Below are 54,921 nucleotides of genomic sequence, written 5' to 3'. Positions count from 1 at the left end.
AGGTTCAACGCGATGGATGCCCCGCGGTCGCCACGCTCCGCACGCAGTTTCAGACGGCCGGCGCGTGATGACACTATCGCCAGTTCGGACATCGCGAGGACCCCGTTCAAGCCGACCATCAGGAATACCAGGACGATTTCAAGCAACATGATCAAGTTCCAGGCGGAGAGCGTTTCCGGCACGGCGTCATGGGTGCCCGCGGCGTGGCCCGGCGAGCATGGTAAGAATGTGGCCTCCGGCCCCGTGTCTATACATCTTGGCAATCCTTGGCGAACTTTCTTTCCTGATGGCCCTTGTCGGCGCGTGTTGCGGCACGGGGATACCGCCGGCGCGGACGATCCATTTTCGCGGCGCAGGCGCAGGGAAGGATTTTACAGGCACTCATTGTCACTTTCGTATCGCCTCGCTAAGCTCTTTGCTATTGCTTCGTGAAAGCACCACTCACCACAGGGAGAACCAAATGAGAGACATGATGAAATTTGTGCGAACGCTTGCCACGGGCGCCGCGCTGACGGTGGGGCTGGCAGGCGCCACGATTGCGCAGGATGTCAAATTCTTCACCATCGGCACCGGAGGGACGGCATACACCTACTACCCGGTGGGTGGTGTGATCGCCAATGCCATCTCCAAGCCGCCGGGGTCGCGCCCCTGCGACGAGGGCGGAAGCTGCGGTGTGGACGGTCTGATCGCGTCGGCGGTGTCGTCACGGGGCTCGGTCGACAACGTCAACGCCATCGTTTCGGGCCTGCGCAATTCGGGTTTTGCACAGTCGGATGTCGCCTACTGGGCCTATACAGGGACCGGCACGATGGATGGCCAGCCCCCGGCCGAGAACCTGCGCACGATCGCGGCTCTGTTCGAGGAACACATTCACCTTGTCGCCAAGGCCGACAGCGGAATCGACAGCGTTGCCGACCTTGAGGGCAAGCGCGTGTCGCTGGATGAACCGGGTTCGGGCACGTATGTCGATGCCGGGCTGATCCTTGAAGCCAACGGCCTGTCGATTGATGACGTGACGGCCGAGGCGCTCAAGGGCAATGCCGCCTCCGACGCGCTGCGTAACGGCCGGATCGACGCGTTTTTCGTGGTTGCCGGCTACCCCACCGGCTCTTTGGTCGAACTGGCGTCGGCGGAAGACATCAAGCTGGTCCCGATTTCCGGGGACGGCGCGGACGCCCTGACCGACAAGTACGGCTTCTTCGCCCAGAGCGACATTCCCGCAGGAACCTATGAAGGCATTGACACGACCCCGACGGTCGCTGTCGGTGCGCAATGGTTCACCTCTGCCGAGGAGGACGAGGAACTGATCTATCAGATCACCAAGGCGCTGTGGAATGACAATTCGCGCAAGCTGCTGGATGTCGGCCATGCCAAGGGCCGGACGATCACGCCGGACACGGCGCTGAAAGGTGTCGGCGTTCCACTTCACGCGGGCGCCGAGCGTTTCTACCGCGAGGCCGGTTTGCTGGACTAGGCCTGCACGGCACAATGCCGTGCCCCTCACCCGGCTGTCCCAGGACGGCCGGGTTCCTTTTTTGACGTTCCTCAGCATATGCAGCCCCAGCCATGTCGCAGCATGATCCCGACCACGAACTGACCCCGGACGAACTGCACGAGATCGAACGGAAATTCGATCCCGAACTGGCATTTCGCCCCACGGGCCGCGCGATCGGCATGATCGTCAGCATCGCGCTGGTGGCGATGTCGGTTTATCATTTCTATGCATCGGGTTTCGGGCTCGTGCGGGAACTGCTGCACCGTGGCATACACCTGTCCTTCGTGCTGGGCCTGGTGTTTCTCCTGTTTGCCTGGCGCCGGTCGCTGGACACGACCCTGCCGAAACCGGCATGGTACAGGATCAGCGGCGTCCCGGTCGCCGATATCCTGCTGGCATGTCTGGCGGTCGGTGCGTCGCTCTACCTTCCGCTTCTCCCGCCCGAGGTGGTCTCGGTGCGCGTTGGCAATCCGTCCTCTTTCGATGTCATCATGGGCACCGCGCTCCTGCTTCTGACACTTGAGGCCACGCGGCGTTCGGTGGGCATCACGCTACCGATCATCGCGCTCGTCTTCGTGGGCTTTGCCCTGTTCGGCCCCTGGGCGCCCGGGGCACTGAAACATGGCGGCGTCGCCTGGGAAGGGCTGATCAACCACCTCTACATGACCAACCAGGGAATCTACGGCATCGCCATCGGCGTGATGGCGCAATATGTGTTTCTCTTTATCCTCTTCGGTGTGCTGGCCACGCGCATCGGCCTCGGCCAGCTGTTTATCGACCTCGCGATGGTCATTGCCGGCCGTTACGCAGGCGGACCGGCGAAGGTTGCCATCTTCTCCTCGGCCTTCATGGGCACGATTTCGGGCTCCAGCATCGCCAACACGGTCACAACCGGCGCGCTGACCATTCCGGCGATGAAGAAGGTTGGCTATCCGCCGCATTTCTCGGGTGCCGTCGAGGCCACCTCGTCCACCGGAGGGCAGATCACGCCGCCGATCCTGGGTGCGGCGGCCTTCATCATGGTCGAGTATCTGGAAATCCCGCTGCGCGATGTGCTCGCCGCCGCGCTGTTTCCGGCGCTCCTGCATTATTTCGGCATCTTCATCATGGTTCATCTCGAAGCCCGCAAGCTCGGCCTTCGCGGGTTGCGCGCGGAGGAGTTGCCCAAGGCCGGACTGGTTCTGCGCGAACACTGGCTGTCGGTCATCCCGCTGATCATCCTCGTGTACCTGATCCTGGCCGGAAGAACACCGGATTTCGCCGCGGTTTACGGGATCATCGCCTGCGTGGTCGTCGGCTTCCTGAACCCCGTCAATCGCCTTACACTGCACGATCTTTGGCTCGCGCTTGCGGATGGTGCGAGAAATACACTGGCGGTCGGGGCGGCTGCGGCCACGGTTGGCGTGGTCGTGGGCGTGGTGACACTCACCGGGGTGGGATTTCGGCTTGGTTACGTGGTTGTCCAGACAGCCACAGACATCGGCAACGTCATCGGAGGTATCTGGCCGCTCAGCGTTTTCACCGTCGGCCAATGGACGCTGTTCTTCTCGCTGGTGCTGATTGCGTTTTCCTGCATCATCATGGGAGCGGGCATTCCGACCACGGCCACCTACATCATTCTCGTTGCGGTTGCGGCGCCGGCCCTGGGCCTTCTCGAGGTCGAACCGATCGTGGCGCATTTCTTCGTATTCTATTACGGTGTCCTGGCGGATATCACCCCGCCGGTGGCCCTTGCCGCCTATGCGGCCGCCGGAATCGCTGGCGCCAATCCATTCAGGACTGGCAACACCGCTTTCCGTCTGGGAATTGCCAAGGCGCTCGTGCCCTTTGTCTTCGTCTATTCTCCTGCCCTGCTGATCATTACCGACGGGTTCACATGGGCCGCATTCACCATCACGCTTGGTGGTGCAATGATCGGGATTGCCGGACTGGGTGTCGCTTTTTCCGGCTTTTTCCTCACGCATATGTCCCGGCTGGAACGCTGGTGGGTCGGGCTTGTTTCCCTGTTTTTCATCGCGCCGGGCCTGACGACGATGGCCCTGGGCATCCTGCTCTGGCTACCCGTTGCGATTGTGCAGTTCAGAAAACGCCTCAAGGAAACGTAGCCGCCTGAAGGGTCCGCCCGTGCTGCACGTCGCCTGCCTGGTCGCGGTGCGGATAGGGGCCATCCTTCTTCGAGCGCCCTGGTGAACCCCCGGCGCTGGCGGTGCTTGCCCAATTGCGGCAATCCCGATTGGCCGCACGGGTACGGCACTGGGTCCGCAACCTTTCCGTGACGAAATGCGGTTCGGTGTTTAGGCTCGGGGCATTACACGGGGTCAATCGGAGGATAGGATCATGAAAAAACTTGCGACGACAATCTTCCTGGCGCTGGTCACCGGAACCGCGTGTGCCGAAGGCCGGGTCGGCATTGCGGGGGATATGCCTTCGGTCACGGTGCCGACCGGAAACGGACCGGTGCAGATCGAAAGGATCCAGGACACCGACCACGAAATCAGCGGCGAATGGGCGCGGACCTCACGGCCCTGTCCCGAATTCTGCATTCAGCCCTACAGCCCTTCAGAAGGCGTAACCACAATCGGCGAGCTGGAACTGCTGGAGATGCTGAAGGACCCAGAGGCCGTGGTTGTCGACAGCCGAACACCCGACTGGTTCGAGGGCGGCACGATCCCGGGCGCGATCAACATACCCTACACATATGTCGTGGACGAGCTGGCCAGGCTTGGATGCGAGCCGGATTTCGACGGCTGGAACTGCGACGGCGCCAGATCGGTGGCGTTGTTCTGCAACGGGCTCTGGTGTGGACAGTCGCCGAGCGCGATCCGCAGCATGATCAAGGCCGGCTATCCGGCGGACCGCATTTTCTACTACCGGGGCGGCATGCAGGTCTGGCGCCTGCTTGGCCTGACGGTAACCGGCGAGGAATAGAGATGGTGACCGCTCCTGGGGCACCGGGCATCAATCGCTCGTGGGGGGGCGTCGGGCGGTTCTGATCATCGCCGTTCCGCGGGAACCGGCGGCCCGCCATCCTGGGGCATTCACCGTCAGGGTCGGCGCCTTTTTCTGGGCCTTCGTCGAAGCGCGGCAATGCCACAGGTCACGCTGACGGCGGCGCCGACGCCACCGACCGGCCTCGATCCCGAACGCAAAAGCACATTTCCCCGGACTCATACTGATGGACCCTGTCATGAATGAAACGGATATCTTCGCGCGCCTTGGTCTGGCCCTGGCCGTCGGTCTTCTCATGGGGCTGGAGCGGGGGTGGCAAGGACGCACGGAAACGGAGGGCGGCCGTATCGCCGGCATCCGCACATTCGCATTGACCGGGCTTCTGGGCGGGATATCCGGTTGGCTTACGGATATGACATCGGTGGTGTTGCCCGCATTGGCGATGCTGGCTCTCGGGGCTCTCTTGGCGGTGAGTTACTGGATCAGATTGCGCAGTGACAAGGATATTGGCCTGACCACGGAAATCGCACTGCTCCTGACCTTCGCCCTGGGTGTTGCTGCCATGCTCGGGACAATGGCCCCCGTGGCGGCAGTGGCCGTCGTTGCCGCGGTGCTTTTGTCCTTGAAACCCGTACTGCATCGGTGGATCGCCCATATCGAGAGGTTCGAGTTGCAGGCGCTCTTCAAGCTGGCGCTGATTTCGGCTGTCATCCTGCCGCTTCTGCCGGATCAGGGCTATGGACCGGGACAGGTGCTCAACCCGTACGAACTGTGGTGGGCGGTGGTCATCGTCGCCGGGCTGTCTTTCCTCGGGTATATCTCGATCCGGCTTGCCGGGACGCGGATCGGTATCCTTGCAACCGGCCTGTTCGGCGGTCTTGCCTCATCGACGTCGACAACGCTTGCCCTGTCGCGCCAAGTCGTAGCACAGGGATCACTCGCCTCCTCGGCCGCGGCGGGAATCGTTGTGGCCGGATCGGTCACATTTCTGCGCATTCTTGTCCTTGTCGCGGTTTTCGAACCCAGGCTCGTCGCACCCTTGGCGGGTGCCATGGGAGTAATGGCCGTTGTCGGCTTGGCGGGTGCGGCCTTGATACAGGTGCTTGCGGATTCCGATCCGAAAACGCCAAAAGAGTTCAAGGACATCACGAATCCGCTCGAACTGACAGCGGCCCTCACTTTCGGGGGCGTTCTGGCGGTTGTTCAACTGGCGATTTACTATCTCGAGGGGTGGTTCGGAACCGGCGGTGTCCATGTCGCGGCGGCATTGTCCGGGGTCACCGATGTCGATGCGTTGACCATCTCGGTGTCAGGACTGGTTTCGGCCGATATCCCGGCGGCGCGCGGGGCCACCGCCATTTTCATCGCGGCTGCCGTCAACACCGCCGTCAAGGCCGGCATCTCGTTTGTCGCAGGAGGGGGTCGGTTGGGGCTTCGGGTGCTCGCCGTCTATGCGGCCGTGATTCCGGCGGGTGTGGCCGCCCTGATGCTGATGCCATGATCACGGCCGCGCCAGTCGTCATGGTCGGACGGCCGTCGCAGGCTTGCGCCACCTCGTCCCGGTCTCAGCCCCATTTGCCGGTGAAATCTTCGGGAACCATCAGTATGTCGCGGTCCAGCGTGTTGACGTCGGTGCGCCCGCAGAAAGCCATCGAGACATCGAGTTCCTTGTGGATGATCTCGAGCGCGCGGGTCACGCCCGCCTCTCCCATGGCGCCGAGGCCATAGACGAAGGCGCGGCCGATGTAAGTGCCCGTCGCCCCCATCGCCAACGCCTTCAGCACGTCCTGGCCCGAGCGGATGCCACTATCGAGATGGACTTCGATCTTGTCGCCAACCGCGTCCATGATCGCTGGCAGTGCCCGGATCGCCGAAAGCGCGCCGTCAAGCTGCCGGCCGCCGTGGTTGGACACGATGATGGCATCCGCGCCGACATCGAGGGCGGCGCGCGCATCGCGGGGGTCAACAATGCCCTTGATGATAAGCGGGCCGTCCCACATCCGGCGGAATTCGCGGATCCGGTCCCAGTCGAGCGCCTCGTCGAAGGCTTCGGCCGTCCAGGATGCAAGCGAAGAAGGGTCGGTGACGCCCTTTGCATGACCCACGACATTGCCGAAGGAACGTCGCCTGGTGCCCATCATGCCAAGGCCCCATTGCACCTTTGTCATCATGTTGGCCATCGATCTGAAGGTCAGTTTCGGAGGGGCGGAAAGGCCGTTCTTGATATCCTTGTGCCGCTGGCCCAGCACCTGGAGATCGACGGTGATGACGGCGGCCGAGCATTTCGCGGCCTTCGCCCTGTCGAACAGGCGCTGCATGAAATCGCCGTCCTTGAGGGTATAGACCTGAAACCAGAAGGGCCCGGACGTGTTCTCGGCCACGTCCTCGATCGAGCAGATCGAGAGTGTCGAGAGGGTGAAGGGCACGCCGAATTTCTCGGCTGCGCGGGCGGCCTTGATCTCGCCATCGGCGCATTGCATGCCTGTCAGGCCCACCGGTGCCAGGGCGACCGGCATGGAAATGTCCTGTCCGATCATCCGGCTTGCCGTGCTGCGGCCCGACATGTCGACGGCCACGCGCTGACGAAGGTATATATCGCGGAAATCGCTGCTGTTCTCGCGGAATGTCTGTTCCGTCCAGCTGCCGGATTCTGCATAGTCGTAGAACATTTTCGGCACCCGCCGACGGTAGAGATCCTTGAGGTCCTCGATACTGGTGGTCGCCGGCATTGCAGGGTACTCCGAATGATTGGTTTGATTTGCTTACCAATCCGCCCGGGCCGCCGCAACGCCCTCTGCATGCGGCCATTGTGGCAAATGCCCGCGCGCCGCGTTTCAATAGAGCAGATTCAGCATCAGAAGCGAAACAACGAGGAATATGATCGTCATGATTCCCCCGGATCGGATGAAATCCGTAACCTTGTAGCCGGCCGGCCCCATGATCAGAGCGTTGACCTGATGGGTGGGAATGATGAAGGAATTCGAGGTCGATATTGCAACGGTCAGCGCGAAAACCGCCGGATCCCCGCCCGCGGCCACGGCGATGGAAACGGCAAGCGGCACCAGCAGGACAGTGGCCCCCACATTGGACATGATCAGGGAAAAGACCGTTGCGAGGATGGCGATACCGGCCTGCAGCCCCCAGATCGGCCAGCCGTCGAGCAGGTAGAGGATCTGCTGGGCGATCCATTCCGCGGTACCGGTGTTCTGCACCGCCTGCCCCAGGGGTATGAGGCTGGCCAGCAGGAAAACCGTGTTCCAGCCAACCGAGCGATAGGCCTCGTCAATGCTGAGCACCTTTGTCAAAAGCATTCCCACAGCCCCGGTCAGCAGGCAAAGCGAGAGCCGGATGTCGGTAAAAAGGATCATCGAAAGCGAGACGACAAAGAACAGCAGCGCCCAGCCTACCTTGTGCGGGCGCAGCTCCTCTTGCGGAAAATCGGATGTGACAACCACGAAGTCGCGGTTCTGCGTGAGCCGCGTGAGCATGTCCCACCGTGTGTGCGCGACCAACGTGTCGCCAACCTGGAAATTCATCAGCCCGATCGCCGTCGGAGCGTGATCATCGGTTCCGACATGGCTCATGGTCTGCTCGCCTCGCTGGATGGCCAGGAGGCTGAGTCCGGTTGTCTTGCGCAGCAGCATGTCGCGCGGGGATTGGCCGACGGCCCGTGAATCCGGGGGAATGACAACCTCGGCGATCCCGGCATTGGTGGGGGCGAATTCCTCGGCAAAGACGTCAAGCTGCGGATGCAGGACAAGACCGTGCCTTTCGCAGAAAGCCGAAACCGCCTCGTGCTCTCCGATGATCGCGAGGCGGCAGGGCGTCGCGATCTCGGCGGTGAGGATCTGCACCATCGACACCTTGCCGCGGTAATAGGTCGAAATGATGTAGAGGTTGTTTTCGAGATTGATGTCGGCAAGCTGCCGCCCCTCGAGCGCAGTGCCCTCGGGCACGCTGACTTCGTAGACGTCCGCCGTGAGCCCGTAGACGCGGTGAAGATAATCCGAGGTGGCTTGACCGGCGGTCGCGTCCACCTTGGCGGTGCTTCGGGGCAGGACGAAACGACCGAGGAGCATGAAATAGGCGATACCGCTGAGAACCAGCGCGGCACCGATGGGCGTGACCGCAAACAATCCGAAGTTGTCCATCCGGTCCGGTGCCGCCAGCCCCTCGTTCGCGGTGTTGATCAGGTCGTTGAGGAGAATGAGCGGTGAAGACCCGACCATTGTCATCGTGCCTCCGAGGATCGCGCAGAACCCCATCGGCATCAGCAGGCGCGACAAGGGCAGTCCGGTACGGGCGGAAATGCGGCTGACCACCGGCAGGAAAAGCGCGGTGGCACCGACATTCTGAAGAAAGCTCGAGATGACGCCGACCGTGCCCGAGATGATCGGGACGACCCGTCCCTCGGTGTTGCCACCGAATTTCAGTATCTGTGCGGCAACCTTGTTCATGATCCCGGTCTTGTCGAGCCCCGCCCCGACGATCATCACCGCGATGATAGAAATCACCGCGTTGGACGCGAAGCCGTCGAAGAGGTGGGTGACGTCGGCGAGGTTCTCGAGCCCCGGAAAGTAGCTCAGGATCCCGATCAGCACCAGTACGAGAATGGCCGCCAGGTCCACCCGGATGATCTCGGACACGAAAAGTACCACCGTGAACGCCAGGGCGCCAACGACGACGGCCATTTCCGTGGTGAAGGCAAGGGCTTCCATGCCGTTTCTCCGTCCCTGGGGACAGAGGTTGAAACGAAACGCGCCTGAGGTCAAATGCCGTGTCCGCCGGTTTGGCGAAAAGCCGGAACGGGCCGCTACCGATCAGCCCTCGGGCGAGGGCCGTTCCAACAAGGCCGAGACGATCGCGAGCGCACTGTCCGAGTTCCAGTGCGCATCGCCCTGAAGCCGGGCGATTTCACGGCCCTCGGGGTCAATGATCACCGTGATCGGCAAGCCCAGTACCGCCATGTCGCGGGCGATCTCCTGCTTGGGATCCCGGTGGAGCGGGAGGTTCGACACGCCGATCTCCTCGAAGAAGCGTTTCATCGCCGGGGGCGGATTGCGGCCGGTGGCGATGGTGACGACCTCGAAGGCCTCGCCGCCCATCCGGTCCTGGAGGTCCGATAGCGTGGGCATTTCCTTGCGGCAGGGGGCGCACCATGTGGCCCAGAAGTTCACCACCAGGTATTTGCCGCGCATGTCCGCCAGCGTCCCGGTTCCACCGTCAACGCGGGTAAAGGGGCTTTCGGAAACGGGTTTCGGCGTGCTGTGGAAGACCAGCTTTTTCATGCCGCCTTCGCGCAGTTCCTCCAACGCGGCGGTGTCCGCGGCCGGTCCATTCGCGGGGGGGGCGGCACCGCGCAGGGTGAACGCGGCTGCAACCGCGATTGCACAGAGGCCGAGGCCGATATAAAGCAGGGCGGAACGTTTCAGGCGCATTTTTCCTCGCAGGGGGCAGGCAATGACAGATCAGACCTCCAACCGGATGTGGGGCGGGCGCTTCGCCGCCGGGCCGGATGCGATCATGGAGGCAATCAATGCCTCGATCGGTTTCGACAGGCGGTTGGCGGCACAGGACATAGCCGGCTCGAGGGCCCATGCCGCGATGCTGGCGGCCACGGGCATCGTAAGTGATAGGGATGCCGAGGCGATTAGGGAAGGCCTGCTCACGGTGTTGTCAGAGATGGAAGCGGGGCAATTCGTCTTTTCGGCCGCGCTCGAGGACATTCACATGAACGTGGAGGCCCGGCTGAAAGATGTCATCGGAGAGGCCGCGGGCCGCCTGCACACGGGCCGCAGCCGCAACGATCAGGTGGCCACCGACTTCCGGCTCTGGGTGCGCGATCAGCTGGACGCGGCGGAGGAGGCGCTTGTCACGCTCTTGCGTGCGTGCCTCGCTCAGGCGGAGGTCGGTGCTGACTGGGTGATGCCCGGCTTCACCCATCTCCAGGTGGCGCAGCCGGTGACCTGGGGTCATCACATGATGGCCTATGTCGAGATGCTGGGGCGCGATCTGGGCCGGGTACGGGATGCCCGGAACCGGATGAACGAATGTCCCCTGGGGGCCGCCGCCCTGGCCGGGACATCCTTTCCGATCGACCGGGACATGACCGCATCCGAACTGGGGTTCGACCGCCCGTGCGCCAACTCCCTGGATGCGGTGAGCGACCGTGACTTCGCGCTGGAATTCCTCAATGTGGCCAGCATCTGCGCCATGCACCTGAGCCGCCTGGCCGAGGAGCTGGTGATCTGGTCTTCGGCGCAGTTCAGGTTCGTCGCGCTCAGCGACCGGTTTTCGACCGGCTCCTCGATCATGCCGCAGAAGCGCAACCCGGATGCGGCGGAACTGATCCGTGCGAAGATCGGCCGGATCTTCGGGGCCAACGTGGCGCTGATGACTGTCATGAAGGGGCTTCCGCTGGCCTATTCCAAAGACATGCAGGAAGACAAGGAACAGGTCTTCGATGCCGCCGACAACCTTCTGCTGGCCCTTGCGGCGATGGATGGGATGGTCCGCGACATGGCGCCGGACCGCGAGGTTCTGGAGGCGGCGGCGTCCACCGGGTTTTCGACAGCGACGGATCTGGCGGACTGGTTGGTGCGGGTTCTGGACCTTCCGTTCCGTGAGGCGCACCACGTCACCGGAAGCCTCGTGGCGATGGCCGAGCGGACGGGGCGTGACCTTCCCGACCTGACGCTTGACGAGATGCAATCGGTTCATGGCGAAATCACCGCATCGGTCTATGATGTTCTCGGGGTGCATAACTCGGTCGCGTCTCGGGTCAGTTACGGAGGGACCGCCCCTGCGCAGGTCCGGGCGCAGATTGCCCGGTGGAAGGAGATGTTGGAATGACACGGTTTGTGTTGCTCGCCGCTGCTGCATCGGTGCTTGCGGGGTGCGGTGTTGACGGTGAACCCATTCGTCCGTCGATGACGGCGAACCTGGGGGTTGGCGAAAGCGGACTCCATACCAGCACACACCTGAGCGCGCGGGCCGGCAACTGGACCCTGAGCACCGGGCTGGGCCTGTGACGGCATTGCGGCTGGCTTATCTCGCCCTGGCGGTGTGGGGCGCTGTGCATCCGATGTACTGGTTCCTGACGTACATGCGCGAGTCCGGCGGGGGACTGTCAGGGCTTATCGACGCCTGGTACGTGAACGCGTCCACAACCGGGCTGACCTGGGATCTGACGATTGCCGCCGTAGCCCTGACGGCCTGGGTGCTGACCGAGACTGTCACGCGGCGGCGCTGGCGAGGGCTTCTGGCCATTCCGGCGACCTTCTGCATCGGCCTGAGTTGCGGCTTGCCGCTCTATCTTTTCCTGCGCGACTGAAGGGAAATTCGGACATGGATCATTTCCTTTACCGGCATGGGCAGCTTCACGCCGAGGAAGTACCGCTGACCGAGATCGCACAGGCCGTCGGCACGCCGTTCTACTGCTATTCGACGGCCACTCTGACACGACATTTCCGATTGTTCGACGAGGCGCTGGAAGGGCTGGAACATCTGGTCTGCTACGCCATGAAAGCAGCGAGCAACCAGGCGATCATCAGGACGCTTGCCGCGCTCGGTGCCGGGATGGACGTGGTGTCCGGCGGCGAGTATGCGCGGGCAAGGGCCGCGGGAGTGCCCGGCGAAAGGATTGTCTTTTCGGGGGTGGGCAAGACCCGCGACGAGATGCGTGCGGCCTTGGCCGGCGGTGTGCGGCAATTCAACGTCGAAAGCGAGCCGGAACTCGACCTGCTCAATGCCGTGGCCCTGGAAATGGGACTGCGCGCCCCGATAACGATTCGCGTGAACCCCGACGTCGATGCCCGGACACACGCCAAGATCGCGACCGGAAAATCGGAAAACAAGTTCGGAATCCCGATTGGGCGCGCCCGAGAGGTCTATGCGCGGGCCGCGGCGCTGCCCGGTCTGGACGTGGTCGGCGTGGATGTGCATATCGGCAGTCAGCTGACCGATCTGGAACCGTTCCGCCAAGCCTACGAAAAGGTCGCGGACCTGACGGGCCTTCTGCGCGCCGATGGGCACGATATACGCCGGCTGGACCTGGGCGGTGGGCTCGGCATCCCCTATGCGCGCTCCAACGAGGCCCCGCCGCTTCCTACCGAATACGGTGCTCTGATTCGCGAAACGCTGGGGCACCTGGGCTGCGAGATCGAGATCGAGCCGGGGCGCCTGGTGGCCGGCAATGCCGGACTCCTGGTCAGCCGCGTGCTTTATGTGAAGTCGGGTGAGGGACGGGATTTCCTCATCATTGATGGTGCAATGAACGATCTGATCAGACCGGCGATGTATGACGCGCACCATGATATCGTGCCCGTGAACGAACCGCCGCCCGGCGCCGAGCAGGTGCCCTATGACGTGGTCGGTCCGGTCTGCGAGACGGGTGACACGTTTGCACGGGCACGGATGATGCCCGAACTTTCGCCCGGTGATCTGGTCGCTTTCCGCAGCGCCGGAGCCTATGGTGCAGTGATGGCGAGCGAATACAATACCCGCCCGCTGGTGCCCGAGGTTCTGGTCAATGAGCATCAATTCGCCGTCATTCGGGCCCGCCCCACCTTTGACGAGATGATAAATCGCGATACCATCCCTAGGTGGCTCTGACGCGGTCGTTGCGATCAGGGCCCATCGGAGTGGCGCATGGCACGAAGAAATTCCCTTCCCGAACCTATCGAGGCCGGCTTGCGCGGGCCATTGATGCTGACCTGGGCAGGGCTGTGGGCGGAACGCATCGCACGCGCTTTCTGGCCGTTGTGGAGCCTGGTCGCGGTCGTGGCCGGTCTGCTTATGGTTGGGATGCATGATCTGGTCGCACTGTCCGCGGTGCGGACGGTGGCGGCAATCGCCGGCCTCTGCGCGCTCTGGGCGCTGTATCACGGAGCCGCCCGTTTCCGTCGGCCGCGGCGGGACGAGGCATTGTCGCGAATCGATCGCACGCTGCCGGGCCGGCCTCTGGCGGCGCTTGCGGATGTGCAGGCGGTTGGCGCCGGTGATGACGCCTCCGAGGATCTTTGGAAGGCTCACCAGGCGCGTATGGCCACGCGGGCCGCGACCGCCCGTGCAGTGGAGCCGGACCTCAGGCTTGCGCGGCGCGATCCGTTCGGTTTGCGCTATGTGGCGCTCATGCTCCTGGTGGTCGGGCTTTTGTTCGGGTCGGTCTGGCGCGTCGGTACGGTTGCGCAGGTAGCACCCCGCAACGGCGCCGATCTCACGACCGGGCCGGCATGGGAAGGCTGGGTTGAACCACCCGCCTATACCGGGCTGCCAAGCCTTTACCTCAACGATCTGGAAGACACGGTGAAGGCCCCGGAAGGCAGTCGGGTCACCTTGCGCCTTTACGGCGAGGCCGGCGCCCTGGGGGTTCGCGAAACCGTGTCGGGGCGGGCGGATGACCCCGCGGATGGTGCCGCGCAGACGGGGGCGGACCAGAGCTTTGACATCCGCCGCGACGGAACGCTTGAAATTTCCGGGGCAGGCGGGCGTGAATGGGATGTCGTTGTCACGCCGGATCGCGCGCCGGATGTCGAAATCGTGCAGGACGGAGCCAGCACGACCTTCGACGGACAGATGACGCAACCTTTCGCGGCCCGGGACGATCATGGTGTCACCGGTGGCACGGCGATTTTCCGGCTCGATCTGGACAATGTGGACAGGCGCCACGGGTTGGCCGCCGAACCTGACCCGAGGGAGCCGATCGAACTGGATCTGCCGATGCCGATCACCGGTGATCGGGCCGAGTTCACGGAATCGCTTGTCGAAAACCTGTCTCAACACCCGTGGGCGCATTTGCCGGTGACACTGGAGTTGCGGGTACGCGACGCCCGTGATCAGGCCGGCCGGAGCGAACCGCGGCGGATGGACTTGCCGGCCAGGCGGTTCTTCGATCCCCTGGCCGCCGCGGTGATCGAACAACGCCGCGATCTCCTGTGGTCGAAATCCAACGGCAAACGGGTGACGCGGGTGTTGCGGGCCGTATCCCATCGTCCGGAGGAGGGGCTTTTTCGTTCCGAAACGGCTTATCTCAGGCTTCGTGTGATCCTGCGTCGTCTGGATACCTTGGTTCGTCACGACAGCCTTACCGATGAAGCGCAGGAAGAGACGGCGCAAGCCCTGTGGGATCTGGCGGTCCTGCTGGAGGACGGCGACATCGGCGATGCGCTTGAAAGGATGCGCCAGGCACAGGAGCGCCTGAGCGAGGCGATGCGCAACGGCGCCAGTGACGAGGAAATCGCGCAACTCATGCAGGAGTTGCGCCGTGCCACCGAAGATTACCTGCGCCAGAAGCAGCAGCAGACCGCGCGTGAAAACGGACCCGAAGGCGGCCAACAACCGCCACAGGACGGAATGCGCATGACGCAGGATGATCTCCAGAAGATGATGGATCGTATCCAGGAACTCATGGAGCAGGGCCGCATGGCCGAGGCCGAGCAGGCGCTGCGCGAGTTCCAGCAGATGATGGAGAACATGCGCGTCACCGAAGGCCAGGGCCAGCAGGGCAAGTCGCCGGGCCAGGACGCGATGGAGGGTCTGGCGGACACCCTGCGTCAGCAGCAAGGCCTGTCGGATCAGGCGTTTCGCGACTTGCAGGAAGAATTCAACCCGAATGCTCAGGCGGGCGAATCCGAAAGCAACGAAGGCCGCGACGGCGGCCTGGGCCGTGGCGAGAGCCATCAGCGTCAACCCGGAACGGGCAGTGGCGACGGGCGTCAGCCGGGTGACGGTGCGCAAGGATCCCTCGCCGACCGGCAAGAGGCGCTGCGCCGGGAACTAGAGCGCCAGCGCGGATCGATGCCCGGCGCCGGCACGGAAGAAGGTGACGCGGCGCGGGATGCGCTCGACCGGGCCGGCCGCGCGATGGAAGGCGCCGAGGAGGCGCTGCGCGGCGATGATCTTGCCGAGGCGCTTGATCAACAATCCGAGGCAATGGATGCCTTGCGGGAAGGCATGCGCAATCTTGGCGAGGCGATGGCCGACGCGCAACGCCGCCAGCAGGGCGGCCAGGGCCAGGCGCGTGGCCAGCCGGGGGATCAGCAATCCGATCCGCTTGGCCGGACGCCGGGGCGTGGCGGACAGGTTGGCACGCGGGACAGCCTGCTTCAGGGCGAGGATGTGTATCGCCGCGCCCGTGAGCTTCTGGATGAATTGCGCCGCCGGTCCGGAGACGGGGACCGGCCGGATATCGAACTGGATTACCTGCAGCGTCTCCTCGACCGGTTCTGACGGGCACGGTGCATGAAATGAATTGCCGGAACCCGTGGCGGGTGCGCGGGTCAGCCTCCCAGATCGGCGGTGAAACCCTCAAGCCACTGCATCACTGTCGTCGCCTGCGTATCGAGCCAGATGCGGCCCTCGTTCACCACGGCCACGTATTGCGCGAGAAGCGGACGAGCCGGCGGAAGCGTACCCGCGATCTCGCCTGCAAAAACATAGGCCATGACCAGAAGCACCACGATCAGCATCACCAGCATGAAACCCAGACGGAAGCTGCTGCGGTCCTCGGGGTCGTCAGGCCCATTGTAGGCACCGGAGGTTTTCCCCGCCCCGGCGGTGCCCGCCCGCTCCGAACTCAGGGATGAATTGAGTTCGTCGATGTCGGGAAGCATGTTGCGACGGGAACCACGTCCGGTTTGCGGCTGCGGCCCGGATGCGACAGCCTGTTCGTTGTCGCCTTCGCCGGTGCCGCGCAGGCGTGCCATGCGTTCCCGCGCTTCCCTCGAACGCCGTTCGCCGTTGTCGGACTTGTCGTCGAGGCCCAGATCGGTCTGGGTTTCCAGCCCGCCACGGCCTTCTGCCTCCCGCGCCTGCCTTTCGCGGTCGGCCTCCTCGCGCAAGACACTGGAGACATCCGGGTCGAGTTCACGGCGCGGGTGTGCTTGCGGCGGATCCCGGTGTTCGTCCTCGTTTTCCGTGGCCGCGTGGGCGGGCTCGGGCGAAGGTTCCGGTTCCGGCTCGGACCATCCGTGCGGATCTCTCTCGGGCGAAGCCTCCGCAGGTGCCGGTGCATGATCGGGGTGGTGCTGAAACCACGTATCGCCGCAATTGGAGCATTGGACATCGCGGCCCGATTCCGGGATAACCTCGTCGGGCACCTCGTACTGGGCACCGCAATTCGGGCAAGTCAGCCTCATCTCGTCACCTGTCGCCAGTCCCTTTCCGCGGGCGCTTGTCCCCGTTGGTCAGCATAGGGTGTAACCGACCGGCGGAAAAGTGCAAAGGATGCGTGTCTGTCGGCGATCGCCAGGCATGGCGCCTGTGGTTGCGATTGCATGCGATCGCGCCCTCGGGCATTTAGGGTGACATTGGCGATGAGGGACAAGCCGTGATCGAACTGGAAGACGTGGCCTACAGCTATGGCGGCGGTGAGCTCCTGAGTGAGATATCGCTCAAGCTGCAGCCCGGTTCGTTCCATTTTCTCACCGGCCCGTCGGGGGCTGGAAAGACAACCCTGCTCAAGCTCTGCTACGGCGCTCTTGTTCCGACCGCGGGGACCTTGCGGCTCTTCGACGAGGACCTGCGGACGCTTGACCGGGACGGCATCGCGTTGGCGCGGCGGCGGATCGGTGTGGTACATCAGGATTGCCAGTTCCTCGACCATCTGCCCGTGGCCGACAACATCGCCCTGCCGCTCACCGTTTCAGGGCGCGATACCCTTGACGAGGTCGCGAACCTGCGCGAGCTGGTTGGCTGGGTCGGCCTGAAGGACCGCGCCGACGCCCTGCCGCCGGAACTCTCGGGCGGCGAACGGCAGCGCGCCGCGCTGGCGCGCGCGGTGATCATGTCGCCGGACGTGATCCTGGCCGATGAGCCCACGGGCAACGTGGACTGGGACATGTCCCAGCGGCTCATGCGCCTGCTGATCGAGCTGAACCGGATGGGCAAGACTGTCATGATCGCCACTCATGATCTGGCGTTGATCCGCGCCGCCAAATCCCACGTTCAGACCCGGGTGCTCAGGATTTCCAATCGCCGGCTTCAACTTGCGGGGGCGGATCTGTGACCGAGGAACGCGGCAATGTGATCAACTGGGTCGCCGGGGACGCGCAGGCTGATCGCGTCGTGCCGCCAACCGGGTTCACCGCGTCGCTCACCCTGTTCAGTGCCGCCACGATGGCCTTTCTGGCTGTTTTCGCCCTCGCGCTTTCGCTTGCGACATCAAGGCTTGCGGACCGCTGGGGCGAGGAACTGGCGCGCAGTTCCACGCTGCGGATCTCGGCGCCCGAAGGTCAGATGACCGAGCAGACCGCGGCCGCATTGCGAGTTCTGGAGTCCACGCCGGGCATTGCCTCGGCACGGGTGCTGGAGAAGGAAGAGCAGCGCGCTCTCCTGGAACCGTGGTTCGGCCCGGACCTGCCAGTCGACAGCCTGCCGATCCCGCGACTGATCGAGGTGATCGAGGAAGGTGAAGGCTATGACGCCTCGGGTTTGCGATTGCGGTTGTCCGAAGAGGTTCCGGGCGCGGTGCTGGACGATCACACGAGATGGCGCCGGCCCCTGGTGGAGGCCGCCGATCGATTGCGCCTGCTGGGGTGGCTTTCGCTGGCTCTGATCGGGGGCACGATGGGCGCGATGATCACCCTTGCGGCCAATGCCGCATTGGCAGCCAACAGCCAGGTCATCAGTGTGCTGAGACTGGTTGGAGCGCGTGATTCCTATATCGCCCGGGCGTTCGAGCGTCGGTTCACGCTGAGGGCGCTGATCGGTGCCTCGGGTGGCATGGTTCTGGGTTGCGGTGCGGTCCTGGCACTGCCCGAAGCGGACCCGGCAGGCGGTTTCCTGACCGGACTCGGCTTTCAGGGCTGGCATTGGCTGTGGCCGTTGCTGGTGCCACCGGTGGCCGCCGTGGTGGCGTTTCTGGCCACCCGTGCAGCCGCGACACGGACATTGGAGGCAATGACATGAAGCATGTGCTGCAATGGCTGCGGTCGCTGGTGTTCGTCGTGCAGATCTACGTGATGATGGGGGTGATCGGCATCGCGTTCCTGCCCTGGGCCCTTTTTTCACGCCGGGGTGCGCTGACCGCCTGCCAAACCTGGTGCCGGTGGGTACGCTGGACAGCCCGCTGGATGGTGGGAATCCGGACGGAAGTGCGCGGAATACCGCCTGAGGACGAAGTTCTGATCGCGGCCAAACATCAGTCATTTCTCGATATCATACTGATTTTCGGCGCGGTGCCGGCCGGCAAGTTCATTATGAAACGCGAATTGATGTGGGCGCCGGTTATCGGGCAATATGCCCTCAAGATCGGGTGCGTACCGGTCGACCGCGGCAAGCGCAGCGAAGCCATAAAGGGGATGGTGCGGGATGTTTCCAGGGGGCGCCAGCAGCCTGGGCAGCTGATCATCTATCCGCAGGGCACCCGCATACCACCGGGCGTATCCGCGCCCTACAAGGTCGGGTCGGGGGTCTTGTACAGTGAACTCGGGCAGGACTGCGTGCCGGTTGCAACGAATGTGGGCGTCTTCTGGCCGCGAAAGGGCATCCTGCGCAAGCCGGGTCTCGCGGTTGTGGAATTCCTGCCGCGTATCCGCGAGGGGCTGGACAGGAAGGCCTTCATGAAACAGCTCGAGGCGGAGGTGGAAACCGCATCCAACCGCCTGATGAAGGAGGCTGGGTTCGCGCCCTGACTCTGACCGGGCATGCCGCATTTGCCGGAATTTGCCGAAACGCGAAACCGGTGACCGCTCGACCCACTTTCGTTTGCGTATCCGGCGAGGCGGGACCGCAAGGACGGGCGAGCGGCCAGCCCTCAGGAATGGATCGGCCCGTCTCCGCAGGCAAGCGCCGCTTCGCGCACCGCTTCGGAATAGGTCGGATGGGCGTGGCAGGTCAGCGCCAAGTCCTCTGACGAGGCGCCGAATTCCATCGCCACGCAGATCTCGTGAATGAGATCGCCGGCCATCGGGCCGATGATATGCGCGCCCAGAATGCGATCGGTTTCCTTGTCGGCAAGGATCTTGACGAAACCGTCGGCGGCGAAATTGGCCTTGGCGCGGCCGTTGCCCATGAACGAGAACTTGCCGACCTTGTACGCGTGCCCCTGATCTTTCAGGGTTTCCTCGGTTTCACCCACGGCGGCGACTTCGGGGTGGGTGTAGATCACGCCGGGGATGACACCGTAATTCACGTGACCGTGCTTGCCGGCGATCACCTCGGCCGCGGCCATGCCTTCGTCCTCCGCCTTGTGGGCAAGCATCGGACCCTCGATGGCGTCACCGATGGCATAGATGCCCTTGACGCTGGTCTGCCAGGTCTTGTCGGTCTTGATCTGGCCGCCCTTGGTGGTCTCGATGCCCAGCTCCCCGAGCCCCAGCCCCTCGGTGAAGGGGCGCCGCCCGGTGGCCACGAGGACGACATCGGCGTCAAGCTGGTGCTCGCTGTCGTCCTTGCGCAGCTTGTAATGGACCTTGGCCTTGGTCTTGAGCGCCTCGACCGACTGGACAGCCGCGCCGAGAATGAATTCAAGTCCCTGTTTCTTGAGCAGTTTCTGGAAATTCTTCTGAACCTCGCCATCCATGCCGGGGGTGACGTGATCGAGGAATTCCACCACTGTCACCTCGCTGCCGAGGCGGGCATAGACGCTGCCGAGTTCGAGCCCTATCACGCCGGCGCCGATGACAGTCATCTTCTTGGGCACCTTGGACAATTCCAGCGCGCCGGTGGAGGTGACGACGATCTTCTCGTCCACGGTCACGTCGGCGCCGGGCACGGGCGAGGTTTCCGAGCCGGTGGCGATGATGATGTTCTTTGTGTCAAAGGTTTCATCGCCGACCCTGACCTTGCCCGCCTCCGGGATCGAGCCCCAGCCCTTGAGCCAGTCTATCTTGTTCTTCTTGAACAGGAACTCGATTCCCTTGGTGTTCTGGCCGATGACCTCGTCCTTGTAGGCGAGCATCTGCTTCCAATCCACCGAGGGGGCCTTGCCCTTGAGGCCCATCCTGGCGAAGTTGTGTTCGGCCTCATGGAGTTGGTGGGAGGCGTGCAGGAGCGCCTTGGAGGGGATGCAGCCCACGTTCAGGCAGGTGCCGCCAAGGGTTTCGCGGCCCTCCACACAAGCCGTTTTCAGGCCGAGTTGCGCGCAGCGGATGGCAGCGACATAGCCGCCGGGGCCGGAGCCGATGATGATCACGTCATAGGAGGCCATGGGTCAGAGTCCTTTCGTTTTTGCGCGTCGGTATTTTGTTGGTATCGCGTCGGTGGGGTTTTGGGGGCGCTGCCCCCGTCGCGCGGGGGCGCGACTCCCCCGGAGTGTTTATGGAAAGATGAAGCATCAGACGAGTGCCGCCAAGAGCATGAGCACGGTGGCGAGGAAGCCCACTGCCCAGATCAGCGAGCGCCACGGGCGCAGGCCGTAATAATAGGCGGGGATGTAGCCGATGCGGGCGGCGAGGTAGCCATAGGCGCAAGCGGCGGTGAAGATGTTGGACTTGTCGCCGAGCGTGACCGTGACGCAGGCGATGGTGAAGAGGATCAGCCCTTCGAAATGGTTTTCGAGCGCGCGGCCCAGCCGGGCGGTGCCGTCGGACATCGGTGTTGTCGGATCGTGGTCGCGCGGCGAGGTTGTGTAGCCGGGGCCAAGCTCGAGATTGGCCGGGATGGCGTAGAGCAGGTATTGGACGACCTGCAGGAGCGCGGCGAGGGTGAGGGCGGTGAGTTCGGGGGTCATTTGATCCATCAAGGCTAAAACGAACACAAGTCTTTCCGCATAGCGGTCTTAAGCGCCTTCGTTGCTTCAAAGCGTTCTTGGCTACCAGGGATCGTTTGTTCCCAATTATTTAGGTGGAGCAAAGTTGGCTTAGAGGCAACCAATTGCGAACGTAGCAACCAATGTCCTATTTCGTACTTGCCTCTCTCACTCGGTTCTGTGCTTTCGAATTCCCTCCATGATTCAAGAAGACCAATGTAGGCGTCTTTGCGTTCATCGTACATGCGTTGCTTCTCGGCGGCACGGCTAGATAGCCAGAATTGAATGATGGCTGTCACTACTGAACCTACACCAAATGCTGTAAGGAGCGCTACGAAATCCAATTCACTTACTCCCCAGATTGAGGCAGCACTCAAAGTAGGTTGGCACCCATCCTAAATGACTGGTTTGCCAACCCAATCACTCCGCATCCGCCAGCGTTTCACGCGCCTGCGCAATCGCCTCATCCACGGGACGGCCCTCCTCATGCGCCTTGACGATGCGTTCCAACACGGCGCGTAGCCGGGCGGCCTCGCCGGGCGCGGCGGGGCGGGCGCGGGAGAAGAAATCCGCATCGAGTGGCGGATTGTCGTCATAGTCCTCTGGTGGCTTGGGGCGGGGTGTCATGGGATTTCCCTCCGATTGGCCTTGCGCAGCGAGATTACGCGGATACGGTCGCCGCGCCAAGCGTAGACAAGTACGTGGTATCTGCCGTCGATCTTGCCAAGGGCCTGCATCCGCGTCTCGCCATAATCATAGCGGGTGTCCTCGGCCTCGATCGCCGTGCGCCAGTCGAACCCGGTGACCGTCTCGAACGGTACGCCGTGTTTGGCCAAGTTCTGCTTGGCCTTCGCGGCGTCCCATTCGTAATCCGGATCGCTCACAAGTCCATCAGCAATCGCCGCGGGTCCTCCAGCGCGTCCTTGACCCGCACGAGGAACGTCACCGCGCCCTTGCCGTCGACGATGCGGTGATCGTAGCTGAGGGCGAGATACATCATCGGGCGGGCCTTGATCTCGCCGTTGACCACCATCGGCCGCTGCTGGATCTTGTGCATGCCGAGGATGCCCGATTGCGGCGGGTTGAGGATGGGCGAGGACATTAGCGAGCCGTAGACGCCGCCGTTGGAGATGGTGAAGGTGCCGCCCTGCATTTCGGCCATGCTGAGCTTGTTGTCGCGGGCGCGGGCACCTTTCTCGGCGATGGCCTTCTCGATGGCGGCGAAACCCATCGAATCGGCGTCGCGGATCACCGGCACGACGAGGCCCGTGGGCGTGCCGGTGGCGATGCCCATGTGCACGAAGTTCTTGTAGACGATATCGGTGCCGTCGATCTCGGCGTTGACCTCGGGCACCTCCTTGAGGGCATGGCAGCAGGCCTTGGTGAAAAAGGACATGAAGCCCAGTTTCACGTCGTGCTTCTTGAGGAACTCGTCCTTGTAGAGATTGCGCAGGTCCATGACCGGACCCATGTCCACCTCGTTGTAGGTGGTGAGCATCGCGGCGGTGTTCTGGCTGTCCTTGAGGCGCTTGGCGATCGTCTGGCGCAGGCGGGTCATCTTGACACGTTCCTCGCGCGCGGCATCGTCGGCGCTTACGGGGGCGCGGGGCGCCGCGGCGGGGGCAGGGGCCTGTGAACCCGAGCCGCGCGCGGCGGTGCCGGCGGCGGCGGCGCGGGCCACGTCTTCCTTCATCACGCGGCCGTCACGGCCCGAACCTTCGACCTGGTCACGCGACAACCCGGCCTCGGCCATGGCCTTCCTGGCCGAAGGCGCGTCCTCGACATCGGCATCGCTTGCGCTCTCGGCCGGGGGCGTGTCGCCGGACGTGCCGGATCCGGGTTCGGGGCGCTCGGCCGGTTCCATGGTTCCGTCCGCGGAGCCGGAGAGCACGGCGATCCGCGCGTCGGCCTGTACCGTGGTGCCTTCGCCGGCGAGGATCTCGGTGATCGTCCCCGCGGCGGGCGAGGGGACCTCCACCGAGACCTTGTCGGTTTCCAGTTCGCACAGCATCTCGTCCTGGCTGACGCTGTCACCGACCTTCTTGAACCAGGTCGAGACGGTGGCTTCGGAGACAGACTCTCCCAGCGTTGGCACCATCACGTCGATATTGCCCTTGTCGCCCTTGTCGGGGGCGGTGGTGGCGGGTTTGTCGGCCGTTTCATCGGCGCCGCCGGATGTCCTGGCCTCGTCCTTGCCGGCGCCGGCACCTTCGGTGATGGTGGCCAGCAGGGCATCGACGCCGACGGTCTCGCCCTCCTGGGCGACGATCTCGCCCATGGTGCCGGCGGCGGGGGCGGGAACCTCGACCGTGACCTTGTCGGTTTCCAGTTCGCACAGCATCTCGTCTGCGGCAACGGGATCGCCGGGTTTCTTGAACCATGTGGCAACCGTGGCTTCCGACACGGATTCGCCCAGGGTGGGGACGCGGACTTCTGTCGACATTGGTTATTTCCCTTTGATGGTCAGCGCGGCATCCACCAGCGCCTCTTGTTGCTGCTTGTGCTGCGCCGCGAGGCCCGTCGCGGGCGAAGCCGTGGCCGGACGTCCGGCATATTCGGGGCGCGTCGTGCCGGCCTTTATGCGGGTGAGGACCCATTCGATATTCGGTTCCATGAAGGCCCAGGCACCCTGGTTCTTGGGTTCCTCCTGACACCAGACGAATTCGGCTGTCTTGAAACGCCCCAGTTCCTTGACCATCGAAATGGCCGGGAACGGATAGAATTGTTCAATCCGCATCAGGTAAACGTCGTCGAGGCCGCGCGCGTCGCGTTCCTCCAGCAGGTCATAATAGACCTTGCCGGAGCACAGGACGACGCGGCGGATCTCGTCGTCGGGCTTCAGTTCGGTATCGGAATTGCCGTATTGGGCATCGTCCCACAGCACCCTGTGGAAGCTGGAGCCGGTGGTGAATTCCTCGGTCCGGCTGATCGCCATCTTGTGCCGCAAGAGCGATTTCGGGGTCATGAGGATGAGCGGTTTGCGGAAGGTGCGATGCAACTGCCGGCGCAGTATATGGAAGTAGTTGGCCGGCGTGGTACAGTTCGCCACGATCCAGTTGTCGCCGCCGCACATGGTCAGGAACCGTTCCAGCCGCGCCGAAGAGTGTTCGGGGCCCTGGCCCTCGTAGCCATGCGGCAGCAGGCAGACAAGGCCCGACATGCGCAGCCACTTGCTTTCGCCGGAACTGATGAACTGGTCGAACATGATCTGCGCGCCGTTGGCGAAATCGCCGAACTGCGCCTCCCAGAGCGTGAGCGCATTGGGTTCAGCAAGGCTGAAGCCGTACTCGAAGCCCAGCACCGCGTATTCCGACAGCATCGAGTCGATGACCTCGTATTGCGCCTGGCCCTTGCGGATGTTGTTGAGTGGGAAATACCGCTCCTCGGTTTCCTGGTTGATCAGGCCGGAATGGCGTTGGCTGAAGGTGCCGCGGGTACTGTCCTGCCCGGCAAGGCGGACGGGGTACCCTTCGAGCTGCAGCGAGCCGAAGGCAAGCGCCTCGGCGGTGGCCCAGTCGAATCCGGTTCCGCTGTCGAACATCTTGGCCTTGGCCTCCAGCAGCCGGCCCACGGTCTTGTGCAGGGTAAAGCCCTCGGGCGCGGTGGTCAGCGCGCGGCCGATTTCCTGGAATGTTTCGGGCTTGATGGCGGTCTCGCCGCGCTGGTAATCCTCGTCCTTGGTGTCGAGATGGGACCATTTCCCATCCAGCCAGTCAGCCTTGTTGGGGCGGTAGTTCTTGCCCGCCTCGAACTCGTCGGCCATGTAGGACTGGAACGCCGCCTTCATGTCGTCGATCTCGCCCTCGGGAATGAGCCCGTCCTTGACCAGCCTTTCGGTATAAAGGCTGAGGGTGGTCTTGTGGGTCTTGATCTTCTTGTACATCAGGGGGTTGGTGAACATCGGCTCGTCCCCCTCGTTGTGCCCGAAGCGACGGTAGCAGATGATGTCTATCACCACGTCCTTGTGAAATTTCTGGCGGAACTCGGTGGCGACCTTGGCGGCATGAACCACCGCCTCGGGGTCGTCTCCGTTGACGTGGAAGATCGGCGCCTCGACCATCAGCGCGATATCGGTGGGGTAGGGGGAGGAGCGGCTGAAATGCGGTGCCGTGGTGAACCCGATCTGGTTGTTCACGACGATATGCATCGTGCCACCGGTCTTGTGCCCCTTGAGCCCGGAAAGCCCGAAACATTCGGCCACAACGCCCTGTCCGGCGAAGGCCGCATCGCCATGCAGCAGGATCGACATGACCTTTGTGCGCTCGGTATCATTCCACTGGTCCTGCTTGGCGCGGACCTTGCCGATGACCACCGGGTTCACGGCCTCGAGGTGGGACGGGTTCGCGGTCAGGCTCAGGTGCACCTTGTTGCCGTCGAATTCGCGGTCCGATGACGCGCCGAGGTGATATTTCACATCGCCCGATCCGTCCACGTCCTCGGGTTTGAAGCTGCCGCCCTGGAATTCGTGGAAAATCGCGCGGTAGGGCTTGCCCATCACGTTGGCCAGAACGCTGAGCCGCCCGCGATGGGGCATGCCGATCACGATCTCCTCAAGGCCCAGGCTGCCGCCGCGCTTGATGATCTGCTCCATCGCGGGGATCAGGCTTTCACCGCCGTCCAGGCCGAACCGCTTGGTGCCCATGTACTTGACATGGAGGTATTTCTCGAAGCCTTCGGCCTCGACCATCTTCTTGAGGATCGCCTTTCGACCCTCGCGGGTGAACTTGACCTCCTTGCCGAACCCCTCGATCCGCTCCTTGAGCCAGGCCGCTTCCTCGGGATCAGAAATGTGCATGTATTGCAGCGCGAAGGTGCCGCAATAGGTACGCTTGACGATCTCGAGGATCTCGCGGATCGAGGCGAGTTGAAGGCCCAGCACGTTGTCGATGAAAATAGGGCGGTCCATGTCGGCTTCGGTGAAGCCGTAGGACTTGGGATCGAGTTCCGGCCGCGGCCCGTGATCGCGCAGGCCGAGCGGGTCGAGATCGGCGATCAGGTGGCCGCGGATACGGTAGGCCCGGATCAGCATCAGCGCCCGAACCGAGTCGAGCACGGCGCGTTGGACCGCCTCGTCGGTGATCTCCACTCCGTTCTCGGCCGCTTTCGACTTGATCTTGTTCGCGGCTTCCCGGGTTTCCGCCGGGGCGACAGGCCATTCGCCGGTCAGTGCGCCCGTCAGGTCGTCATCTGGCTGCGGCGGCCAGTCGGCGCGAGCCCAGGACGGGCCTGCGGCCTCTTTCTTGACGTCCACCTCGCCGTCGCCCAGCTGTCGGAAGAACTCGGCCCAGGCATCGTCCACCGCGCCCGGATCATTGGCGTAGCGGGCGTAAAGCTGTTCGAGGTATTCGGCGTTCGCCCCCTGCATGAAGGAGGAGGCGTGGAAGAGGTCGTTGGGGGATTGGTCGGTCATTTTGGGACCTCGTTAGGGTTGGGATCGGGTTTTGAGGGGGATATCAGAACCAATAGGCTGGCCAGCAGGCCAACGTTCAAAATGCACATTCCGGTCACCATAGGCCACACCGTCGGGTTGCCACCCGAGGGGGAGATGCCAACAATTACGATACCCCAGCCAATCAAGACTGCGGCGATGCCAGATCCCATCCATATGGGATCATAACCGCCATCACGTGATCGTCGCGCGCTGGCGTTCAGAAGGGGGATAAGAAACACAAGGAAGACAAGGTAAGACCCTGCCCATTGCCCTGCTTTCAAGGCGACCACGCCGTTCAACGGTGCCAACCACCAGAATTCGGAGCGTGACGCACGTCCACGAAAAGTGAATGCCTGTTCAAGACCCGCTCGGACTGCTTGCGTCGGCCCCATCACAGGCCTCCCGCCCGGCGCTCACGCCGGGCAGTCCCCGACCGCCCCGTTTTGCCGAAGGCAAACCTTTGGTTTGACGGGCGGGGGCTTCTCCCCCACCCACGGTCGGGGGCTGCCCTCAGCGCTTGTGGACAAGGGTTCAGCATTGTCAGCCGATCGCCTCCAACACCGCCTCGCCAAGGCCGGCGGGGCTGTCGGAGACGACGATGCCGGCCGAGCGCATGGCCTCGATCTTGTCGTCGGCACCGCCCTTGCCACCGGCGACGATGGCCCCCGCGTGACCCATGCGCCGGCCCGGCGGCGCGGTGCGCCCGGCGATGAACCCGGCAACCGGTTTCTTGCGGCCCTTCTTGGCCTCGTCGATGAGGAACTGCGCCGCGTCCTCCTCGGCCGAGCCGCCGATCTCCCCGATCATGATGATGCTCTCGGTCTCGTCATCGGCAAGGAACCATTCCAGCACGTCGATATGCTCGGTCCCCTTGATCGGGTCGCCGCCGATGCCCACGCAGGTGGATTGGCCAAGGCCCACATCGGTGGTCTGTTTCACTGCCTCGTAGGTCAGCGTGCCCGAGCGCGAGACGACCCCGCAGGAGCCGCGCTTGTGGATGTGGCCCGGCATGATACCGATCTTGCAGGCATCGGGCGTGATTATGCCGGGGCAGTTGGGGCCGATCAGCACCGAGGCGGAGCCTTCCAGCGCCCGCTGCACGCGCATCATGTCGAGCACCGGGATGCCTTCGGTGATGCACACGATCAGCGGCATTTCGGCGTCGATCGCTTCGAGGATGCTGTCCGCGGCGAAGGGGGGCGGCACGTAGATGACGGACGCATCGGCCTTGGTCTCGTGCCTTGCCTCGTGCACCGAGTTGAAGACCGGCAGGTCCAGATGCGTGGTGCCGCCCTTGCCCGGCGTCACGCCGCCGACCATGTTGGTGCCATAGGCGATCGCCTGTTCAGAGTGGAACGTGCCCTGCGAGCCGGTGAGGCCCTGACAGATCACTTTTGTATTTTTGTCTACGAGTACGGCCATTAGAGCCTCCAGTTATAGTCGGCGACGGGCATGTAAATTGTAGCATAAGCTTCATGTACCCAAGCACGCCCAAAACCGCGAGTATTTAGGCGATTGAGAGGCGAGCATTCGCGCCACCAGTCATTGTTAGTTGTATCGAAAGTCATGTAGTCGACTTTGAGTTCATCGTTATCGGCCGCAAACACTCCGATCTCCCCAAGATAAACGTGACGGTTACCTTGATCGCGCACCTGATTGAACTGTGCCCTCGCTTCGTCCAAAGTCGGGTAGTACCATTCTTCATCGTCGATTATCTCGTTTGTGCGCGAATCAGCACACGAGACAAAGAATGGCGTTTGGAGGTGCTCGCGGCTAGCCAACGCGTTACCCCTTCACCGCCTTCACGATCTTCTGGGCGCCATCCTTCAGGTCGTCGGCGGCGATGACGTTGAGGCCGGAATTGCGGATGATCTCCTTGCCTTCCTCGACATTGGTGCCTTCGAGACGCACCACGAGGGGCACGGTCAGGCCCACTTCCTTGACCGCGGCGACAACGCCCTCGGCGATCACGTCGCAGCGCATGATGCCGCCGAAGATGTTCACGAGGATGCCCTTCACGTTGTCATCCGAGGTGATGATCTTGAACGCCTCGGTCACCTTCTCCTTGGTGGCGCCGCCGCCCACGTCGAGGAAGTTGGCGGGTTCGCTGCCATAGAGCTTGATGATGTCCATGGTGGCCATGGCAAGCCCTGCTCCGTTGACCATGCAGCCGATCTCGCCGTCGAGCGCGATGTAGTTGAGGTCATACTTGGAGGCTTCCAGTTCCTTGGGATCCTCCTCGGTCACGTCGCGCAGCTCGCCGATATCGGAATGGCGGTAGACTGCGTTGGAGTCGAACCCCATCTTGGCGTCGAGACACTTCAGATCCCCCCGGTCGGTGATGATCAGCGGGTTGATCTCGAGCATCTCCATGTCCTTTTCCAGGAACATGCGGTAGAGCGTGCCCATCAGCTTCACGCATTGCTTCACCTGCCCGCCGGTGAGGCCCAGCATGAAGGCGATGCGCCGGCCGTGGAAGGGCTGATAGCCGGTGGCGGGATCGACCGAGAAGCTCAGGATCTTGTCGGGGGTCTTTGCCGCGACCTCCTCGATGTCCATGCCGCCCTCGGTGGAGCAGACGAAGGAAACGCGCGAGGTGCCGCGATCGACCAGCAGGGCGAGATACATCTCGCTTTCTATTCCCGACCCGTCCTCGATGTAGATCCGGTTGACCTGCTTGCCGTCCGGGCCGGTCTGCTTGGTGACAAGGGTACGGCCGAGCATGCGCTTGGCCTCGTCCGCGGCTTCCTCGACCGATTTGGCCAATCGCACGCCCCCCGCTTCGCCGGCACCGGGTTCCTTGAAACTGCCCTTGCCGCGTCCGCCGGCGTGGATCTGTGCCTTGACCACCCAGAGCGGTCCGTCGAGTTCTCCCGCCGCGGTCTTGGCTTCCTCGGCGCGCAGAACCACCCGTCCGTCCGATACCGGTGCGCCGTATGAGCGCAGCAAGGCCTTGGCCTGATACTCGTGGATATTCATGAATCTGTCCCGTTCCTGATAAGCTCGGCCCAGATATACCCACAAGCCGGAACGGTATTTAAACGATTTTCTCCTGTTCGTGGTCATTTGGAGGGAAATTTCCACTTTTGTGATCACAGCCACCGGGCTGTGATCACAAAAGCTGCGACCTGTCATGGAGAGTGCATCGCAAAGAATCAGGGCCGGACTGTGCCGGCCCCGGTCAATGTGACATGACGTGCAGTGTGTCAGGCCAGTGCGCTGTCAATTCCCTTGCAGGCCTCGACGAGATCCTTGACCGCACTGACCGAGTGATCGAACATCGCCTGTTCGTCCTTGTTCATCGAGATTTCCACGACGCGTTCGATCCCGCCGGCGCCGATGACGGTGGGTACACCCACATAGAACCCGTCAAGCCCGTAGGCGCCCTTGACATGGGCCGCGCATGGCAACACGCGTTTCTGGTCCTTGAGATAGGCTTCGGCCATCTCGATGGCGCTTGTGGCGGGCGCGTAGAAAGCCGACCCGCTTTTCAGAAGGCCAACAATCTCGGCGCCGCCATCGCGGGTTCGCTGCACGATGCCATCGAGTTTTTCCTGCGTCGTCCAGCCCATTTTGACCAGGTCGGGCAAAGGAATTCCCGCGACAGTGGAATAGCGTACCAGCGGGACCATCGTGTCGCCGTGCCCGCCAAGCACAAAGGCCGTGACATCCTTCATGGAGACGTCGAATTCGAGGCTGAGAAAATGCCGAAAGCGGGCGCTGTCCAGAATGCCGGCCATGCCACAGACCTTTTCCTTGGGCAGGCCCGAGAATTTCTGAAGTGCCCAGACCATCGCATCAAGCGGGTTCGTGATGCAAATGACGAAGGCCTCGGGGGCATTGGCCTTGATGCCTTCGCCCACGGCCTTCATGACCTTGAGGTTGATACCCAGAAGGTCGTCGCGGCTCATCCCGGGCTTGCGCGGCACGCCGGCGGTGACGATGCAGACGTCCGCGCCCGCGATGTCCGCATAATCCTGTGTGCCCTTCAGGTCGGCATCGAAGCCCTCGGAGGGGCCGCTTTCGGCAATATCGAGCGCCTTGCCCTCGGGGGTGCCTTCGGCAATGTCGAAGAGCACGACGTCACCGAGTTCCTTCAGGGCGGCGAGATGGGCGAGGGTGCCGCCAATCTGTCCTGCGCCGATCAGCGCGATCTTGGGTCTGGCCATGGGAATTGCCTCCGGTCCTTACAAAGTCGCCGCCGGGGGTAGTCCTTTCAAAGCCGCGGCGCAAGAGTGCTGCGCTGCGGCATTGTTTCTGCGGCGGGTTGCCGGACCGGGCCACAGCGGGCTAAGGCTCAAGCATCACGCGGTTTTTCGGGAAGGCATCATGACCGGGGCGGAGATCGGTGTTTTTGCGGTGGCGGTGCCTGCGGTGGTCTTCGCCGGGGTTTCGAAGGGCGGTTTCGGGTCCGGCGCGGCATTTGCGTCGGCCACGATTCTGGCGCTGGTGGTGCCCCCCGGACAGGCGTTGGGGATAATGCTGCCGCTGTTGATGGCAATCGATCTGGCGACGTTGCGGCCCTACTGGCGCCGCTGGAGCTGGCCCGACGCGCGGCTGCTGGTGCTGGGTGCGCTGCCAGGGGTGGCGGTCGGCGCGGCGTTGTACCGGGTGGCCGAACCGGATCATTTCCGGCTTTTGATCGGTGGAATATCGCTGGCTTTCGTGATCTGGCAACTCGGCGTGCGGGCACGTCTGTTCCGGCCACCGCGCGGCGGCCTTTCGACGGGTGCGGGCATGTTCGCCGGCCTGGTTGCGGGGTTCACCAGTTTTGTCAGCCATGCGGGCGGCCCGCCGGCGGCCGTCTACCTGTTGTCGCGGGGCCTCGACAAGACCCGTTTCCAGGCGACCACGGTGCTGATCTTCTGGCTCATCAACATCGCCAAGTTCGTCCCCTACAGCTTTCTGGGGATATTCACGGTCCAGACACTGATGCTGGATCTTCTGCTGTTGCCGTTCGCGCTGTTGGGCGCGTGGTTGGGGGTGGTTGCGCACCGGCTGGTGCCGGAGCGGGTCTTTTTCGCGGTCACCTATGCTCTGCTGACGGTTACCGGGATCAGACTGATCATCGACGGGCTGTCCTGACGGGCGGGTGCGGTGCGCAGGCCCATGGGGCCATGGCCGACCTCAGGCGTCATCGCCCGGCGGTGGCATTTCGGTCACCGTCTCGAATGCCTGCCCACTGGCAACAAGGCAGGTCATGCCGCCGGGCATCGTGGTCGTGATTGTCCATGTTCCGGAGTCGTGCGAGGCAAAGACCTCGACCACGGAGTTGTTGGAGCCAAGACCCATGGATTGCCGCGTCTCGCCATAACGTTCGGCCAGACGGTCAACGACTATTTCGCGCGGTGCGCAGGTCTGGGCCGCGGCCGCCGTCGCGCCGAGAAGGCCGAGTGTGACAGCCGCGACCGGGCCAAGGGGCGAATTTCCGATCATTCCTGTATCCTCTTGTTGCCGGGTCCGTCGGGTCGAGCATGTGGAATGGACGGTCAACCTTGGGTTAACCCCGCGGGCGGTCGTGGGACCCCGTGACGGATTCTGCGCCGCGGCGAAAAAAGCCTTGAACATTTCCTCCGTTAAATGGCATGTCTGCGCAAGAAAGTTGCGGAAGTCGACTCGGGAGGACAGGCAGATGGAAAGCAATACGCGCCCCTACCGTTCGGTGCTCTACATTCCCGGCTCCAAGGAGCGGGCGCTCGACAAGGCGCGCAGCCTGCCCACCGATGCGATCATATTCGATCTTGAGGATGCCGTGGCGCCCGATGCCAAGGCGCCGGCACGGGCCACGCTGGCCGCCGCCCTGCGTGAGGGCGGATACGGAAAGCGCACCAAGATCGTACGCATCAATGCCCTGACCTCCGAATGGGGGCTGGAGGATGTTCGCGCCCTGCATGATGCGGGCGCCGATGCGATCCTGCTGCCCAAGGTCAACACGTCGGCGGATGTGGACAACCTGGCGGACATGCTGGACCCTGACATGCCAATATGGGTGATGATGGAAACCCCGCTCTGCGTGTTCAATGCGCGCGAGATCGCGGCGCATCGGCAGGTGACGGGGCTGGTTACCGGAACCAATGACCTGACCAAGGATCTGGGCTGCCGCGCCCGTGCCGACCGCCTGCCGCTAATGAGCGCGCTGCAGATGATCGTGATGGCGTCGCGCGCGGCGCGCGGCGTGGTGGCGATCGACGGGGTGTACAATCGCTTTCGCGACGGTGACGGGTTGAAAGCGGAATGCGAGCAGGGCCGCGACCTCGGCTTCGACGGCAAGACCCTGATCCACCCGGCGCAGATCGAGATCTCCAACACCGCATTCGCGCCGACGCAATCGGAAATCGAACTGGCCGAACGTCAGATCGCGGCCTATCGTGAAAGCCAGGCATCGGGACAGGGGGTTGCCGTGGTGGACGGTCAGATCGTGGAAAACCTGCATGTTGTCGCCGCGCAGCGTATCCTGGCCAAGGCGGATGCCATACGCGACATGGCGGCGGAGTGAGGACAGCAGAATGACATATCTTATCCTGGGCCTGGCACTCTGGACAGCGGCGCATCTGTTCAAACGTGTCGCGCCGGATTTGCGCGCGTCGATGGGCATGGCCGGAAAGGCCGCGGTGGCCGTCGCCATTCTGGGCGCGTTGGTTCTGATGGTCGTCGGGTATCAGCGCGCCGCGTTCGTCAACCTGTGGTTCCCGCCGGCCTGGACTGTGCACCTGAACAATCTGCTGATGCTGCTGGCCGTGTTCGTCTACGGGATGAGTGCCACCACTGGCCGTCTCAGGGGGGCGATGCGGCATCCACAGCTGACCGCCGTCAAGATCTGGGCGGTTGCGCACCTTCTGGTGAATGGCGATCTGGCCTCGCTGATCCTGTTCGGCGGGCTTCTGGCCTGGGCGGTTCTGGAGGTGATCGTCATCAACCGCTCGGAAGACTGGGTGCGTCCCGAGCCGGGGCCTGCGAAAAAGGATTTCGTTTTGGTGGCAATCACGCTGGTGATGTTCGCGCTGATCGCTTTCATCCACGCCTGGCTGGGCGTGTGGCCATTCCCGCGGTGAGACGATGAAGCTGTATCGTTTCCTTACCGACGACGACACGCCGGCGTTCTGTCACAAGGTCACAGCGGCGATCAACCAGGGCTGGTCGCTGCATGGCGGCCCGACCTATGCCTATGATCAGGCGAACGGCGTCATGCGCTGTGGCCAGGCAGTGGTCAAGGAGGTCGAGGGCGGCACGTACAGTCCGGATCTCAAGCTGGGAGAGCAGTGATCATGGCCAAGACAAACCCCGGACGTTTCTTCGAGGATTATTCGGTCGGTGAGGTCATTCATCATGCCGTGCCGCGCACCGTATCCGGGGGCGAACGGGCGCTTTATCACGCGCTTTACCCCGCGCGGCATGCGCTGCAGTCCTCGGATGCCTTCGCTCGTGCCTGCGGGCTGCCCGCGGCACCGATCGACGATCTGGCGGCCTTCCATATGGTCTTCGGCAAGACAGTGCCCGACATCTCGCTCAATGCCCTGGCCAACCTGGGCTATGCCGAGGGCCGCTGGCTAAAGCCGGTCTGGCCGGGCGATACCCTTCGGGCCACATCCGAAGTGATCGGGCTCAAGCAGAACTCCAATGGCAAGTCCGGCGTCGTCTGGGTCCGCACGCGGGGCATGAACCAGGACGGTGATGAAGTTCTGGATTATGTCCGCTGGGCAATGGTGCGCAAGCGCGACCCCGATGGTGCTGCACCCCGAACCGTGATCCCCGAGTTGAAGGACGCGCTGGAACCGGATGACCTCGTGGTTCCGGAAGGGTTGGATTTCACCGGGTATGATTTCACCCTGGCCGGCGAACCGCATCGCTGGAACGATTACCAGGTCGGCGAGGTGATCGACCATGTCGATGGCGTGACCGTGGAGGAGGCCGAGCACATGATGGCAACGCGCCTCTGGCAGAACACCGCGAAAGTGCATTTCGATGCCACGTTGCGCGAGGACGGCAAGCGCCTGATCTATGGCGGGCATGTCATCTCGATGGCGCGCGCGCTGAGTTTCAACGGGCTGGCCAACGCGCAGGTCATCGTGGCGCTGAACGGTGGCGCGCATGCGGCCCCCTGCTTTGCCGGAGACACGATCCGGGCCTGGAGCGAGGTGCTGGACCGGAGCGGGACATCGGCACCGGGGGTCGGTGCGCTGCGCCTGAGGCTTGTGGCGACCAAGGGGCCGGCGGCGGGTGAGCTCAAGGGGGACGACGGCAAGTATCTTCCCGGCGTGCTGCTGGATCTGGATTACTGGGCGTTGATTCCGGTCTGAGTTCCTGCGCGCCTTCGGCTGGTGAACGAAGACGATCGTGATGCCCCGTGTGTGCGTTCGGGGTGCGCGAGCCTGACAACGGCTTTTGCATTCCCGCGCCCGACGGGCATATGATTTGGTGCAATGATCGGCGAGGCGCGCATGGACCAGGTTACCGAGCAATACGAGGCATATCCCTACCCGGATCGTAACCCCGCCGACGAGGCCAGGCGGCTGATCACCGGATCCCCCTCGCATCCGCTGGAGATCGACCATTTCGTGTTCGGAGGCTGTCGTGACTGGTCTATGCCATTGCGGGCGCTGGTTGCGGGCGGTGGCACCGGCGACGCGCTGATTCAGCTTGCCCAGATCATGGCGCAGGCCGGCAAGCCATGCGAGATCACCTATGTGGATCTATCCACGGCCTCGCGAAGGATAGCCGAGGACCGCGCCGCCGCGCGAGGACTGGAGGGAATGATCACCTTCGTCACCGGCAGTCTGCTGGAGGCGCCCGAAATGGGGGAATTCGATTACATCGATTGCTGCGGGGTGCTGCATCACCTTCCCGATCCGGCCGCCGGGTTCGCTGCCCTGCGCGCCGCGTTGGCGCCCGGAGGCGGGATGGGGTTCATGGTCTATGCTCCGTACGGCCGGTCCGGGGTCTATCCGCTGCAGGAGGCATTCGGCAGGCTTTTCGGTACTCTGGCGCCCGAGGCAAGACTGGCCGCGGCGCGTGAGGTGATGGCCCGGCTGCCCGCCGGCCATCCGTTCAACACCAACCCCAACCTAGGCGATCACCGCGACAGCGACGCGGGGTTTTACGATCTTCTGCTGCATTCGCAGGACCGGGCCTTCGACATTCCCGCGCTGCTGTCGGAGCTGGATGCGGGATGCTGGGAACTGGCCGGGTTCACCATGCCCGTACTATATGACCTTGCAGAGCTGGCGCCGCGCCCCGAAGGTATGGATGATGAAAAGGCGATGGCCGTGGCCGAAATGCTGCGTGGCACCATCAAGACCCATGTCGGCTACGCCGTCGCCGCCGGGTCGGGGCAGACGCCGGCGAGCAGCCGAAACCGCAGCCTGGTGCCGCATCTGACGGGAATCGAGGCGCGACCGCTGGCGCAGGCCGTGGCGCAGGGCAAGGCCCCGCAGGTCACGTTCAACGGAATGTCCGGCCGTTTGCAATTGCCGGTGGCCGCCGCGCCCCTCATTGCGCGGGTGGACGGACGGCATAGCCTGTCCGAGATCTTCGCCGCGAGCGGGACGGATCCGATCGGCACCGGCGCAGTCTGGAGTCGTGTCGAGTCGGTGCTGACGGGCTGGGGCCTGCTGCGCTACTCCGGCCTGTTGCGCTGAGCGCATGTGCGGCCGTTTCGCCATCACCCTGCCGGATGACGCGATGGCGCGGCTCTTCGCGGCGGCGCCGGCCAACGACCTGCCGGAAGTGCCGAATTACAACGTCTGCCCCACCAACCGGGTGCATTCCGTCATCGCGCAGGAGGACGCCCGAAGGCTGGTGGCGATGCGGTGGGGGTTCGTGCCGCACTGGGCCAAGACGCTCGACGATGGACCGCTGCTGATCAATGCAAGGGCCGAAACGGTGGCCGAGAAACCGGCCTTCCGCACCGCCGCACGAGAGCGGCGCTGCCTGATCCCCGCCAGCGGGTTCTATGAATGGACCAAGGACGCCGATGGCCGGCGCCTGCCGTGGTACATTACCGCGCGGGACGGTGCACCGCTGGCCTTTGCGGGTATCTGGCAGCTGTGGGAGGGGGACGATGGCCGGCCGGTGACGACTTGCGCCATCATCACGACCGATGCCAACCCGGACCTCGCGCATATTCATCACCGGATGCCGGTGGTGGTGGCGCCCGAGGACCGGGCGCTGTGGCTGGGCGAGGCGGGCAAGGGGGCTGCGCGGCTCATGCACCCGGCACCGGAGGGCGTTCTGCAGGCGTGGCGCGTCGACCCGGCGGTCAATTCCAACCGGGCATCCGGCCAGGCATTGACCCGGCCGATCTGATGTACTTGCGCTTCAGGCCCCCTCGAAGGCACAGAGCGTGTGAACGTTCAGGCCCATTCCCTCGATCCGGGCGCGCCCGCCAAGCTCGGGCAGGTCGACGATGAACGCGCACCCCACGATTTCACCGCCAAGGCGTTCGATCAGCCGTATGCCGGCCTCGGCGGTGCCGCCCGTGGCCAGGAGGTCGTCGACAAGCAGGATGGGTTCACCGGGTGCGATGGCGTCATCGTGGATCTCGACAACCGCATCTGCGTATTCGAGCTGATATTCCTCGAAAATCACCGCGCCCGGCAGCTTGCCTTTCTTGCGCACCGGCACGAAGCCGAGGCTGAGCTGATGGGCGATGGCGCCGCCTATGATGAAACCGCGCGCCTCGAGACCGACGACCTTGTCGATCCTCTGCCCGGCAAACGGATGAAGCAACTGGTCGATGGCCATGCGAAAGCCGCGCGGATCGGCGAAGAGCGTGGTCACATCACGGAACATGATCCCTTCGTGGGGAAAATCCGCGATCGTGCGAATGTAGTCCCGGACGGTCCTTGGGTCTGGCATCGGCTGAGTTCCGTTGGTTGTAGCGTTTCCCTTGGTTTGTCCGATGGCGGGCGATGGTGCAAGTGGCCGGCGGCCGCAGGCGCCCGTCATGTGGCCGCAGGCGCGAACCGATAGGTCGCAATGGCATCCACGAGGACTTCCAGTGCCAGCATCACCAGAATGAAGGCGGCCATGCAGAGGAGGATGTTGAGCACCGTTTGCACGATACGTTTCCAGCGTGTGTCGGTCCGGGCAAAAACCGGCACCTCGGGCCGCAACAGGAATCGCGACGCGATGTAGGCCAGCAACAGACCGCCAAGCGCCCAATGGATCACGCTGAACCAGATGCCGCCGGTCTGGGTGGACAGGAAGCGGGCGAAGCCCACGACCACCGTCCAGCGCACGACATTGAATGCCTCGTCGGCAAGTGCCTCGAAGCGCTGGCCCAGGGCGGTCCGCGCGTTCTCGTCGGAAAGTCGTGTGATCCAGTCCGTCATGACTCGCATCTAGACACGGCAGGGGCCGACACTCGAGCCGCCTCGCGACGATGTGTGTGTGCGTGATCGCGCAAGGCGGGCCGGATGCTAGAGGACCCGGCCTGCCACCGCAGCCAGCTGCGACACCAGCTCCGGATCGCGCGCCGAGGGGGCGGTGAGGACGGCGTTGTCGAGCGCCCGGTCGCAAGCATGTGGGCAGGCCGTCCGGTCGCGTGTCAGCAGCCCGGGCAGCCCGTCCACCAGGGAGCGGGCCTTTTCGGTATTGGCCCCGAGGGTCGCAATGACCTGCGCAACATCCACGGCGCCATGATCCGGGTGCCAGCTGTCGTAATCCGTGACCATTGCCACCGTGGCGTAGCAAAGCTCGGCCTCGCGGGCCAGCTTTGCCTCGGGCATCGCGGTCATGCCGATCACGTCGGCCCCCCAATGCCCGCGGTACATGCGCGATTCCGCGAGGGTGGAAAACTGCGGCCCCTCCATGGTCAGGTATGTGCCCGACCCGTGCACATGCGCGCCGGCCTCCCGCGCCGCCGTCGCGCAGATTCCTCCAAGGCGCCCGCAGGTGGGGTTTGCGAGGCCCACATGAGCCACGCACCCGTGGCCGAAATAGGAGTTCGTCCGCGCGAAAGTACGGTCGATGATCTGGTCGACGACGACGAAATCGCCCGGCGCCATCTCCGCGCGGAAGGAGCCGCAGGCCGATACGCTGATCACGTCGGTCACGCCAATGCGCTTGAAGGCGTCGATATTGGCGCGGTAGGGGATCGAAGACGGGGAATGGACATGCCCGCGCCCGTGGCGGGGCAGGAAGGCCATCGGCGTGCCGTGAAGGCGGCCGGTGAGGATCTCGTCGGACGGGGCACCCCACGGTGTTTCGACGGGGCTCCAGCGAGCCCCGTCGAGCCCGTCGATGTTGTAGAGTCCCGATCCGCCGATCACCCCGATCATGGTTTGTCCCATGGTTCCGTCACCCCGTGCCGCCACCTGGCTGTTGGCTGGAATAGGACAGAACGGCGGAAAAGGAAATCCTGCTCCGCACGGGCGGGGGAAAAGGGGGCCGTCGGCCCCCTCTGGCCCTGCGGGCCATTCACCCCCGAAGGTATTTCCGGCCAGATGAAGACCCGGTCGGGATCACCGGGATCCTCGTCATCCCAGCATGCCGACGACCTCCTCTGTCGTCCAGACGGCATTGGCCATGTAGCGGAAATTGGTCAGTGCGGCGAGGTACCCGTCCCCCTCGGGAAGCATCGCGGCCGCGGTTCCGTCCTTGACGACGGCAACCTCGAACCCCTGCTCCAGAAGTTCGCGCATGTGGCTTTCCGTGCACAGGTTGGCCGACATTCCCGCCAGGATGACCTGATCGACGCCGGACTTGCGCAGCTGGAGCGCGAGGTCATTGTGTTCGGGTCCGTAGAGCTTGTGCGGGGACGTGACGATCGTCTCTCCATCGTTGATGTAAGGTTTGTACTGTTCGAGGAAATCGGCGCCCGACCCTTCGAACCCTTCCAGGCTGAGCGGACCCTCGCGGTCGAACATGCCGATCTTGTGCATCAGCTTTTCAAGCGCGCCCTCGAAGCGCCAGCCCTTGTCGGTGGGGTAGTAGTAGTGCGGCGAGACCGCCACGGTGATCCCGGCCGCCTTGGCGGCCTTGAAGAGACTCTCGATATTGGCGACGGTATCGTGGTGCTGCACGCTGGCGCCAACGACACCCCAGGAGACGCCGTCGGGGCTGAGGAAATCGTTCTGGGGGTCGGTGACGACAAGGGCCGCGCGGGACGGGTCGAGCTTCATGTCGCTTGGCGGCAGGGCCGGTTCCGCGGGTGGCGCATAGGGATCGTTGTCCTGTGCACGGGCAGTGCCTGCGGAAAGCCCCGCCGCGGCAACCCCGAGGGCAGCCGTGCCTGTCATGGCCTGCCGCCGGGTGAGTTTCGGGTCTTGATCATGGTTATCACACATTCTTTCGCTCCTTTGCCGGATATCGACTTTGAGCAGGTTGCCATGCGTATTGTGCCTTTGCGTCCCGAATTTGTGGCAAACAAAAACGTGAACGTGCCCTTCAGGCCTGATTGTGACAGGATGCATCATGGCCGCCGACGCTGATCACGACCGCATACTGAGCGAACTGGATATTCACGCCGATCCATTCGCGGTCTGTGCCCTTGAGGGGGCGTGCAGTCTCGGGCTTGGCCGCAGTCCCGGGTCGACACTTCATTACGTACTGGGTGGCCGCGGGCGCATCACCTTTCAGACACTGGCGCCCTTGACGCTCTTGCCCGGGCGGCTGGTTCTGGTGCCGGCAAGCCTCGGGCACAGTCTCATGAACGACGGCGGCGGGCAGATCGGACTGCCGGCCTGCGAGCCCGCCGGGCTGGACCTGGAGCGGCATATCGCGACGGGCACGGGTGACGGCAACATGCTGGTGCTGTGCAGTCACGTGACGCTGGGGATGCGCGATACGCATGGCCTTGTCGACCTGTTGCGCACCCCTCTGTGGATGGATGTGGCGCAATCGGCCACGGCCGCCGGCGCGATGCGCGCGTTGATGGCCGAGATGACCTGCCCGCGCGCGGGCCGTGGTGCGATGATCCGGATATTGCTGTTGCAATGCATGATCGAACTCTTGCGCGACCGCCTGGAGGCGGGCGATCCGGCGGTTCTGTGGCTGCGCGCGCTGGCTGACCCGGGGCTGTGGCAGGCGCTGCGCAGGATGCTGGATGATCCCGGGGCGCCGCATTCACTGGAAAGACTGAGCGAGGTCGCCGGGATGAGCCGGACGCGGTTTGCCGCAAGGTTCCAAGCCGCCTACGGGCATGCGCCCATGGTGTTTCTGCGTCGGCTCAGGCTGGCCCGGGCGGCGCGATTGCTGGCCGAGACGCGCCAGCCTGTCAAGCGCATTGCCGAAAAGGTGGGATTCCGCAGCCGCAGCGCCTTCACCCGCGCCTTTGCCCTGGAATGGGGACAGTCCCCCCGGACGTTTCGCAAGGACGCGTGACCGGACGTGAACGCGGCGCGGTCTCAGTCGTCGGGGCGCGGCAGCGAGAAAACCTCGCGCACGGTTGCATAATCGCGATACCCCAGCCGTGACAGCGGATTGAACCGGGTCACGTCGAACATCCCTTCGACAAGGCAGTCCTCGCGAATGTGCACGCCGGTGACCTCCCCGAAGACAGCAAAGTTGTCCGCGCCCTCAAGCTCCAGTATACGCGTGACGCGGCATTCCATCGATGCCGGCGCCCCCTTTACCCGGGCACAGGCAATGGTGGCGCATTCGGCGTGTTCCAGGCCGGCATGATCGAACTCGTCGACCTCGCGCGGCAGGGTGGCGGAGGTCGCGTTCATGACATGGCGCATCTCGTGAGCCACGACATTGGTGCAGAAGACCCCGGTTTCACGGATGTTTCGCACGCTGTCCTTGTTTCCGTTCGACGCGAACATGACCTGAGGCGGCACATAGGCCACGGCGTTGAAGAAAGAATAGGGCGCGATGTTGTTGACGCCGTCGCTGCCACGCGAGGAGATCCAGCCGATGGGACGGGGCGCGACGATGGCGTTGAACGGGTTGTGCGGCAGGCCGTGGCCATCCTCGGGTCGGTAGAACATCTTGCCTCGCTAAGTGGTTTGTGCCGGACATAACGCCGTGCTAGGCGCAACGCCACCTGAATTCTCGAGGCGTTCCGCTTGTTTGACCTGAAACCCGAAGCCGCTGCCGACTGGTGGGAAGTGGAGGCGCTTTATGATCTTGCCTTCGCGCCGGGGCGCGAGGCGCTTTCTTCCTACCGGCTCCGTGACGGCGTGCCGCCGGTGCCCGGGTTGAGCCTTGTCGCACGCGACGCGGCGGGTATCCTGGCCGGCGCGGTCCGCTACTGGCCGGTGCGGGCCGGGGGGCACGAAGCGCTGTTGCTTGGGCCGGTGGCGGTGCATCCCACCCGCCAGGGCGAGGGACTGGGCGGTTGGTTGATCCGCGAAAGTCTCGACCGGGCTGTCGGCATGGGTTGGGAGCGGGTGCTTCTGGTTGGCGATGCGCCCTATTACGGGCGGTTCGGATTCCGGCGCCTCGAAGGGGTGGAAATGCCTCCTCCCACCAATCCTGCACGGGTTCTGGGTGCCGATCTGGTGCCTGGCGCGTGGTGCGATGTTAAGGGTCGTGTGGAGCCCGGCGCTTGACAACGGTGGGCGGCGTAGTGATCCCTAACAGGGATGCAGCCGGGTGGATCGGGCATGGAAATCATCGAAAAGCAACTGGATGACGCTGATCTGGCGAAGCGGCTCGATGCACTCGCGCTGCGCCATGCGCGGGCCTCGAACGCCGGGATGCGGCTTCTGAACCTGATCGGCGGGCAGACCGAGACGTTGCTTGACCGGTTGCCGCCACCTGCGCGTGCCCGCTTGGGCGAAGCGACGGAGACTGCACTCGCAAACGCGATGGAAGTGGCCCACCGATCCCGCGGCCTGGTGGGCGACAGCCCCGGCTGGATGAGTCGTGCGGCAACCACGGCAATGGGGGCCGCGGGCGGTTTCGGCGGGCTTCCCACGGCTTTGGCAGAACTGCCGATGACCACCACGGTGCTTCTGCGGGCGATTCAGGACGTTGCGGTGGAATACGGATTCGAGCCTCATGAACAAGGAGTCAGGTTCGACTGCGTGCAGGTCTTCGCCGCCGCCGGACCGCTGGAGAACGATGACGGGGCGGATCTGGCGTTCCTGAGCACGAGGATTGCGGTCACAGGTGCAACCGTGCAGGCACTGATTGCACGGGTCGCTCCGCGCCTGGCGACGGTGCTGGGCCAGAAGCTGGCGGCGCAGACGATACCGGTTCTGGGTGCAGCAGCGGGCGCTGCAACGAATTATGCCTATACCAGCTACTATCAACAGATGGCCCACGTGCATTTCGGGCTGCGTCGCCTCGCCATCGACGCGGACCGGGACCATGCGGATCTGGTGATGGAGTTCCGGCGCCTGAGCGCGCTGCGGGCGCCGCGCCGGGGCTGAGCACGTGTTTGACATTCCGAAGATTTTGAAACGCGTTTCTACCTGACACTCGGCACCCCGGACGCGGCGGTCCGGAAGGCAACACGCGGCCCTCTGTCAGGCGGTCTTTCTGTCCTGCCGTCCCGGGGTGAGCGACCTGCGGATGATGCCGGCCAGTTCACGCCGACAGCGGAATTGCAGCGTCTCGGGATCATAGTCCACGATGGCGCTCAGAATGATACCGTTGGTGGCGTCCGATCCAGGGCCGCCGGGCCACAGGATGTGGCGGCGGCGCTGACAGATCAGGATCATCTGTGTCTGCCAGCCCACATCCACCCAACCGCACTTGCGGCTGAGCGCGGGGCCGGTGGCGCCGGGATTGTCCAGAAGCGCACGTAGCGCCCGCTGTTCGAGATCGTTGGGCGGCACTTCGCTGAAAGCGGCGCGCACCCGTTCCTCACGGGTCAGACCAATGACACCGCAGGCCGCCTGAGGGTCATCCCGAGACGGCTTGGGGGGCGCGACATCGGCAGAACGACCGATACGGAACGGAAGCCGAAAGAGCAGAGCAAGAGGGTTGGCGCGCGGGGAGTCTGCGAACATGATGTCACCCCGCCTGCCGGACTTCAATGCGACCCGGCCCGGACGCCCGCCGGCCCGGGGTGCGGCGAATGCCGACAGATTGTGGACGAAAAGCGATGCAACCCATGATGCCGATCCAGTCATTACGTTACGTAAAGTTACGGAATTGAAAAGTTATCCACAAGTAAATATTTTCAAGCCCGCCCTGTTTCCACTTGATAAACAATGATTTGAGGAGGGTTCAGCTGTCTTCTCCACAACAACTTGTGGGACTTTCCGGGTCGGCCACCCTGTCTTGGGTCGTCATCAACGAAAGTTGCTCAAAGCTTGCCGCGCAGGTAATCCATAACCGAAGGACGTACAGATTGATCGCCGCGTTCACGCGCCGTATTGATCACCTCAAGGAGTTCGCCAAGGTCGGTGCGGCGCAGAATCGATTTGACCGGCCCGATCGAGGCCGGGCGCATCGAGAGGGTGCGCAAGCCGATCGCGGCGAGGCAGGCGGCCTCGACCGGGCGGCCGGCATCCTCGCCGCAGAAGGACAGAGGTGTGCCTGTGTTTTCGCACCGCGTCACGATACTCTGAAGGAAGGTCAGGAAGCTGACATTGAGCGTGTCGTAGCGACGGCGCACCAACTCGTTCTCGCGGTCGGCGGCGAAGAAGAACTGCTTGAGGTCGTTGCCGCCGATCGAGAGGAAATCGACCTCGCGATAGAAGCTGTCTGGCGAGAAGGCCAGCGAAGGGGTCTCCAGCATCGCCCCCACTTCCAGTGTCCGGGGGAGGGGATGGCCGAGGATTCGCTCGCGTTCCATCGCCTTGTCCATCTCCGCCCGCGCGGCGGTGAATTCCTCGCGTTGCGCGACGAACGGGAACATCACCGAGAGGGGCCGGCCCGCTGCGGCACGAATGAGCGCCTGAAGCTGCATGCGCATCACGCCGGGCTTGTCCAGCCCGACGCGCACTGCGCGCCACCCAAGCGCCGGGTTGGGTTCCGACACCGCCTTCATGTAGGGCAGAACCTTGTCCGAGCCGATATCGAGGGTTCGGAAGACCACACGCTTGTCGCCGGCCGCGTCCATGACCCGTGCGTAAAGCCCGCTCAGTTCGGCACGTTTGGGCATATGGCTGCGCACGAGGAACTGCAACTCGGTCCGGAAAAGGCCCACTGCCTCGGCGCCCGAACCCTGAAGGCTGGGGAGATCGGCCATCAGCCCGGCGTTCATGTGCATGCAGACATGCACCCCGTCGCGGGTTTCGGCCGGCTTGTCCCGGATCGACGCATAACGCTCCTGTGCCTTGGCCTGCATCGCCATCTTGTCGCGGAAGGCGGCGACGACCGTGTCGTCGGGGCGCAGATGCACCATTCCCTGATCACCATCCACCATGATGTGATCGCCGTTCAGCGCCTCGGTGGTGATGCGGTCGGCATGGATCACCAACGGTATGGCAAGTGCCCGCGCCACGATCGCGGCATGGCTGCCAACGGCGCCTTCCTCGAGAACGATGCCCTTGAGGCTGCGCCCGTAATCCAGCAATTCGCCGGGGCCGATATTGCGCGCAACGAGGATCGGATCGGACGGCATCTCGGCGCCCGTCTCGTTGCCCTGGCCGGTGAGGATGCGCAGCAGCCGGTTGGACAGATCGTCCAGATCGTGCAGGCGGCCGCGCAGGTAGGCATCCGTCACCTGCTCCATCCGGGCCCGCGCGGTGGACTGCTCCTTTTCCACCGCCGCCTCGGCGCTCAGGCCGCGGCTGATATCCTCTTCCATGCGCCGCAACCAGCCCTTGGAATTAGCGAACATGCGGTAGGCTTCGAGCACCTCGAGCTGTTCGGTATCGCCGGTGGCGGCGTTTGACAGCATCCTGTCCACGCCGACACGCAGCTGCTCCACCGCGTCGCGCAGACGGTTGAGTTCGGTATGGGGATCCTCGGCGATCGGATTGGTGACCACGACCCGCGGCTCGTGCAGCCAGACATGGCCCTGCGCGGCGCCCTCCTGCGCCGAGGTGGCACGGATCGCGACCTGTTGCTGGTGCCGCGCCGACATCGCAGCGCCTTCGCCCACGAAGGCGCCAAGTTCGGTCATCTCGGCCAGCACCATGGCGACGACCTCCACGGCATAGACCTCGTCCTCGGAAAAAAGGCGCGCGTCCCGCGATTGCACCACCAGGACACCAAGCTTTTCGCCCAACCGCCGGACCGGCACGCCCAGGAAGGAGGAATAGGCCTCTTCCCCGGTTTCGGGCATGAAGCGGAACCCGCGCTCGGCCGGCGCGTTGTCGGAGTTGATCACCTTGCCGCTGCGTGCCACACGTCCGACAAGGCCCTCGCCGAGGCGCATCCGCGTCTCATGCACCGCCGCGGGGTTGAGACCTTCGGTGGCGCACAGTTCCAGCGTGTCCTCGTCGCGGAACAGGTAGATCGAGCATACCTCGCAGCGCATCTCCTCTGCGATGAGCCGTGTGATCTGGTCAAGGCGCGCCTGCCCCGCGGCGTCCTCGGCCATGACACCGCGAAGTCGGCCCAGCATCTGCCGGCTGTCGGTCTGGAAGTCCTCGGTCATTCTGCGCGCCCTTCCGGGCCTGTGGTCCTGATCGGCGGCGTGCCGCGTCTCCTGGCGGAAAAGAGCGGGCTCAGGCCGTCCTTTCCAGTTCGAAGGCATCATGCAGGGCCTGAACCGCGAGTTCCATGTATTTCCGGTCGATCAGGACGGAAATCTTGATCTCGGAGGTTGCGATGACCTTGATGTTCACCCCTTCGTCCGACAGCGTCCTGAACATCTGTGCCGCCACACCCGATTGGCTGCGCATCCCGATGCCCACCGCCGAGACCTTTGCCACGTCTGTGTCGGCCACGAGATCGTGATAATTGATGTCGCCGCGCACCCTAGCCGCGTCCAGCGCCTTCTCGGCCCGCAGCACCTGGTCGGTGGGGCACGAAAAGGTCATGTCGGTGCGCCCTTCCTCCGAGATGTTCTGCACGATCATGTCCACGTTCACGCCCGCCTCCGACAGGGGGCCGAAGATTGCGGCGGCGATGCCGGGGCGGTCGGCCACGGAGATGAGGGTCATCTTCGCCTCGTCGCGCGAATAGGCGATCCCGTTGACGACATTGGATTCCATGATTTCCTCCTCGGCGCAGACAAGCGTGCCCGCCTCGTCCGACTGTTCCTCGAAACTGCTCAGCACTCGCAATTTCACATTGTACCGCATCGCCAGCTCGACCGACCGCGTCTGCAGGACCTTGGCGCCGAGACTTGCAAGTTCCAGCATCTCCTCGAAAGCGATCCTGTCAAGTTTGCGGGCCTTGGCGGCGATACGCGGATCGGTTGTGTAAACCCCGTCGACATCGGTATAGATATCGCAGCGTTCGGCACCGAATGCCGCGGCGAAGGCCACCGCGGTGGTGTCCGATCCGCCGCGGCCGAGGGTGGTTACACGGCCCTCCGGGCTGATCCCCTGGAATCCGGCAACGACCGCAACGCGCATCCCCTCGTCGAATTTCGCGATGATGTTGCTGGTGGGAATCTCCTCGATCCGGGCGGCGGAATGCGCGCTGGTGGTGCGCACCGGCACCTGCCAGCCCTGCCAGGATCGCGCCGGCACATCCATCTCCTGCAGCGTGAGTGCCATCAGTCCCGCCGTAACCACCTCGCCCGAACTCACCACCGCGTCGTATTCGCGCGCATCGAACAATGGCGACGTCTCGTTCACCCAGCCGACAAGTTCGTTGGTCTTGCCCGACATGGCCGACACGATGACGATCACGTCATACCCCTTGGCGACCTCGACGCCGACTCGCTTGGCGGCGCGGCGGATCCGGTCGAGCGAGGCGACGGAAGTGCCGCCGAATTTCATCACGAGAACGGGCATGCGTTTGTCCTGGCCTTCTGATCGCGCGCGGTTTACGCGCCACCGGACCCGAGGGCAAGAGCCCGCACGCCCTGCCGATTCGTCCGGCGCTTCTTTTGGCCGGAAATATCCCGGGGGGAGTCGCACCCCCGGTGCGACGGGGGGCAGCGCCCCCTTGGCCCGCGTGGCCCCAGGCGCATTGCCCGGCACGTGCGGGAGGTTTGCCCCTGACGGATCACGGCCCGTCCTGTCCGCCCAAGCCGCTCGCGTCACGCCTGCAGAGGATCCTCGGCGGGGTGCAGGACAACGAGTTCGGCCGGGCACGACGATCCGGCGGCTGCCGGCAGATTACCCCAATCGCCACCGGCATGCCCGGCAAAACAGGATTTTCAGGGGCGAATCGCGGCTTCGGACGGATCAGTTGGATTTGCGCTTGGGCATGAAGGGAAGGGGAGCCACCGGCACCCCGTCCTCGACCAGCTTGCGGGCCTCGTCGGCGCGGGCCTCGCCATAGATCGGGCGGGGCGCCGCGCTGCCGTCATGTATCGCGCGGGCACGGGTCGCGAAATCGGCGCCGACGTAATCCGCCGTTGCCTCGATTTTCTGGCGCAGCGCGGCGATGCGGCGTTCGGCGTCAGTCCGGGCGAGCGGGGTTTCGGCGGGCGCCGTTGGCGCTTCCGTTTCTGTCGCGGCGGGCGCGACGTTGCGGCCGGCGTGTACACGAGGGGTCATGAGGGCCTTTTCGACCCCCGTCTTGCCGCAGACGGCACAGGATATCATCCCGGATCTGCGGAGCTTGTCAAAGGCTGCGGTGGATTGGAACCAGCTTTCGAATTCGTGCCCGTCGGCGCATTTGAGGGTGAACTTGATCATCGAGATGTTCCGGTGGGGATTTAACGACAGGTAGGCAGGACGCCGGCGAATTCAAGCCGCGCGGTGGTCACCGACGCAGCAGCGACGGGTCGAACCGGCGAAGGATGTGGGCCAGTTCGGGTTCGTCTATCCGGGCGGCGGCCTTCTTGCGGGTCATCCATTTGCGCTTGCGTTGTCCGGACTCGGGAAATTTCGCCGCCAGCGATTTGACCCGCAGGGGATAGACCATGGCGAGGCACGGAATGCCTTGTTCGGGGCCGAGCATCTTCTGGTAGGCATAAACCCCGATGCAACGCTCGTGAACCTTGCCGCGCACTCCGGCTTCTTCCCACGCCTCGATGGCGGCGCTCTCGGCGGGGCTGCGGCCATCCATCGGCCATCCCTTGGGGATGATCCAGCGTCCCGAACCGCGGCTTGTGATCAGCATGACCTGCGGCTTGTCGCGCACGATGCGATAGCAAAGCGCGGCGAACTGAGTCCGCACGTCGGTCTTTTGCCCCTTGCCGAGGTTCAGAGGCAATTGTCTGGTTCCCTGAAGGGTCATTCCTGCCCGTCCCGTCATGCGGCCTGCTCTGCCACGTGCTCAGGCCATTATAGGCAGAATTGGCGATTCAGTGCCAGTGGTTTCGGGTGAAATGCTTCGACCGGTGGTGTTCGGCGCATGCTTTTCGGGCAGATGTGGTGGCCCCGGGGCGAGATGTCACGCTCCTTGCCGTGAATTCGGCCCGGCCGGGTGCCGCGGCGGCCGTCGACGATGCCGGCACCCGGCCTGCGCGGGGATGACGGCGCCGGTGCGCGGTGAATTGACAAGACAAAGTATTTTTGTCAGAAATTGTCGTCAGACACGCCCAGCCACCCGACTCGGTTCAGCCCGGCATTTCAATATCAGGTGAAAGGAGTGCCGCGATGGTCCTCAAGGATATCACAGGGTGCCGTCAAGCCTGCCCTGCTGCCGTGCCCGCACCGGCGCCAGAGCCCGTGTCGGGTCAGGCCGGGGTGGTGGAGATACTCAACGAGGCCTTTCAGGGCAGAATGGGGGGCGACTGCTGGCTGGAAGCGCTGATCGACCGGCTGGAGGCGCGGCCATGATCCATGCGCGCAAGACAGGAAAGTCAGGGGAAGGCACCTTGCACGACGGCCGGGCGGACGCGCCGGGGATGCAATGCGACTGCACGGACGGGATTGCCGGGCAGGCGCTTGACGCAAGGGTGCTGACAGGAGGCGGACAGACGGCGACGATCGTTCTTGACGGAACCCGCTACGTGCTGCGGATCACGCGCGCCGGCAAGCTTATCCTGACCAAATGAAGCACGAAACTGACATGCGCGGTGGCTTCCCCGTGGCCACGTATGACGATCTTTCGGGACCGGAACAGGCCTTGGTCGCGGTGCTGCGACGCTGGCCGGATGAGGCTCGAGAAGCAGGGAACGGTATCGGCCCGGTGCTCCGGGCATGGATGGCGCCGGCGGCGGCGATGCGCTGCCGTCAGGCCCTGGAGGCCGTTCTTGGCATCCTCGCACGGCATGGCCGGCGCAAGCTGGTCCGGCACCGGCCGAACTGTTCCTGCGTCGGTGCGGACGAGGCGGTTTTCGCGCATCTTGTCATGACGGCCGCGACGGGCGAACGGGAGGATGCGATGCTGATCGGGTCCCTGATGGTCGACGGGCCGCTTCTTCTGCCCCTTGTCGATGCCGCGCGGACGGCCGGGCTTGTGCTCTGCCGCGCCGACCTGGCAGGGCGGCGGGACCGGTCCGGGCATGCCGGTGCGACAGTGCACTGAACCGGTGGCTGTGTCATCTTTGCGCAGTGGCCAATTCTGACAAAAAGGGTCTGGTAAAGTGGATCGAATCGTGGTCATGATCCGGACGTGAAAGTTCCGGGGCGATGGCCCGGGGAGGCGACGAAATGATAATCTGCCATTGCATGTCGATCACCGACCGTGACATCCGCGCCGCCGTGGACTGGATGCGCGCGGCCGATGCCGACACCCTGATCACGCCGGGCAAGATCTATCGCGCCCTCGGCAAGAAGGCCGATTGTGGCGGATGTCTGCCGCTCTTCATTGACACGATGCGCAATTGTGACACTTTCGTGATACCGATGGACACGGGCGGCGAGGGCCGCCGAGGGACACAGGAAGAAGACGATGAAGGGCGACACGAAAGTCATCGAATATCTGAATAAGGCGCTCAGGAGCGAACTGACCGCCGTCAGCCAGTACTGGCTGCACTACCGTCTGCAGGACGACTGGGGCTATGGCCGGATCGCGGCGAAGTCCCGCGAGGAAAGCATCGAGGAGATGCATCACGCCGACAAGCTGATCGAGCGGATCATCTTCCTTGGCGGGCATCCCAACCTTCAGAAACTCGACACGTTGCGGATCGGAGAGACCCTGCGCGAGACGCTGGATGCCGATCTTGCCGCCGAGCACGAGGCGCGCACGCTTTATATCGAGGCGCGGGATCATTGCGAAAGCGTCAAGGATTACGTTTCGAAGGCGCTTTTCGAGGAGCTGATCGCGGACGAGGAGGGCCATATCGACTTCCTCGAGACGCAGATGGACCTGTACGAAAACCTTGGCGCGGAGCACTACGGGTTGCTCAACGCCAGCCCCGCCGACGCGGAAGGTTAGGAACCGGGTGAGGGGCGCGGCCCCTCTTGCCCCGGCAGTGCCGGGGCAATTCACCCCGGAGTATTTCCGGAAAGATGAAGGACGTCGGCGCGCCGAGACGCGTCATTCGGCGAAATGGCAGGCGGCCCGGGTGCCGCCGGGAAGTTCGCGCAGCTCGGGGCGTTCGGAGCGGCAGCGCGACTGGGCCATGTGACAGCGCGGCGCGAAGGGGCAGCCGGGTGGCATGTTGACAGGATCGGGCAGTTCGCCCGGTTCGCGCGGATTGTCGAAGGACCCGCCCTCGAGCTTGGGAATCGCGTCCAGCAGAAGCTGCGTGTAGGGATGGCGGGGGGCCGCGAAAATTTCTTCGGCGGTGGCCAGTTCCATGATCCGGCCCAGATACATCACCGCGACCCGGGTGCCGAAATGTTCCACCACTGACAGGTCGTGAGTAATGAAGAGATAGGTGAGCCCGCGATCGGCCTGCAGGTCCGTCATCAGGTTGAGGATCTGCGCCTGTATCGAGACATCGAGCGCAGAAATGGGTTCGTCCGCGACAATGAAGGCCGGGTTGGTGACAAGCGCCCGGGCGATGGCGATGCGCTGACGCTGACCACCGGAAAATTCGTGCGGCAGTTTGCGCTGCCAGCTCTGGTCGCAGCCGGTGGCGTCGAGCACCGCCTCGACCTGCGCCCGGACGTCGGCGGCGGATTTTTCGGGCATGAGGTGGCGGATCGGCTCGGCCAGCGTCTCGAAGACGTTGCGGCGCGGGTTGAGCGATGCATAGGGGTTCTGGAACACCATCTGCATGTCACGGCGCACGGGTTTGCGCGCCGCATCGTCCATGGTGTCGATGCGCTGCCCGTTGAAATGGATCTCGCCCGCGGACGGGTCCAGCAGGCCCATGATGGCGCGGCCAAGCGTTGTCTTGCCGCAGCCCGACTCGCCCACCACGCAGAAGCTCTCGCCCGGCTGGATGGCGACATCAACGGTGTTGAGCGCGTGCAGAACGGGTTTTTCGCGGGACAGGAAATGCGTGGGAAGCGGGAAACGCATCTCGAGTCCGCGGGTCTCGACGATGGGGTCGGTCATGAGGCGGCCTCGGTCTGGTCGAGGGGGTGGAAGCAGGCATGGCCATGCTCCAGCGGCGGGATCCGCGACCTGCATTCGGCGGTGGCGCGGTCACAGCGGGGGTGGTAGGCGCAGCCTGTCGGCAGGGCCGTGATCGGCGGCATCGAGCCGGGAATCTGGTAGAGCCGCGCGCCACGCCCGGCGAATTGCGGCAGAGCCTTCAGAAGACCGGCGGTGTAGGGGTGGCGGGGTGCCCGGATGATGCCCCGGGTGGAACCGGTTTCAACGCAGAGCCCGGCATACATGATCATGATCCTCTCGGTCACCTCGGCCACGACGCCGAGATCGTGAGTGATCAGGATCAACGCCACGTCGTTGTCACGGCAGAGCTTGAGGATCAGCGCCATGATCTCGGCCTGGATCGTCACGTCGAGGGCCGTGGTGGGTTCGTCGGCGATGATGACCTCGGGGTCGGTGAGAAGGGCGATGGCGATGACCACACGCTGACGCAGCCCGCCTGAAAGCTCGTGCGGGTAGGCGTCAAGCCGGCTTTCGGCCGAGGGGATCGCCACCTGCTTGAGTTTCTCGACGCAGAGGCGGTGCGCCTGGGCGTCGGTGATGCGCCTGTGGGCCTTGAGGGTCTCGACCATCTGTGTGCCGATGGTGAGCACCGGGTTGAGGGTGACCATCGGATCCTGGAAAATCATCGAGATGCGGTTGCCGCGGATGCCGCGGATGTCGCGTTCGCTGAGGTCCAGCAGATTCTCGCCGTGGAATTCGATCCGCCCCTGCGAGACGCGGCCGGGTTCGGCGATGAGGTTGAGGATCGCGAAAGCCAGCATCGACTTGCCGGCGCCGCTTTCACCCACCACGCCAAGCCGTTCGCCCTTCTCGAGCGTGAGGTTGACGCCGCGCAGCGCCTCGACCTCGGACTTGCCACGCGGGAAAGCCACGTGCAGGTCGCTTACATCGAGCATCGCCATCAGTCTTCCCCTCGCCGCAGTTTCGGGTTCAGCACGTCGCGCAGCCAGTCTCCCATGAGGTTGAGCGCCAGGATCAGCACCACCAGGACGATCGCCGGGTAGAGGGTGATCCACCACGATCCCGAGAATATGAACTCGAACCCCGAGCGGATCAGCGAGCCCAGAGAGGGGCGGTCCACCGGCATTCCGAGGCCGAGGAAGCTGAGCGATGCCTCGATCATGATCGCCTCGGCGACCTGTATGGTGGAGATCACCAGGACCGGTGTCAGCGTGTTGGGCAGGATATGGCCCCACATGATCTTGCGCGCCGGAAGGCCGATGACGCGGGCGGCATCGACATATTCCTTCTTCTTCTCGCCGAGGACGGAGGAGCGTACCGTGCGGGCGAATTTCGGCCATTCCGCGATGCCGATCACGAGGATCAGCATTATGATCGCGTAATCGGCATAGACATTGGCATCGAAGGCCGCCTGAAAGAGCGCCAGCGCGATGATCGCCATCATCAGGGTCGAGAGCGAAAGCTGGATGTCGGCAAGCCGCATCAGGAAACTGTCGATCCAGCCGCCCTTGTAACCCGCCACCAGGCCCAGGGTGATCCCCAGAACCCCCTGGACGACCACCGCACCGAGGCCGATCAGAAGCGATATGCCGGTGCCGTACATGATGGTGCTGAGCACCCCGCGGCCCTGTGCGTCGGTCCCCAGCGGGAAGCGGTCATCGCCGCCGGGTTTCCAGGACGGGGGCATTTCGCTGTCCATGATCGACAGCTGCATCAGGTCATAGGGGTTCTGCGGTGCGAGAAGCGGCGCGAGGACCGCCATGAGCAACAGAACCAGAAGCACCAGACCGGCCCCGATGGCGACCGGATCGGACAGGAAGCGTTTGACGAAGGCGGAAAAGGAAATCATGTCAGCCCTTGGCCCCCGGAAGTTTCACCATCGGATTGATGAGCGTATAGACGAAATCCACGATGGTGTTCACGATCACGAAGATCAGCCCCACGACGATGATGTAGGCGATGATCAGGGGGGTATCGACGCGGTTGACCGCCTCAAGGAACAAGAACCCCATGCCGGGCCACTGGAACACCGTTTCGGTCAGGATCGTGTAGGCGATGAGCGTTCCGATCATCAGTCCGCCCACCGTGACCACCGGAAGGAGAGTGTTGCGGAACGCATGCACGTAGCGCACACGGCGCTGACTGAGCCCCTTGGCGCGGGCGAAACGCACGTAGTCGGTGCCCATGGCCTCCATCATCTCGGCCCGGATGAGGCGGATGAAGAGCGGCAGCATGATCGAGCTGAGCGTGATCGAGGGCAGGATCAGGTGGCTGAGCCCGTCAAGGGTGAGAAAGCCGGTTTCCCAGCCCCAGGGCAGCTCCAGAGTGTCTCCGCGTCCGAAGGCGGGAAGCCAGCCCAGCTCAACCCCGAAAAGCCAGACCGCGCCGATCGCGGTCAGGAATACCGGGATCGAGATCCCGATGATGGAGCCTGTCATGATGATCCGGGTGATCCACGAATCCCGGTTGATGGCGCAGTAGATCCCGGCCGGGATAGACAGCGACAGGAAGATCGTCACCGCGCCGATCACGAGTTCGAAGGTGGCGGGGAACTTGTCCATGATCACGTCGAGGGCGGGGCGCTTGAAAAAGTAGGATGTGCCCAGATCGCCCTGCACCGCATTGCCGAGGAAACGGACGTATTGCACGAGGAAGGGATCGTTGAGGCCCATCTCCTCGCGCAGGGCATCGCGTTCCTCTTCCGAGACGGACTGACCCACCAGTTCGCGCAACGGATCGCCGAGATTGTCCTGGATCGAGAAGCCGATCAGCGAGATGACGAACATCACGATCACGGCCTGAAGGCTCCGGCGGATGAGGAATGCGAGAATGTGCATGGTCGGGACTTCAAACTTTCTTGCGCCGGGGATTAAGGGCCTGCCACTCGTCCGCCCTTGCGGGCGGCCTCGTTTCAATCCTCGTGTCCTGCCGTTGCGCAACGGCGTGGCGGAGACGCTCGGGAGTGGCGGGGGGGGCCCGAGGGTGGCGCCCCGACCGCGGCGTGATCACGGAAGAAACGAGAAACAA

At 63.9% G+C, this 54,921-nt stretch carries 58 protein-coding genes and 1 pseudogene (1 of these 59 only partly in view); 28 read left to right on the top strand and 31 right to left on the bottom strand.

Features of this window, described 5'->3' with window-relative positions:
• Positions 1-149: the start of a hemolysin family protein gene (locus DQW77_RS07995; protein ID WP_113257697.1), read on the bottom strand. The gene continues 1,138 nt to the left of window position 1, outside the view; 149 of the gene's 1,287 nt are visible here — the first part of the coding sequence; its start codon is at positions 147-149; the stop codon falls past the left edge of the window.
• A 320-nt stretch (positions 150-469) separates the two neighbouring features.
• Here DQW77_RS07995 and DQW77_RS07990 point away from each other — a divergent pair, with 320 nt between their 5' ends.
• The 4 genes from DQW77_RS07990 (at position 470) to DQW77_RS07975 (ending at position 5,945) form a co-directional block, all read left to right on the top strand.
• Positions 470-1,474 (top strand): TAXI family TRAP transporter solute-binding subunit, encoded by a 1,005-nt coding sequence (locus tag DQW77_RS07990; protein ID WP_113257681.1) that lies wholly within the window; start codon positions 470-472, stop codon positions 1,472-1,474.
• Positions 1,475-1,566: 92 nt separating this feature from the next.
• The gene (locus DQW77_RS07985; protein WP_113257680.1) at positions 1,567-3,600 is read left to right on the top strand and encodes a TRAP transporter fused permease subunit; all 2,034 of its coding nucleotides are present in this window, start codon (positions 1,567-1,569) and stop codon (positions 3,598-3,600) included.
• 232 nt (positions 3,601-3,832) lie between these two features.
• Positions 3,833-4,423, top strand: a complete 591-nt coding sequence (locus DQW77_RS07980) for a rhodanese-like domain-containing protein (protein ID WP_113257679.1) — start codon at positions 3,833-3,835, stop codon at positions 4,421-4,423.
• Positions 4,424-4,682: 259 nt separating this feature from the next.
• Positions 4,683-5,945, top strand: a complete 1,263-nt coding sequence (locus DQW77_RS07975; RefSeq protein WP_181711215.1) for an MgtC/SapB family protein — start codon at positions 4,683-4,685, stop codon at positions 5,943-5,945.
• A gap of 64 nt (positions 5,946-6,009) precedes the next feature.
• Here the strand turns inward: DQW77_RS07975 and DQW77_RS07970 are convergent, their stop codons facing one another.
• From DQW77_RS07970 to DQW77_RS07960, 3 genes are all read right to left on the bottom strand, one after another.
• Positions 6,010-7,173, bottom strand: coding sequence for an alpha-hydroxy acid oxidase (locus tag DQW77_RS07970; protein ID WP_113257677.1), 1,164 nt, complete (start codon positions 7,171-7,173; stop codon positions 6,010-6,012).
• A gap of 105 nt (positions 7,174-7,278) precedes the next feature.
• Complete coding sequence (locus DQW77_RS07965; RefSeq protein ID WP_113257676.1) at positions 7,279-9,162, bottom strand: SLC13 family permease; 1,884 nt, start codon at positions 9,160-9,162, stop codon at positions 7,279-7,281.
• A 102-nt stretch (positions 9,163-9,264) separates the two neighbouring features.
• Positions 9,265-9,882, bottom strand: a complete 618-nt coding sequence (locus DQW77_RS07960) for a TlpA disulfide reductase family protein (RefSeq protein ID WP_113257675.1) — start codon at positions 9,880-9,882, stop codon at positions 9,265-9,267.
• A 22-nt stretch (positions 9,883-9,904) separates the two neighbouring features.
• Between DQW77_RS07960 and argH the strand changes: the two genes are divergently transcribed.
• From argH to DQW77_RS07935, 5 genes are read left to right on the top strand one after another with little or no spacing between them, the layout of a single operon-like run.
• Positions 9,905-11,296 (top strand): argininosuccinate lyase, encoded by a 1,392-nt coding sequence (gene argH, locus DQW77_RS07955; protein WP_113257674.1) that lies wholly within the window; start codon positions 9,905-9,907, stop codon positions 11,294-11,296.
• A complete protein-coding gene (locus DQW77_RS07950; RefSeq protein ID WP_113257673.1) occupies positions 11,293-11,475 on the top strand; it encodes a hypothetical protein in 183 nt (60 codons plus the stop codon). The genes argH and DQW77_RS07950 overlap by 4 nt, the downstream gene beginning before the upstream one ends.
• Entirely contained in the window at positions 11,472-11,777 is a 306-nt protein-coding gene (locus DQW77_RS07945) for a DUF2834 domain-containing protein (RefSeq protein WP_113257672.1), read from the top strand. Before DQW77_RS07950 ends, DQW77_RS07945 begins: the two co-directional genes overlap by 4 nt.
• Positions 11,778-11,791: 14 nt before the next feature.
• Positions 11,792-13,057 carry a diaminopimelate decarboxylase gene (gene lysA / locus DQW77_RS07940; RefSeq protein WP_113257671.1) on the top strand — a complete coding sequence of 422 codons (1,266 nt, stop codon included), beginning with the start codon at positions 11,792-11,794 and terminating at the stop codon, positions 13,055-13,057.
• Positions 13,058-13,093: 36 nt separating this feature from the next.
• Positions 13,094-15,673, top strand: a complete 2,580-nt coding sequence (locus DQW77_RS07935; RefSeq protein WP_113257670.1) for a TIGR02302 family protein — start codon at positions 13,094-13,096, stop codon at positions 15,671-15,673.
• Positions 15,674-15,723: 50 nt separating this feature from the next.
• Here the strand turns inward: DQW77_RS07935 and DQW77_RS07930 are convergent, their stop codons facing one another.
• The gene (locus DQW77_RS07930) at positions 15,724-16,581 is read right to left on the bottom strand and encodes a zinc-ribbon domain-containing protein (protein ID WP_113257669.1); all 858 of its coding nucleotides are present in this window, start codon (positions 16,579-16,581) and stop codon (positions 15,724-15,726) included.
• Positions 16,582-16,772: 191 nt separating this feature from the next.
• On the opposite strand from DQW77_RS07930, the gene DQW77_RS07925 reads away from it, so the two are divergent.
• Genes DQW77_RS07925 through DQW77_RS07915 form a run of 3 tightly spaced genes read left to right on the top strand, consistent with a single transcriptional unit; the run spans position 16,773 to position 19,077 of the window.
• On the top strand, positions 16,773-17,450 hold the full coding sequence (locus DQW77_RS07925; RefSeq protein WP_113257668.1) for a cell division ATP-binding protein FtsE: 678 nt from the start codon (positions 16,773-16,775) through the stop codon (positions 17,448-17,450).
• Positions 17,447-18,352, top strand: coding sequence for an ABC transporter permease (locus DQW77_RS07920; RefSeq protein WP_113257667.1), 906 nt, complete (start codon positions 17,447-17,449; stop codon positions 18,350-18,352). The genes DQW77_RS07925 and DQW77_RS07920 overlap by 4 nt, the downstream gene beginning before the upstream one ends.
• Positions 18,349-19,077: a 1-acyl-sn-glycerol-3-phosphate acyltransferase gene (locus tag DQW77_RS07915; protein WP_113257666.1), complete on the top strand. Its 729-nt coding sequence runs from the start codon at positions 18,349-18,351 to the stop codon at positions 19,075-19,077. Before DQW77_RS07920 ends, DQW77_RS07915 begins: the two co-directional genes overlap by 4 nt.
• A 122-nt stretch (positions 19,078-19,199) precedes the next feature.
• On the opposite strand, the gene lpdA is transcribed toward DQW77_RS07915, so the two are convergent.
• From lpdA to mdh, 11 genes are all read right to left on the bottom strand, one after another.
• Positions 19,200-20,594, bottom strand: coding sequence for a dihydrolipoyl dehydrogenase (lpdA, locus tag DQW77_RS07910; RefSeq protein WP_113257665.1), 1,395 nt, complete (start codon positions 20,592-20,594; stop codon positions 19,200-19,202).
• A 126-nt stretch (positions 20,595-20,720) separates the two neighbouring features.
• Positions 20,721-21,116, bottom strand: a complete 396-nt coding sequence (locus DQW77_RS07905) for an MAPEG family protein (RefSeq protein WP_113257696.1) — start codon at positions 21,114-21,116, stop codon at positions 20,721-20,723.
• 438 nt (positions 21,117-21,554) lie between these two features.
• Positions 21,555-21,761 carry a hypothetical protein gene (locus tag DQW77_RS07900; RefSeq protein ID WP_113257664.1) on the bottom strand — a complete coding sequence of 69 codons (207 nt, stop codon included), beginning with the start codon at positions 21,759-21,761 and terminating at the stop codon, positions 21,555-21,557.
• Positions 21,758-22,018, bottom strand: a complete 261-nt coding sequence (locus tag DQW77_RS07895) for a BrnT family toxin (protein ID WP_113257663.1) — start codon at positions 22,016-22,018, stop codon at positions 21,758-21,760. Before DQW77_RS07895 ends, DQW77_RS07900 begins: the two co-directional genes overlap by 4 nt.
• Positions 22,015-23,577 carry a 2-oxoglutarate dehydrogenase complex dihydrolipoyllysine-residue succinyltransferase gene (odhB, locus tag DQW77_RS07890; protein WP_113257662.1) on the bottom strand — a complete coding sequence of 521 codons (1,563 nt, stop codon included), beginning with the start codon at positions 23,575-23,577 and terminating at the stop codon, positions 22,015-22,017. Before odhB ends, DQW77_RS07895 begins: the two co-directional genes overlap by 4 nt.
• Positions 23,578-23,580: 3 nt before the next feature.
• Positions 23,581-26,544, bottom strand: coding sequence for a 2-oxoglutarate dehydrogenase E1 component (locus DQW77_RS07885; protein ID WP_113257661.1), 2,964 nt, complete (start codon positions 26,542-26,544; stop codon positions 23,581-23,583).
• Complete coding sequence (locus DQW77_RS07880) at positions 26,541-26,957, bottom strand: DUF805 domain-containing protein (RefSeq protein WP_113257660.1); 417 nt, start codon at positions 26,955-26,957, stop codon at positions 26,541-26,543. Before DQW77_RS07880 ends, DQW77_RS07885 begins: the two co-directional genes overlap by 4 nt.
• Positions 26,958-27,105: 148 nt before the next feature.
• Positions 27,106-27,987 (bottom strand): succinate--CoA ligase subunit alpha, encoded by an 882-nt coding sequence (gene sucD / locus DQW77_RS07875; protein WP_113257659.1) that lies wholly within the window; start codon positions 27,985-27,987, stop codon positions 27,106-27,108.
• Positions 27,987-28,346 (bottom strand): hypothetical protein, encoded by a 360-nt coding sequence (locus tag DQW77_RS18025; RefSeq protein ID WP_147094945.1) that lies wholly within the window; start codon positions 28,344-28,346, stop codon positions 27,987-27,989. Before DQW77_RS18025 ends, sucD begins: the two co-directional genes overlap by 1 nt.
• Positions 28,347-28,350: 4 nt before the next feature.
• Positions 28,351-29,544, bottom strand: coding sequence for an ADP-forming succinate--CoA ligase subunit beta (gene sucC, locus DQW77_RS07870; protein WP_113257658.1), 1,194 nt, complete (start codon positions 29,542-29,544; stop codon positions 28,351-28,353).
• Positions 29,545-29,771: 227 nt separating this feature from the next.
• Positions 29,772-30,734 (bottom strand): malate dehydrogenase, encoded by a 963-nt coding sequence (mdh, locus tag DQW77_RS07865; protein WP_113257657.1) that lies wholly within the window; start codon positions 30,732-30,734, stop codon positions 29,772-29,774.
• A 160-nt stretch (positions 30,735-30,894) separates the two neighbouring features.
• On the opposite strand from mdh, the gene DQW77_RS07860 reads away from it, so the two are divergent.
• A complete protein-coding gene (locus tag DQW77_RS07860; RefSeq protein WP_113257695.1) occupies positions 30,895-31,650 on the top strand; it encodes a sulfite exporter TauE/SafE family protein in 756 nt (251 codons plus the stop codon).
• Positions 31,651-31,692: 42 nt separating this feature from the next.
• Here the strand turns inward: DQW77_RS07860 and DQW77_RS07855 are convergent, their stop codons facing one another.
• Positions 31,693-32,001, bottom strand: a complete 309-nt coding sequence (locus DQW77_RS07855) for a hypothetical protein (protein WP_113257656.1) — start codon at positions 31,999-32,001, stop codon at positions 31,693-31,695.
• 196 nt (positions 32,002-32,197) lie between these two features.
• Here DQW77_RS07855 and DQW77_RS07850 point away from each other — a divergent pair, with 196 nt between their 5' ends.
• From DQW77_RS07850 to DQW77_RS07825, 6 genes are all read left to right on the top strand, one after another.
• Entirely contained in the window at positions 32,198-33,061 is an 864-nt protein-coding gene (locus DQW77_RS07850; protein WP_113257655.1) for a CoA ester lyase, read from the top strand.
• 10 nt (positions 33,062-33,071) lie between these two features.
• Positions 33,072-33,617 carry an NnrU family protein gene (locus DQW77_RS07845; protein ID WP_113257654.1) on the top strand — a complete coding sequence of 182 codons (546 nt, stop codon included), beginning with the start codon at positions 33,072-33,074 and terminating at the stop codon, positions 33,615-33,617.
• Between the two features lie 4 nt (positions 33,618-33,621).
• Complete coding sequence (locus tag DQW77_RS07840; protein WP_113257653.1) at positions 33,622-33,828, top strand: DUF1737 domain-containing protein; 207 nt, start codon at positions 33,622-33,624, stop codon at positions 33,826-33,828.
• Positions 33,829-33,830: 2 nt separating this feature from the next.
• Positions 33,831-34,862 (top strand): MaoC family dehydratase, encoded by a 1,032-nt coding sequence (locus tag DQW77_RS07835; protein ID WP_113257652.1) that lies wholly within the window; start codon positions 33,831-33,833, stop codon positions 34,860-34,862.
• A gap of 141 nt (positions 34,863-35,003) precedes the next feature.
• Positions 35,004-36,200: a bifunctional 2-polyprenyl-6-hydroxyphenol methylase/3-demethylubiquinol 3-O-methyltransferase UbiG gene (locus tag DQW77_RS07830; RefSeq protein ID WP_113257694.1), complete on the top strand. Its 1,197-nt coding sequence runs from the start codon at positions 35,004-35,006 to the stop codon at positions 36,198-36,200.
• 4 nt (positions 36,201-36,204) lie between these two features.
• Positions 36,205-36,867, top strand: coding sequence for an SOS response-associated peptidase (locus tag DQW77_RS07825; protein WP_113257651.1), 663 nt, complete (start codon positions 36,205-36,207; stop codon positions 36,865-36,867).
• A 12-nt stretch (positions 36,868-36,879) separates the two neighbouring features.
• Here DQW77_RS07825 and DQW77_RS07820 read toward each other — a convergent pair whose 3' ends face one another.
• The 4 genes from DQW77_RS07820 to DQW77_RS07805 all read right to left on the bottom strand — a co-directional run bounded on the left by DQW77_RS07820 (position 36,880) and on the right by DQW77_RS07805 (position 39,851).
• Positions 36,880-37,419 carry an adenine phosphoribosyltransferase gene (locus tag DQW77_RS07820; protein ID WP_113257693.1) on the bottom strand — a complete coding sequence of 180 codons (540 nt, stop codon included), beginning with the start codon at positions 37,417-37,419 and terminating at the stop codon, positions 36,880-36,882.
• 86 nt (positions 37,420-37,505) lie between these two features.
• Complete coding sequence (locus DQW77_RS07815; protein ID WP_113257650.1) at positions 37,506-37,895, bottom strand: hypothetical protein; 390 nt, start codon at positions 37,893-37,895, stop codon at positions 37,506-37,508.
• An 87-nt stretch (positions 37,896-37,982) separates the two neighbouring features.
• Positions 37,983-38,855: an S-methyl-5'-thioadenosine phosphorylase gene (locus DQW77_RS07810; RefSeq protein WP_113257692.1), complete on the bottom strand. Its 873-nt coding sequence runs from the start codon at positions 38,853-38,855 to the stop codon at positions 37,983-37,985.
• Between the two features lie 186 nt (positions 38,856-39,041).
• Positions 39,042-39,851, bottom strand: coding sequence for a cysteine hydrolase (locus DQW77_RS07805; protein WP_113257691.1), 810 nt, complete (start codon positions 39,849-39,851; stop codon positions 39,042-39,044).
• A gap of 127 nt (positions 39,852-39,978) precedes the next feature.
• Between DQW77_RS07805 and DQW77_RS07800 the strand changes: the two genes are divergently transcribed.
• The gene (locus tag DQW77_RS07800) at positions 39,979-40,887 is read left to right on the top strand and encodes an AraC family transcriptional regulator (protein WP_113257649.1); all 909 of its coding nucleotides are present in this window, start codon (positions 39,979-39,981) and stop codon (positions 40,885-40,887) included.
• Between the two features lie 23 nt (positions 40,888-40,910).
• Here the strand turns inward: DQW77_RS07800 and DQW77_RS07795 are convergent, their stop codons facing one another.
• Positions 40,911-41,495, bottom strand: a complete 585-nt coding sequence (locus tag DQW77_RS07795) for a flavin reductase family protein (protein WP_113257648.1) — start codon at positions 41,493-41,495, stop codon at positions 40,911-40,913.
• Positions 41,496-41,573: 78 nt separating this feature from the next.
• Between DQW77_RS07795 and DQW77_RS07790 the strand changes: the two genes are divergently transcribed.
• Positions 41,574-42,059 (top strand): GNAT family N-acetyltransferase, encoded by a 486-nt coding sequence (locus DQW77_RS07790; protein ID WP_113257647.1) that lies wholly within the window; start codon positions 41,574-41,576, stop codon positions 42,057-42,059.
• Positions 42,060-42,113: 54 nt separating this feature from the next.
• Positions 42,114-42,884, top strand: coding sequence for an EcsC family protein (locus DQW77_RS07785; RefSeq protein ID WP_113257690.1), 771 nt, complete (start codon positions 42,114-42,116; stop codon positions 42,882-42,884).
• Between the two features lie 96 nt (positions 42,885-42,980).
• Here the strand turns inward: DQW77_RS07785 and DQW77_RS07780 are convergent, their stop codons facing one another.
• Entirely contained in the window at positions 42,981-43,466 is a 486-nt protein-coding gene (locus tag DQW77_RS07780; protein WP_147094944.1) for a hypothetical protein, read from the bottom strand.
• Here DQW77_RS07780 and DQW77_RS18020 point away from each other — a divergent pair.
• Positions 43,465-43,674 (top strand): hypothetical protein, encoded by a 210-nt coding sequence (locus tag DQW77_RS18020; protein ID WP_147094943.1) that lies wholly within the window; start codon positions 43,465-43,467, stop codon positions 43,672-43,674. The two genes, DQW77_RS07780 and DQW77_RS18020, sit on opposite strands and share 2 nt — an antisense overlap.
• A gap of 91 nt (positions 43,675-43,765) precedes the next feature.
• On the opposite strand, the gene ptsP is transcribed toward DQW77_RS18020, so the two are convergent.
• From ptsP to DQW77_RS07760, 4 genes are all read right to left on the bottom strand, one after another.
• Positions 43,766-46,009 carry a phosphoenolpyruvate--protein phosphotransferase gene (ptsP, locus tag DQW77_RS07775; protein WP_113257645.1) on the bottom strand — a complete coding sequence of 748 codons (2,244 nt, stop codon included), beginning with the start codon at positions 46,007-46,009 and terminating at the stop codon, positions 43,766-43,768.
• 70 nt (positions 46,010-46,079) lie between these two features.
• On the bottom strand, positions 46,080-47,318 hold the full coding sequence (locus DQW77_RS07770) for an aspartate kinase (protein WP_113257644.1): 1,239 nt from the start codon (positions 47,316-47,318) through the stop codon (positions 46,080-46,082).
• A 396-nt stretch (positions 47,319-47,714) separates the two neighbouring features.
• Complete coding sequence (locus DQW77_RS07765) at positions 47,715-48,170, bottom strand: DUF1178 family protein (RefSeq protein WP_113257643.1); 456 nt, start codon at positions 48,168-48,170, stop codon at positions 47,715-47,717.
• 67 nt (positions 48,171-48,237) lie between these two features.
• On the bottom strand, positions 48,238-48,714 hold the full coding sequence (locus tag DQW77_RS07760) for an NUDIX hydrolase (RefSeq protein ID WP_113257642.1): 477 nt from the start codon (positions 48,712-48,714) through the stop codon (positions 48,238-48,240).
• A gap of 362 nt (positions 48,715-49,076) precedes the next feature.
• On the opposite strand from DQW77_RS07760, the gene DQW77_RS07755 reads away from it, so the two are divergent.
• From DQW77_RS07755 to bfr, 5 genes and pseudogenes are all read left to right on the top strand, one after another.
• Positions 49,077-49,259, top strand: a complete 183-nt coding sequence (locus DQW77_RS07755; RefSeq protein ID WP_113257641.1) for a hypothetical protein — start codon at positions 49,077-49,079, stop codon at positions 49,257-49,259.
• 110 nt (positions 49,260-49,369) lie between these two features.
• Positions 49,370-49,477, top strand: a pseudogene (hemP, locus tag DQW77_RS07750) (hemin uptake protein HemP); the annotation flags it as partial.
• Positions 49,478-49,491: 14 nt separating this feature from the next.
• A complete protein-coding gene (locus DQW77_RS07745; protein WP_147094942.1) occupies positions 49,492-49,950 on the top strand; it encodes a hypothetical protein in 459 nt (152 codons plus the stop codon).
• Positions 49,951-50,075: 125 nt separating this feature from the next.
• On the top strand, positions 50,076-50,354 hold the full coding sequence (locus DQW77_RS07740) for a bacterioferritin-associated ferredoxin (protein WP_113257688.1): 279 nt from the start codon (positions 50,076-50,078) through the stop codon (positions 50,352-50,354).
• Entirely contained in the window at positions 50,317-50,802 is a 486-nt protein-coding gene (bfr, locus tag DQW77_RS07735; RefSeq protein WP_113257639.1) for a bacterioferritin, read from the top strand. The genes DQW77_RS07740 and bfr overlap by 38 nt, the downstream gene beginning before the upstream one ends.
• Before the next feature lie 102 nt (positions 50,803-50,904).
• On the opposite strand, the gene DQW77_RS07730 is transcribed toward bfr, so the two are convergent.
• From DQW77_RS07730 to DQW77_RS07715, 4 genes are read right to left on the bottom strand one after another with little or no spacing between them, the layout of a single operon-like run.
• Entirely contained in the window at positions 50,905-51,873 is a 969-nt protein-coding gene (locus DQW77_RS07730; RefSeq protein ID WP_113257638.1) for an ABC transporter ATP-binding protein, read from the bottom strand.
• Positions 51,870-52,835 (bottom strand): ABC transporter ATP-binding protein, encoded by a 966-nt coding sequence (locus DQW77_RS07725; RefSeq protein ID WP_113257637.1) that lies wholly within the window; start codon positions 52,833-52,835, stop codon positions 51,870-51,872. Before DQW77_RS07725 ends, DQW77_RS07730 begins: the two co-directional genes overlap by 4 nt.
• A complete protein-coding gene (locus DQW77_RS07720) occupies positions 52,835-53,743 on the bottom strand; it encodes an ABC transporter permease (protein ID WP_113257636.1) in 909 nt (302 codons plus the stop codon). The genes DQW77_RS07725 and DQW77_RS07720 overlap by 1 nt, the downstream gene beginning before the upstream one ends.
• Before the next feature lies 1 nt (position 53,744).
• On the bottom strand, positions 53,745-54,731 hold the full coding sequence (locus tag DQW77_RS07715) for an ABC transporter permease (protein ID WP_258523787.1): 987 nt from the start codon (positions 54,729-54,731) through the stop codon (positions 53,745-53,747).
• Positions 54,732-54,921 lie beyond the last annotated feature (190 nt).

This window comes from Roseovarius sp. TE539, assembly GCF_003298505.1.
In the GTDB taxonomy this organism is placed as follows: Bacteria; Pseudomonadota; Alphaproteobacteria; order Rhodobacterales; family Rhodobacteraceae; genus Roseovarius.
This window is presented reverse-complemented; position numbering and strand designations above follow the sequence as displayed.

Excerpts from the sequence above, each read along its gene's own strand:
- odhB (WP_113257662.1), bottom strand. The coding sequence starts at position 23,577 with ATGTCGACAGAAGTCCGCGTCCCCACCCTGGGCGAATCCGTGTCGGAA.
- bfr (WP_113257639.1), top strand. The coding sequence starts at position 50,317 with ATGAAGGGCGACACGAAAGTCATCGAATATCTGAATAAGGCGCTCAGG.
- DQW77_RS07970 (WP_113257677.1), bottom strand. The coding sequence starts at position 7,173 with ATGCCGGCGACCACCAGTATCGAGGACCTCAAGGATCTCTACCGTCGG.
- DQW77_RS18020 (WP_147094943.1), top strand. The coding sequence starts at position 43,465 with ATGATGTCACCCCGCCTGCCGGACTTCAATGCGACCCGGCCCGGACGC.
- DQW77_RS07730 (WP_113257638.1), bottom strand. The coding sequence starts at position 51,873 with ATGACCGACCCCATCGTCGAGACCCGCGGACTCGAGATGCGTTTCCCG.
- DQW77_RS07965 (WP_113257676.1), bottom strand. The coding sequence starts at position 9,162 with ATGGAAGCCCTTGCCTTCACCACGGAAATGGCCGTCGTCGTTGGCGCC.
- DQW77_RS07745 (WP_147094942.1), top strand. The coding sequence starts at position 49,492 with ATGCGCGGTGGCTTCCCCGTGGCCACGTATGACGATCTTTCGGGACCG.
- DQW77_RS07815 (WP_113257650.1), bottom strand. The coding sequence starts at position 37,895 with ATGACGGACTGGATCACACGACTTTCCGACGAGAACGCGCGGACCGCC.
- DQW77_RS07915 (WP_113257666.1), top strand. The coding sequence starts at position 18,349 with ATGAAGCATGTGCTGCAATGGCTGCGGTCGCTGGTGTTCGTCGTGCAG.
- DQW77_RS07930 (WP_113257669.1), bottom strand. The coding sequence starts at position 16,581 with ATGAGGCTGACTTGCCCGAATTGCGGTGCCCAGTACGAGGTGCCCGAC.
- DQW77_RS07935 (WP_113257670.1), top strand. The coding sequence starts at position 13,094 with ATGGCACGAAGAAATTCCCTTCCCGAACCTATCGAGGCCGGCTTGCGC.
- DQW77_RS07725 (WP_113257637.1), bottom strand. The coding sequence starts at position 52,835 with ATGGCGATGCTCGATGTAAGCGACCTGCACGTGGCTTTCCCGCGTGGC.
- DQW77_RS07990 (WP_113257681.1), top strand. The coding sequence starts at position 470 with ATGATGAAATTTGTGCGAACGCTTGCCACGGGCGCCGCGCTGACGGTG.
- DQW77_RS07855 (WP_113257656.1), bottom strand. The coding sequence starts at position 32,001 with ATGATCGGAAATTCGCCCCTTGGCCCGGTCGCGGCTGTCACACTCGGC.
- DQW77_RS07845 (WP_113257654.1), top strand. The coding sequence starts at position 33,072 with ATGACATATCTTATCCTGGGCCTGGCACTCTGGACAGCGGCGCATCTG.
- DQW77_RS07760 (WP_113257642.1), bottom strand. The coding sequence starts at position 48,714 with ATGACCCTTCAGGGAACCAGACAATTGCCTCTGAACCTCGGCAAGGGG.
- DQW77_RS07900 (WP_113257664.1), bottom strand. The coding sequence starts at position 21,761 with ATGACACCCCGCCCCAAGCCACCAGAGGACTATGACGACAATCCGCCA.
- DQW77_RS07715 (WP_258523787.1), bottom strand. The coding sequence starts at position 54,731 with ATGCACATTCTCGCATTCCTCATCCGCCGGAGCCTTCAGGCCGTGATC.
- DQW77_RS07985 (WP_113257680.1), top strand. The coding sequence starts at position 1,567 with ATGTCGCAGCATGATCCCGACCACGAACTGACCCCGGACGAACTGCAC.
- DQW77_RS07960 (WP_113257675.1), bottom strand. The coding sequence starts at position 9,882 with ATGCGCCTGAAACGTTCCGCCCTGCTTTATATCGGCCTCGGCCTCTGT.
- DQW77_RS07975 (WP_181711215.1), top strand. The coding sequence starts at position 4,683 with ATGAATGAAACGGATATCTTCGCGCGCCTTGGTCTGGCCCTGGCCGTC.
- DQW77_RS07860 (WP_113257695.1), top strand. The coding sequence starts at position 30,895 with ATGACCGGGGCGGAGATCGGTGTTTTTGCGGTGGCGGTGCCTGCGGTG.
- DQW77_RS07820 (WP_113257693.1), bottom strand. The coding sequence starts at position 37,419 with ATGCCAGACCCAAGGACCGTCCGGGACTACATTCGCACGATCGCGGAT.
- DQW77_RS07770 (WP_113257644.1), bottom strand. The coding sequence starts at position 47,318 with ATGCCCGTTCTCGTGATGAAATTCGGCGGCACTTCCGTCGCCTCGCTC.
- DQW77_RS07765 (WP_113257643.1), bottom strand. The coding sequence starts at position 48,170 with ATGATCAAGTTCACCCTCAAATGCGCCGACGGGCACGAATTCGAAAGC.
- DQW77_RS07950 (WP_113257673.1), top strand. The coding sequence starts at position 11,293 with ATGACACGGTTTGTGTTGCTCGCCGCTGCTGCATCGGTGCTTGCGGGG.
- DQW77_RS07885 (WP_113257661.1), bottom strand. The coding sequence starts at position 26,544 with ATGACCGACCAATCCCCCAACGACCTCTTCCACGCCTCCTCCTTCATG.
- DQW77_RS07980 (WP_113257679.1), top strand. The coding sequence starts at position 3,833 with ATGAAAAAACTTGCGACGACAATCTTCCTGGCGCTGGTCACCGGAACC.
- argH (WP_113257674.1), top strand. The coding sequence starts at position 9,905 with ATGACAGATCAGACCTCCAACCGGATGTGGGGCGGGCGCTTCGCCGCC.
- DQW77_RS07810 (WP_113257692.1), bottom strand. The coding sequence starts at position 38,855 with ATGGGACAAACCATGATCGGGGTGATCGGCGGATCGGGACTCTACAAC.
- DQW77_RS07755 (WP_113257641.1), top strand. The coding sequence starts at position 49,077 with ATGGTCCTCAAGGATATCACAGGGTGCCGTCAAGCCTGCCCTGCTGCC.
- DQW77_RS07830 (WP_113257694.1), top strand. The coding sequence starts at position 35,004 with ATGGACCAGGTTACCGAGCAATACGAGGCATATCCCTACCCGGATCGT.
- DQW77_RS07825 (WP_113257651.1), top strand. The coding sequence starts at position 36,205 with ATGTGCGGCCGTTTCGCCATCACCCTGCCGGATGACGCGATGGCGCGG.
- sucD (WP_113257659.1), bottom strand. The coding sequence starts at position 27,987 with ATGGCCGTACTCGTAGACAAAAATACAAAAGTGATCTGTCAGGGCCTC.
- lpdA (WP_113257665.1), bottom strand. The coding sequence starts at position 20,594 with ATGGCCTCCTATGACGTGATCATCATCGGCTCCGGCCCCGGCGGCTAT.
- DQW77_RS07795 (WP_113257648.1), bottom strand. The coding sequence starts at position 41,495 with ATGTTCTACCGACCCGAGGATGGCCACGGCCTGCCGCACAACCCGTTC.
- DQW77_RS07850 (WP_113257655.1), top strand. The coding sequence starts at position 32,198 with ATGGAAAGCAATACGCGCCCCTACCGTTCGGTGCTCTACATTCCCGGC.
- DQW77_RS07720 (WP_113257636.1), bottom strand. The coding sequence starts at position 53,743 with ATGATTTCCTTTTCCGCCTTCGTCAAACGCTTCCTGTCCGATCCGGTC.
- DQW77_RS07840 (WP_113257653.1), top strand. The coding sequence starts at position 33,622 with ATGAAGCTGTATCGTTTCCTTACCGACGACGACACGCCGGCGTTCTGT.
- DQW77_RS07785 (WP_113257690.1), top strand. The coding sequence starts at position 42,114 with ATGGAAATCATCGAAAAGCAACTGGATGACGCTGATCTGGCGAAGCGG.
- DQW77_RS07805 (WP_113257691.1), bottom strand. The coding sequence starts at position 39,851 with ATGTGTGATAACCATGATCAAGACCCGAAACTCACCCGGCGGCAGGCC.
- DQW77_RS07800 (WP_113257649.1), top strand. The coding sequence starts at position 39,979 with ATGGCCGCCGACGCTGATCACGACCGCATACTGAGCGAACTGGATATT.
- DQW77_RS07780 (WP_147094944.1), bottom strand. The coding sequence starts at position 43,466 with ATGTTCGCAGACTCCCCGCGCGCCAACCCTCTTGCTCTGCTCTTTCGG.
- ptsP (WP_113257645.1), bottom strand. The coding sequence starts at position 46,009 with ATGACCGAGGACTTCCAGACCGACAGCCGGCAGATGCTGGGCCGACTT.
- sucC (WP_113257658.1), bottom strand. The coding sequence starts at position 29,544 with ATGAATATCCACGAGTATCAGGCCAAGGCCTTGCTGCGCTCATACGGC.
- DQW77_RS07835 (WP_113257652.1), top strand. The coding sequence starts at position 33,831 with ATGGCCAAGACAAACCCCGGACGTTTCTTCGAGGATTATTCGGTCGGT.
- DQW77_RS07880 (WP_113257660.1), bottom strand. The coding sequence starts at position 26,957 with ATGGGGCCGACGCAAGCAGTCCGAGCGGGTCTTGAACAGGCATTCACT.
- DQW77_RS07905 (WP_113257696.1), bottom strand. The coding sequence starts at position 21,116 with ATGACCCCCGAACTCACCGCCCTCACCCTCGCCGCGCTCCTGCAGGTC.
- DQW77_RS07740 (WP_113257688.1), top strand. The coding sequence starts at position 50,076 with ATGATAATCTGCCATTGCATGTCGATCACCGACCGTGACATCCGCGCC.
- lysA (WP_113257671.1), top strand. The coding sequence starts at position 11,792 with ATGGATCATTTCCTTTACCGGCATGGGCAGCTTCACGCCGAGGAAGTA.
- mdh (WP_113257657.1), bottom strand. The coding sequence starts at position 30,734 with ATGGCCAGACCCAAGATCGCGCTGATCGGCGCAGGACAGATTGGCGGC.